At 41.6% G+C, this 57,671-nt stretch carries 54 protein-coding genes (2 of these 54 running past the window's edge); 23 read left to right on the forward strand and 31 right to left on the reverse strand.

The features are described from left to right. From rnr to QZ407_RS15115, 3 genes are all read right to left on the reverse strand, one after another. A protein-coding gene (gene rnr, locus QZ407_RS15105) for a ribonuclease R (RefSeq protein ID WP_295772542.1) crosses the window boundary here: on the reverse strand, nt 1–355 show its beginning. 1,787 nt of this gene lie to the left of the window's left edge; 355 of the gene's 2,142 nt are visible here — the first part of the coding sequence; its start codon is at nt 353–355; the stop codon falls past the left edge of the window. A gap of 102 nt (nt 356–457) precedes the next feature. Then, the gene (locus QZ407_RS15110; protein WP_295772544.1) at nt 458–2,182 is read right to left on the reverse strand and encodes an ABC transporter ATP-binding protein; all 1,725 of its coding nucleotides are present in this window, start codon (nt 2,180–2,182) and stop codon (nt 458–460) included. A 47-nt stretch (nt 2,183–2,229) separates the two neighbouring features. Further along, complete coding sequence (locus tag QZ407_RS15115) at nt 2,230–2,931, reverse strand: 3'-5' exonuclease (RefSeq protein WP_295772546.1); 702 nt, start codon at nt 2,929–2,931, stop codon at nt 2,230–2,232. A 137-nt stretch (nt 2,932–3,068) separates the two neighbouring features. Between QZ407_RS15115 and QZ407_RS15120 the strand changes: the two genes are divergently transcribed. Further along, a complete protein-coding gene (locus QZ407_RS15120; protein WP_295772548.1) occupies nt 3,069–3,815 on the forward strand; it encodes a glycosyltransferase family 2 protein in 747 nt (248 codons plus the stop codon). Here the strand turns inward: QZ407_RS15120 and QZ407_RS15125 are convergent, their stop codons facing one another. The 11 genes from QZ407_RS15125 to QZ407_RS15175 all read right to left on the reverse strand — a co-directional run bounded on the left by QZ407_RS15125 (nt 3,816) and on the right by QZ407_RS15175 (nt 15,352). After that, nucleotides 3,816–4,838: an exopolyphosphatase gene (locus tag QZ407_RS15125; protein ID WP_295772550.1), complete on the reverse strand. Its 1,023-nt coding sequence runs from the start codon at nt 4,836–4,838 to the stop codon at nt 3,816–3,818. A gap of 46 nt (nt 4,839–4,884) precedes the next feature. Then, the gene (locus QZ407_RS15130; RefSeq protein WP_295772552.1) at nt 4,885–6,135 is read right to left on the reverse strand and encodes an ABC transporter permease; all 1,251 of its coding nucleotides are present in this window, start codon (nt 6,133–6,135) and stop codon (nt 4,885–4,887) included. 10 nt (nt 6,136–6,145) lie between these two features. Then, nucleotides 6,146–7,042: an ATP-binding cassette domain-containing protein gene (locus QZ407_RS15135; protein ID WP_295772554.1), complete on the reverse strand. Its 897-nt coding sequence runs from the start codon at nt 7,040–7,042 to the stop codon at nt 6,146–6,148. 150 nt (nt 7,043–7,192) lie between these two features. Next, nucleotides 7,193–9,076, reverse strand: a complete 1,884-nt coding sequence (gene htpG / locus QZ407_RS15140) for a molecular chaperone HtpG (RefSeq protein WP_295772556.1) — start codon at nt 9,074–9,076, stop codon at nt 7,193–7,195. Nucleotides 9,077–9,260: 184 nt separating this feature from the next. Next, nucleotides 9,261–9,875 (reverse strand): FMN-binding negative transcriptional regulator, encoded by a 615-nt coding sequence (locus QZ407_RS15145; protein WP_295772559.1) that lies wholly within the window; start codon nt 9,873–9,875, stop codon nt 9,261–9,263. A gap of 1 nt (nt 9,876) precedes the next feature. Then, nucleotides 9,877–10,824 (reverse strand): acetylornithine carbamoyltransferase, encoded by a 948-nt coding sequence (locus tag QZ407_RS15150; RefSeq protein WP_295772560.1) that lies wholly within the window; start codon nt 10,822–10,824, stop codon nt 9,877–9,879. Between the two features lie 55 nt (nt 10,825–10,879). Further along, a complete protein-coding gene (locus QZ407_RS15155; RefSeq protein WP_295772562.1) occupies nt 10,880–12,022 on the reverse strand; it encodes an aminotransferase class III-fold pyridoxal phosphate-dependent enzyme in 1,143 nt (380 codons plus the stop codon). A gap of 24 nt (nt 12,023–12,046) precedes the next feature. Next, nucleotides 12,047–13,030, reverse strand: a complete 984-nt coding sequence (gene argC / locus QZ407_RS15160; RefSeq protein ID WP_295772564.1) for an N-acetyl-gamma-glutamyl-phosphate reductase — start codon at nt 13,028–13,030, stop codon at nt 12,047–12,049. Nucleotide 13,031: 1 nt separating this feature from the next. Beyond that, nucleotides 13,032–13,484, reverse strand: a complete 453-nt coding sequence (locus QZ407_RS15165) for a GNAT family N-acetyltransferase (protein ID WP_295772566.1) — start codon at nt 13,482–13,484, stop codon at nt 13,032–13,034. Next, the gene (argG, locus tag QZ407_RS15170) at nt 13,474–14,673 is read right to left on the reverse strand and encodes an argininosuccinate synthase (protein WP_295772568.1); all 1,200 of its coding nucleotides are present in this window, start codon (nt 14,671–14,673) and stop codon (nt 13,474–13,476) included. Before argG ends, QZ407_RS15165 begins: the two co-directional genes overlap by 11 nt. 31 nt (nt 14,674–14,704) lie before the next feature. Further along, the gene (locus tag QZ407_RS15175) at nt 14,705–15,352 is read right to left on the reverse strand and encodes a GNAT family N-acetyltransferase (RefSeq protein ID WP_295772570.1); all 648 of its coding nucleotides are present in this window, start codon (nt 15,350–15,352) and stop codon (nt 14,705–14,707) included. A 349-nt stretch (nt 15,353–15,701) separates the two neighbouring features. On the opposite strand from QZ407_RS15175, the gene QZ407_RS15180 reads away from it, so the two are divergent. Genes QZ407_RS15180 through QZ407_RS15190 form a run of 3 tightly spaced genes read left to right on the forward strand, consistent with a single transcriptional unit; the run spans nt 15,702 to nt 17,503 of the window. Then, on the forward strand, nt 15,702–16,334 hold the full coding sequence (locus QZ407_RS15180; protein ID WP_295772572.1) for a Crp/Fnr family transcriptional regulator: 633 nt from the start codon (nt 15,702–15,704) through the stop codon (nt 16,332–16,334). 40 nt (nt 16,335–16,374) lie between these two features. Then, entirely contained in the window at nt 16,375–16,962 is a 588-nt protein-coding gene (locus QZ407_RS15185) for a DinB family protein (protein ID WP_295772574.1), read from the forward strand. Nucleotides 16,963–16,996: 34 nt separating this feature from the next. Beyond that, nucleotides 16,997–17,503, forward strand: a complete 507-nt coding sequence (locus QZ407_RS15190) for a 2'-5' RNA ligase family protein (RefSeq protein ID WP_295772576.1) — start codon at nt 16,997–16,999, stop codon at nt 17,501–17,503. Here the strand turns inward: QZ407_RS15190 and QZ407_RS15195 are convergent. Both QZ407_RS15195 and QZ407_RS15200 read right to left on the reverse strand, forming a co-directional pair. Continuing rightward, nucleotides 17,500–17,745 carry a hypothetical protein gene (locus tag QZ407_RS15195; protein ID WP_295772578.1) on the reverse strand — a complete coding sequence of 82 codons (246 nt, stop codon included), beginning with the start codon at nt 17,743–17,745 and terminating at the stop codon, nt 17,500–17,502. The two genes, QZ407_RS15190 and QZ407_RS15195, sit on opposite strands and share 4 nt — an antisense overlap. Before the next feature lie 3 nt (nt 17,746–17,748). After that, complete coding sequence (locus QZ407_RS15200; protein ID WP_295772580.1) at nt 17,749–18,453, reverse strand: DUF3291 domain-containing protein; 705 nt, start codon at nt 18,451–18,453, stop codon at nt 17,749–17,751. Between the two features lie 74 nt (nt 18,454–18,527). Here QZ407_RS15200 and QZ407_RS15205 point away from each other — a divergent pair, with 74 nt between their 5' ends. The 7 genes from QZ407_RS15205 to QZ407_RS15235 are packed head-to-tail and all read left to right on the forward strand — an operon-like array spanning nt 18,528 to nt 23,901. Continuing rightward, on the forward strand, nt 18,528–19,004 hold the full coding sequence (locus QZ407_RS15205) for a GAF domain-containing protein (protein WP_295772582.1): 477 nt from the start codon (nt 18,528–18,530) through the stop codon (nt 19,002–19,004). After that, nucleotides 19,005–19,664 carry an alpha/beta hydrolase gene (locus tag QZ407_RS15210; protein ID WP_295772584.1) on the forward strand — a complete coding sequence of 220 codons (660 nt, stop codon included), beginning with the start codon at nt 19,005–19,007 and terminating at the stop codon, nt 19,662–19,664. Next, a complete protein-coding gene (locus QZ407_RS15215; RefSeq protein ID WP_295772586.1) occupies nt 19,648–20,253 on the forward strand; it encodes a DNA-3-methyladenine glycosylase in 606 nt (201 codons plus the stop codon). The genes QZ407_RS15210 and QZ407_RS15215 overlap by 17 nt, the downstream gene beginning before the upstream one ends. A 58-nt stretch (nt 20,254–20,311) precedes the next feature. Further along, nucleotides 20,312–20,818, forward strand: coding sequence for a pyridoxamine 5'-phosphate oxidase family protein (locus tag QZ407_RS15220; RefSeq protein WP_295772588.1), 507 nt, complete (start codon nt 20,312–20,314; stop codon nt 20,816–20,818). Between the two features lie 42 nt (nt 20,819–20,860). Next, nucleotides 20,861–22,150, forward strand: coding sequence for a kynureninase (gene kynU, locus QZ407_RS15225; RefSeq protein ID WP_295772590.1), 1,290 nt, complete (start codon nt 20,861–20,863; stop codon nt 22,148–22,150). Next, complete coding sequence (locus QZ407_RS15230; protein ID WP_295772592.1) at nt 22,147–22,995, forward strand: bestrophin family ion channel; 849 nt, start codon at nt 22,147–22,149, stop codon at nt 22,993–22,995. Before kynU ends, QZ407_RS15230 begins: the two co-directional genes overlap by 4 nt. Nucleotides 22,996–22,998: 3 nt before the next feature. Next, on the forward strand, nt 22,999–23,901 hold the full coding sequence (locus tag QZ407_RS15235; protein ID WP_295772594.1) for a histone deacetylase: 903 nt from the start codon (nt 22,999–23,001) through the stop codon (nt 23,899–23,901). Here the strand turns inward: QZ407_RS15235 and QZ407_RS15240 are convergent. From QZ407_RS15240 to QZ407_RS15250, 3 genes are read right to left on the reverse strand one after another with little or no spacing between them, the layout of a single operon-like run. Continuing rightward, nucleotides 23,890–25,272 carry an MATE family efflux transporter gene (locus tag QZ407_RS15240; protein WP_295772596.1) on the reverse strand — a complete coding sequence of 461 codons (1,383 nt, stop codon included), beginning with the start codon at nt 25,270–25,272 and terminating at the stop codon, nt 23,890–23,892. The two genes, QZ407_RS15235 and QZ407_RS15240, sit on opposite strands and share 12 nt — an antisense overlap. A gap of 47 nt (nt 25,273–25,319) precedes the next feature. After that, on the reverse strand, nt 25,320–25,943 hold the full coding sequence (locus QZ407_RS15245; protein ID WP_295772598.1) for an RNA-binding domain-containing protein: 624 nt from the start codon (nt 25,941–25,943) through the stop codon (nt 25,320–25,322). Nucleotides 25,944–25,957: 14 nt separating this feature from the next. Continuing rightward, a complete protein-coding gene (locus QZ407_RS15250) occupies nt 25,958–26,419 on the reverse strand; it encodes a GNAT family N-acetyltransferase (protein WP_295772600.1) in 462 nt (153 codons plus the stop codon). 182 nt (nt 26,420–26,601) lie between these two features. Here QZ407_RS15250 and QZ407_RS15255 point away from each other — a divergent pair, with 182 nt between their 5' ends. Then, nucleotides 26,602–26,799, forward strand: a complete 198-nt coding sequence (locus tag QZ407_RS15255; protein WP_295772602.1) for a hypothetical protein — start codon at nt 26,602–26,604, stop codon at nt 26,797–26,799. A 63-nt stretch (nt 26,800–26,862) separates the two neighbouring features. Here the strand turns inward: QZ407_RS15255 and QZ407_RS15260 are convergent, their stop codons facing one another. Together QZ407_RS15260 and QZ407_RS15265 are read right to left on the reverse strand one after the other, a co-directional pair. Further along, entirely contained in the window at nt 26,863–27,834 is a 972-nt protein-coding gene (locus QZ407_RS15260; protein WP_295772604.1) for a glycosyltransferase family 2 protein, read from the reverse strand. A 62-nt stretch (nt 27,835–27,896) separates the two neighbouring features. After that, a complete protein-coding gene (locus tag QZ407_RS15265; protein ID WP_295772606.1) occupies nt 27,897–28,358 on the reverse strand; it encodes a DUF4268 domain-containing protein in 462 nt (153 codons plus the stop codon). 75 nt (nt 28,359–28,433) lie between these two features. On the opposite strand from QZ407_RS15265, the gene QZ407_RS15270 reads away from it, so the two are divergent. Both QZ407_RS15270 and QZ407_RS15275 read left to right on the forward strand, forming a co-directional pair. Beyond that, complete coding sequence (locus QZ407_RS15270; RefSeq protein WP_295772608.1) at nt 28,434–28,847, forward strand: hypothetical protein; 414 nt, start codon at nt 28,434–28,436, stop codon at nt 28,845–28,847. Continuing rightward, nucleotides 28,802–29,413 carry an SMP-30/gluconolactonase/LRE family protein gene (locus QZ407_RS15275; RefSeq protein ID WP_295772668.1) on the forward strand — a complete coding sequence of 204 codons (612 nt, stop codon included), beginning with the start codon at nt 28,802–28,804 and terminating at the stop codon, nt 29,411–29,413. Before QZ407_RS15270 ends, QZ407_RS15275 begins: the two co-directional genes overlap by 46 nt. Nucleotides 29,414–29,447: 34 nt before the next feature. Here QZ407_RS15275 and QZ407_RS15280 read toward each other — a convergent pair whose 3' ends face one another. Further along, nucleotides 29,448–31,889 carry a prolyl oligopeptidase family serine peptidase gene (locus QZ407_RS15280; protein ID WP_295772611.1) on the reverse strand — a complete coding sequence of 814 codons (2,442 nt, stop codon included), beginning with the start codon at nt 31,887–31,889 and terminating at the stop codon, nt 29,448–29,450. A 121-nt stretch (nt 31,890–32,010) separates the two neighbouring features. Then, nucleotides 32,011–32,706, reverse strand: a complete 696-nt coding sequence (locus QZ407_RS15285) for a methyltransferase domain-containing protein (RefSeq protein ID WP_295772612.1) — start codon at nt 32,704–32,706, stop codon at nt 32,011–32,013. On the opposite strand from QZ407_RS15285, the gene QZ407_RS15290 reads away from it, so the two are divergent. The 3 genes from QZ407_RS15290 to cysM all read left to right on the forward strand — a co-directional run bounded on the left by QZ407_RS15290 (nt 32,707) and on the right by cysM (nt 35,605). Next, on the forward strand, nt 32,707–33,495 hold the full coding sequence (locus tag QZ407_RS15290) for a DUF92 domain-containing protein (protein WP_295772614.1): 789 nt from the start codon (nt 32,707–32,709) through the stop codon (nt 33,493–33,495). 424 nt (nt 33,496–33,919) lie between these two features. Beyond that, on the forward strand, nt 33,920–34,726 hold the full coding sequence (locus QZ407_RS15295; protein ID WP_295772616.1) for a serine acetyltransferase: 807 nt from the start codon (nt 33,920–33,922) through the stop codon (nt 34,724–34,726). 6 nt (nt 34,727–34,732) lie between these two features. Continuing rightward, nucleotides 34,733–35,605: a cysteine synthase CysM gene (cysM, locus tag QZ407_RS15300; RefSeq protein ID WP_295772619.1), complete on the forward strand. Its 873-nt coding sequence runs from the start codon at nt 34,733–34,735 to the stop codon at nt 35,603–35,605. A gap of 98 nt (nt 35,606–35,703) precedes the next feature. Here the strand turns inward: cysM and QZ407_RS15305 are convergent, their stop codons facing one another. Further along, the gene (locus tag QZ407_RS15305) at nt 35,704–35,895 is read right to left on the reverse strand and encodes a penicillin acylase family protein (RefSeq protein ID WP_295772621.1); all 192 of its coding nucleotides are present in this window, start codon (nt 35,893–35,895) and stop codon (nt 35,704–35,706) included. 76 nt (nt 35,896–35,971) lie between these two features. Then, entirely contained in the window at nt 35,972–36,199 is a 228-nt protein-coding gene (locus QZ407_RS15310; RefSeq protein ID WP_295772623.1) for a penicillin acylase family protein, read from the reverse strand. 139 nt (nt 36,200–36,338) lie between these two features. On the opposite strand from QZ407_RS15310, the gene QZ407_RS15315 reads away from it, so the two are divergent. Then, nucleotides 36,339–37,484, forward strand: a complete 1,146-nt coding sequence (locus QZ407_RS15315) for an alpha/beta hydrolase (protein ID WP_295772625.1) — start codon at nt 36,339–36,341, stop codon at nt 37,482–37,484. Between the two features lie 66 nt (nt 37,485–37,550). Here QZ407_RS15315 and pbpC read toward each other — a convergent pair whose 3' ends face one another. The 6 genes from pbpC to QZ407_RS15345 form a co-directional block, all read right to left on the reverse strand. Further along, a complete protein-coding gene (pbpC, locus tag QZ407_RS15320; protein WP_295772627.1) occupies nt 37,551–39,941 on the reverse strand; it encodes a penicillin-binding protein 1C in 2,391 nt (796 codons plus the stop codon). Nucleotides 39,942–40,077: 136 nt separating this feature from the next. Further along, complete coding sequence (locus QZ407_RS15325) at nt 40,078–45,687, reverse strand: MG2 domain-containing protein (RefSeq protein ID WP_295772630.1); 5,610 nt, start codon at nt 45,685–45,687, stop codon at nt 40,078–40,080. A gap of 293 nt (nt 45,688–45,980) precedes the next feature. Next, the gene (locus QZ407_RS15330) at nt 45,981–46,802 is read right to left on the reverse strand and encodes a murein L,D-transpeptidase catalytic domain family protein (protein WP_295772631.1); all 822 of its coding nucleotides are present in this window, start codon (nt 46,800–46,802) and stop codon (nt 45,981–45,983) included. Nucleotides 46,803–46,950: 148 nt separating this feature from the next. Then, nucleotides 46,951–47,529, reverse strand: a complete 579-nt coding sequence (locus QZ407_RS15335; RefSeq protein ID WP_295772633.1) for a nitroreductase — start codon at nt 47,527–47,529, stop codon at nt 46,951–46,953. 68 nt (nt 47,530–47,597) lie between these two features. Continuing rightward, nucleotides 47,598–48,941 carry a HAMP domain-containing sensor histidine kinase gene (locus tag QZ407_RS15340; RefSeq protein ID WP_295772635.1) on the reverse strand — a complete coding sequence of 448 codons (1,344 nt, stop codon included), beginning with the start codon at nt 48,939–48,941 and terminating at the stop codon, nt 47,598–47,600. Next, nucleotides 48,931–50,289 (reverse strand): sigma-54 dependent transcriptional regulator, encoded by a 1,359-nt coding sequence (locus QZ407_RS15345; protein WP_295772637.1) that lies wholly within the window; start codon nt 50,287–50,289, stop codon nt 48,931–48,933. The genes QZ407_RS15340 and QZ407_RS15345 overlap by 11 nt, the downstream gene beginning before the upstream one ends. Nucleotides 50,290–50,580: 291 nt before the next feature. On the opposite strand from QZ407_RS15345, the gene QZ407_RS15350 reads away from it, so the two are divergent. The 5 genes from QZ407_RS15350 to QZ407_RS15370 form a co-directional block, all read left to right on the forward strand. Next, nucleotides 50,581–51,831 carry an efflux RND transporter periplasmic adaptor subunit gene (locus tag QZ407_RS15350; protein WP_295772639.1) on the forward strand — a complete coding sequence of 417 codons (1,251 nt, stop codon included), beginning with the start codon at nt 50,581–50,583 and terminating at the stop codon, nt 51,829–51,831. 76 nt (nt 51,832–51,907) lie between these two features. Beyond that, a complete protein-coding gene (locus tag QZ407_RS15355; protein WP_157542187.1) occupies nt 51,908–52,585 on the forward strand; it encodes an ABC transporter ATP-binding protein in 678 nt (225 codons plus the stop codon). A gap of 61 nt (nt 52,586–52,646) precedes the next feature. Continuing rightward, complete coding sequence (locus tag QZ407_RS15360) at nt 52,647–53,198, forward strand: hypothetical protein (RefSeq protein ID WP_295772642.1); 552 nt, start codon at nt 52,647–52,649, stop codon at nt 53,196–53,198. Nucleotides 53,199–53,213: 15 nt separating this feature from the next. Next, entirely contained in the window at nt 53,214–55,637 is a 2,424-nt protein-coding gene (locus QZ407_RS15365) for an ABC transporter permease (protein ID WP_295772644.1), read from the forward strand. A 97-nt stretch (nt 55,638–55,734) separates the two neighbouring features. Continuing rightward, a protein-coding gene (locus tag QZ407_RS15370) for an ABC transporter permease (RefSeq protein ID WP_295772646.1) crosses the window boundary here: on the forward strand, nt 55,735–57,671 show its 5' portion. It continues 433 nt past the right edge of the window; only the first 1,937 of its 2,370 coding nucleotides appear in the window; its start codon is at nt 55,735–55,737; the stop codon falls past the right edge of the window.

A 57,671-nucleotide genomic window follows, 5' to 3' on the forward strand; every position in this document is an offset into this window, starting at 1 on the left:
CGCCGTTGAGCGCAGTGCGCACTTTACGGGGGGCTATAAAAATGTCGTTCTCAAATTCATCATCAGTGACGATGAAAGCCGAACCATCGGCGGTCATATCTACCCGCCCTTCAACAAAGGTTTTAAGCTCGAGTAACTTAAATTTACCGGGCGACACTTCCTGCAAAGTTTTCTTTTTGGCTTCTTCCTTAAGTATTTCCAGGATCGTCTCGCGCGATTCAGGCTCGCGGATGTTTAGCTTGGATGAGATTTGTTTATAGTTTAAAGCTTCCTTTCCGTTTTGCTCAAATACATCCAGCACAAGCTGTGTAAGAACCTGTTTTACAGAAGGAGCTATGTTTTTCTTTTTCGACATTAGGCTAACAGTATGTTGCTAATATATGCAATGTAATGCATAAGCAGTTTTATGTATTCAATAACAAGCGTAAGTTGTTAAAGTTGCGCAACAATTAATTTGTTAAATACTTATTTGCGGAATGGAGGCAATAAGCTTTTGAGTGTAAGGTGTTTTTGGATTTTGATAAAGCTGTTGAGCATCTGCAATTTCTTCAATTTGCCCTTTATTTATCACCATAATGCGGTCAGATATGTGCTTGATTACCGATAAATCATGCGAAATGAAAATGTAGGTTAACCCTAAATCGCGCTGTAACTGTTTAAGTAAGTTGAGTACTTGCGCTTGTACGGAAACGTCAAGCGCCGAAACTGATTCGTCGCATATTATAAATTCGGGTTGAAGTGCCAGGGCCCGTGCAATGACTACCCGCTGCCGTTGCCCGCCCGAAAATTCATGAGGATAGCGGTTAAAATGTTCGGCAGCTAGATTCACACGTTCAAGTAATTCAAGCGCTTTTTGCTTACGCAAAGCGTTATCTTGATGTAAATCATGAACCTGCATTGGTTCTGTAAGAATTTGACCTATGGTTTGCCGTGGATTTAAAGAAGAATATGGGTCTTGAAAAATAATTTGGATTTGCCGGCGCATTTTCCTTAACGCATCGGCAGACAACATTCTGATATCTGTTCCCTTATAATTTACCTGTCCGGAGGTAGGTTCAATAAGTCTGAGTATACTGCGGCCAAGTGTGGTTTTTCCGCTGCCTGATTCGCCTACCAATCCTAATGTTTCGCCAGGATAAACATCGAATGTTACATTATTTACTGCCTTAATATATTCTTTTTTTGAGGAGAACCACCCTGATTTTACAGGAAACCATGTGCAAAGATCAGTCACCTTTAAAATGGGTTCCTGATTAAATAAGGATTTCTTATGATGTTCAGCCACTGTAGTATCAACAGCCAATCGGCGTTCCAGGCTTGCTATGTTCAATCCTGTGCTGGTTAGTGAGCCGTCACGTTCAACTTTCAAGAAGTCGCTAATTACGGGCAACGTTTTTAGCTGACGGTTTACCGTTGGCCTGCAGGCCAGAAGCCCTTGGGTGTAAGGATGCTGTGGATGTTGAAATACTTGCCTGGCAATGCCTTGTTCAACTACCTGCCCTTTGTACATCACTAAAACCTTATCGGCTACCTGGCTTACAACGCCTAGATCATGCGATATAAACAGGAGCGCCATGTTGCGCTTAGCTTGAATCTTAAGCAGCAAATCAATAATTGTTTTCTGTACGGTTACATCAAGTGCGGTGGTGGGCTCATCGGCAATTAATAATTCAGGGTTGCATGACAGGGCCATGGCTATCATTACACGCTGCCGCTGACCACCTGAAAGCTGGTGAGGATAGCTATCAAATATGCTTTCGGCCCGGGGAAGCTGTACTTCGTTAAAGAGCTTTACGGCTTCGTTATGTGCATCACTTCTGCTTAGTTTACGATAAAGCTTTATAGCCTCAGTCACTTGAGTGCCGCATTTTAAAACCGGGTTTAAAGAGGTCATGGGTTCCTGAAAAACCATGGCAATGCGATTACCTCTTATCTTACGCATATCCTGCTCGCTTAGCTTACTTAGCTCAACGCCATCAAACAGTATGTTGCCGGTAATATTGCTTTGCTCTTCATTAAGCAAACGCATTATGGCTAATGATGTAACAGATTTGCCTGATCCCGATTCACCCACTATGCCTAACGTTTCGCCTTTTTTTATGCTAAATGAAATACCCTTTACAGCCTCAAACATGCCGTTTGTCGTATTAAAGCTAATATGTAAATCATTTATGTGAAGCACGCTATATGCAATAAGGATGTTTACTTAATATAGTTTTGCAGGCAATATTATTCAACAATGGTAACCATGTCTTCTTCAATGAGCTCTTCGCCCTTAAAGCGCTTTAACAGTTGAGCTGTTGCCACAACGTCTTTCTGGCAGTAGGCGCATATGCGTTCAAGTGCATTATCTACCCAGTACACATGCCCAACCATGCTACCATCAATATCATCTTTGGGGGTAGGTATGTTAAATATGGCTGCCATTAAGTTAAGTGAGGTGAAGTTTTTGTAGTCGCCAAATTTCCATAGCTCCATAGTATCCAAGTGGCAAATTTCCCATGGCTTTTTACCGGCAATTTGTAGTTGCAATGGTAGCCTTATGCCATTAACCAACATGCGCCTGCATATGTATGGAAAATCGAATTCTTTTGCGTTATGCCCGCACAAAACCAAGTTATGAGATCTTTTGCTCAACATGCCCGCAAAATTGGCTAATAATTCTTCTTCGTGATGTGAAGCAAAGGATTTTACCCTCAGACCGCCCTCCCGTGTAAACATTCCTACCGATATGCAAATGATTTTACCAAATTCGGCTTGAATACCGGCATTGCGATAAAAGTCTTCGGCTGTTTCGTCTTTGCGCTGATAAGTTGTTTTTTTCTCCCACAAATGCTTTAAGTTTTCCGGAACCTGGTCATAACTACCGTATTGAGGTACGGTTTCAATGTCAATTACCATGATATTATACCAATCCAGATTATCGAGCATATTTAACAGTTTACTTTACGCTACAAATTAAAGCATTTTTACTGATGATGTACTTTTGCCCTTACTTTTGTACGTTTGTGATTTAATAAGCTTCCGTGTAATACATGAATATGACCATGCACAAGGAGCTTCAGTGCATGATACACGAAAAATTGCCTATGATTATAAGTAAGTTATCAATTGTGATACCCGCCTACAACGAAGGCCGTACCATTCATCTTATTTTAAATAAGGTTAAAGCAGTTGAATTAATTAATGATATACAGAAAGAGGTAATTATAGTAAATGACTGTTCTACAGATGATACGGAATTAGCTGTGCAGCGCTACATAAGCCAAAACCCTGAAATCGAAATCAAATATTATAAACACGATGTAAATCAGGGTAAAGGTGCTGCTTTACATACCGGTATATCGAAGGCAACGGGTGAATATTTGATTATACAAGATGCCGATTTAGAGTATGACCCGGCCGAGTACAACGACCTTCTTAAACCTGTTGTAAATGGCTTTGCAGATGTAGTCTACGGCTCAAGATTTATGGGCAGCAACCCGCACAGGATATTGTTTTTTTGGCATACCATTGGCAACCGTTGGCTAACACTGGCTTCAAACATGTTTTCAAATTTGAATTTAACCGATATGGAGACATGTTATAAGCTATTTAAAACCAGCATGGTACAAGGCCTTAAGTTAACCGAAAAGAGATTTGGATTTGAACCTGAGGTAACCATCAAAATGTCGCGTATACCTCATATACGTATATACGAGGTAGGCATATCTTATTATGGTCGAACCTATTACGAAGGCAAGAAAATCGGGTGGAAAGATGGCGTGAGAGCAATATATTGTATCCTTAAATTTGGCTTATTCAAAGCTAAATAATCAAATGTTATCAGTGCTTACTAATCCGGCCAGCACACCTTCTTTAAGGGAATAAGCCGTCATTAAAACGTTGCTTACGTTTAATTTGTGTAACAAGTGGCGGGATAATAGTGCCGCTACTACAATCATATCAACCCGAATAGTAGCTATACCTTTGTTAGATTCACGTTCGCTATGCGTAGAATCAATGATTTTGTTTAAGATGTTGTTCAATTTTCCATCCGTAAAGCGGTAAGTAATGTAATTGCTTATGTCAAATTCGTGATCTTCGCTACGCTCAATTAGCTCAGCAAACGTTTCAAATGCGCCCGAAGATCCAATAATATTATTAATTTGATATCCGGATGCTGCTTCATACAACGGACTTAATTTATCGTCGAGGTATCCAGTCAAGTTGCTTATTTCAACAGCTGATATAGGATCAGAATGGTGGAACAAAGCCATCAAGCGTGCAGCGCCTACTTCAAAGCTCTGTTTGTAGTGTATGCAGTTGGCATTACATATAATAAACTCAACACTACCGCCGCCTATATCAATAATCAGGCTGTCAGCATCCGTTAAACATCCTGAAGCTTTCACACCTTCATAAATGTAAGTTGCTTCCTTGTCGCCTGTAATCGTTTCTATTTGAATCCCTGTTGCATCATAAACCTCACTTATAAAATGTTGGCCATTTGATGCGCTGCGCATAGCTGATGTAGCAATTGCTTTTATCGCTTTGGCTTCATGCCTGTCAATAAGTAGTTTGAAGTTCTTTAGTGCGGCTAACCCTCGTTCAAATGCCTCGGGTTGGATAGTTCCTTCATTAATTCCACCTTCGCCCAGTTTTACGCCAAGATGCTCGTGATGTATTACTTTGAAGAAGCCTTCATCAGGCTCGGCAATGGTTAGGTGAAAGGTGTTGGTGCCCAAATCCATTACAGCCACACGGTTTTTATAATTATTCAAAGCAGGTACATTGTTAGTAGATGGAAGCATACGGCTTAAATGTACAAACCCCATAAAATGTTTTAAGCTTTCCACATGGTGAAAAGCTTAAAATAACATTAATAGTAAATGGTTATCAGCATTATTCTTTGTAGAAAAACCACTTTACTAACTCGCTGTAACTTGCTTTTTTTCCGTACATTAAAATACCAACGCGATATATACGTGCTGCTACCCAAACGGTAAAAATAAAGCCAATTACCATCAAGCCCATTGATAGGCCTACCTGCCATGGATCAGGGTCAAATGGCAAACGAACCATCATAGCTACCGGAGCAGTGAACGGTATGATAGACAACCAAAAGGCCAGTGTACTATCGGGGTTTTGAGCCAGGAACGTTACAGATATAAGGTAAGTAAACAATAGCGGCATGGTAATAGGGAACATAAACTGCTGCGTTTCAGATTCACTGTCAACTGCAGAACCTACGGCTGCAAACAGGGCGCTATACAGTAAAAATCCGGTAAGAAAATAAAACAAGAAGCAACTTACGATGTACCCAAACGGCACACCCTTTAATGATGCGAATACACCCAGCATAGGGCTTTGCGGAGCATTGAAATATTTGTTGGCAATGTAACTTACTACTACAGAAAGCACAATCCAGGCTAAAAATTGAGTCAGGCTTACAAGTGCTACGCCTATAATTTTGCCAAGCATTAATTGGAATGGCTTAACCGATGATACAATTACTTCAATAATTCGATTGGTTTTTTCTTCAATAACACCACGCATAACCTGTGCGCCGTAAATGAATAACGACAGGTAAATGATAATGGCACCTGCTACACCAACACCATACAAAGCACCTACGTTTGATTCTTTGTCGCCACTGTCTGTAACCTCTTTGGCACTAATGCTTATGTTGCTTTTGACATCCTTAATTTTTGCCGTGTCTATACCGCGAGCAATCATGTTGTTATTAGTGGCTATATCATTCAGCTGCCGCTCAATGGCCATTGATACGGTTATGTTCGGTTTCTTCTCAGAAAGTAGCTGTATAGATTTGAGGCTCTCGTAGTCTTTGGGTATGTACAGCAAAATATCATCTTTATGCGTTTTTAAATCTTTACGGGCTTCAGCCAAAGGTTTATTTACATCCTCAAATTTAATGGTTGGCTTATTTTGCATTTTGCCGGCAAACTGGCCGGTTTCATCTAAAACCTTAACCGTACGAATGGCATTAAGCTCGCTGCTGTTTTTATAAATAAGGTACATTACAGCATACATTGCCAACAAAAGAACGGGCACCAAAAACACCGTAACTAAAAATGCTTTTTTGCGCACACGCGATAAATATTCGCGTTGTATAATGAGTAAAACTTTGTTCATGTGACTAAGCTTATTTGGTTTGCTGAATAAATATTTCGTGAACGCTTGGTATAATTTCCTGCAGGCGATTAACGCTTACCTGCGGAATGAGGTATTGCAAAACGTCATTTGAGGTGGCACCCTCATTTAGTTTTAAACGCAATGTATGGGTCTCATCATTAAAGGCTTCATCAATAGTGGTGAATGGTTGGTTGCCGTTCATACTTAAGGCATTGCCGCTATACTCAATGAGGTAGGTTGCATTACGATATGAATTGCGTATGTCTTTTATACGTCCGTCAAGTATCTTGTGTGATTTATGTATTAATGCAATTGAGCTGCACAACTCTTCAACAGATTCCATGCGGTGCGTTGAAAAGAGTATGGTTGCACCTTTTTGATTGAGCTCAATTATTTCGTTTTTTATCACTTCTGCATTACCCGGATCAAATCCACTAAACGGTTCATCAAGAATAATCAAATCAGGTTCATGTAAAACGGTGGCAACAAACTGCGCCTTTTGCTGCATACCTTTTGAAAGTTCTTCAACCTTTTTATTCCACCAGTCTTGAATTTGTAGCTTTTCAAACCAGTTTTTTATACGGCGAGTAGCCTCGGCGTGGCTTAAACCTTTAAGGCGTGCTAGGTAAACAATCTGCTCGCCTATGGCCATTTTTTTATATAGCCCGCGCTCCTCTGGCATGTAGCCTATTCTTTCAATATGTGATTGATTGAGCTTTTCGCCGTTAAATAGAATTTCACCCGAGTCGGGTGCTGTAATTTGGTTAATGATGCGGATAAGAGAGGTTTTGCCGGCGCCATTAGGGCCTAAAAGACCAAATATTTGGCCAGCCGGCACCTCAAGGCTAACATCATCCAACGCGCGATGACCGGCGTATTGTTTTACAATGTTGCGAATGCTAAGCATAAATGTGGGGTCAGTGGTTAAGTACGTGAATTTAGCGTTTAATTTTTAGATAACATTGACAAAACCTTGTTACAAATACAGCCTAAGTATTTTTAACAAAAAAAGCCTGAAAGCATTACGCTTTCAGGCTTCATTACATATTTAAGCAGCTTATATCAAGCTTACGCTTCTGTTAACAAACTCGGTAAGCTCGGCACCGGTTAATAAACCTTGTGAAAGTAAAGCTAAATCAAAAGCTTGCTTTGCTAATTGGGCTTGCTCATTCTCATCACCGGTTTCCAAAATGCGGCTTATAAGTTTATGGTTTCCGTTTACTACAACCTTATAGTTGTCTGGCAGGTTTCCGTAAAAACTCATACCACCCCCCATTTGAGCCATATCTTTCATGCGGCGCATAAACTCGTCCATGGTTACGGTTACCGGTAATTCATCGGGGTTAAGGCTTTCCAGTTCAACCTTAAAGCCAGGCTTGGTAATTGCCTTTTCAAATACGCTTTTAACCTGGGTAACCTGGTCGTCAGTCAATACTGTTGCCGGTGCATCATCTTTTTTAATCAATTTATCAGCAACATCAGCATCAACCCGTTTCAATGAAGTTTTTTCGAGTTTTTGTTCCAACTGGCTAACAAAATGATTGTCAATAGGGGAGTTCATCACCAACACATCATATCCCTTTTTAGTAGCCGATTGTATAAATGAATCCTGCTTTTCCGGCTCATTAGTATATAGATAAACTAATTGCCCGTCCTTATCAGTTTGTGCTGCTGTAACTTTTTCCTTGTACTCGTTTAATGTGTAGTTTTCTTTGGCGGTGTTGGTCAATAAAACAAAGTCTTTAGCTTTCTCATTGAACTTATCATCGCTTACGTAACCATACTTCACAAATAAACCTATGTCGCTCCATTTTTCTTCATAAGCTTTACGGTCAGCTTTGAAAATTTCGCTTAACTTATCAGCAACTTTTTTGGTGATGTAAGTATTGATTTTCTTCACATTGCTATCAGCCTGTAAGAAACTGCGCGATACGTTCAGCGGAATATCCGGTGAATCGATAACACCGTGCAATAGCATCAAAAACTCAGGAACAATATCTTTAACCTCATCAGTTATAAATACCTGACGAGAGAACAATTTGATTTTGTTGCGTTGGAAATCAAAGTCATTCTTAACCTTAGGGAAGTATAGTACACCGGTAAGGTTGAACGGATAGTCAACATTCAGGTGAATCCAGAACAATGGCTCTTCAGAGAATGGATAAAGCTCTTTGTAAAACTGCAGGTAATCCTCATCCTTAAGTTCTGACGGTGCTTTGGTCCATATAGGCGTGGTTTCGTTTATGATGTTATCACTAACTACCGACATGTATTTCGGCTTGCCTTCTTCGTCCTCACCATCAGGAACCTGATCTGTACGCTCACCAAACTTAATTGGCACAGGTAAAAACTTAGCATACTTGTCTAAAATTTCCTGTAGCTTTTGCTTGCTTACAAACTCTTCCGAATCTTTGTTAATATGCAAAATAATGTCGGTACCGCGTGTGGTGCGTGTGCCTTCAGTAATCTCAAACTCAGTACTGCCGTCACAAGTCCAGCGTGCAGGTTCTGCACCTTCCTGGTAAGATAACGTGTTAATCTCAACCTGATCGGCAACCATAAAGGCAGAATAAAAGCCCAAACCGAAGCGTCCGATGATTTCGTTAGCGTCTTTAGCCTCTTTGAACTTTTCCATAAATTCAGTTGCACCCGAAAATGCAATTTGATTTATGTATTTTTTTATCTCATCAGCGGTCATACCAATACCGTTATCAGATATGGTAATGGTTTTGGCTGTTTCATCTAACGCAACTTCAACTTGTAATTCACCTAATTCGCCGTTATACTGACCTAAAGACGATAAACGCTTCATTTTTTGGGTAGCATCAACTGCGTTTGATACAAGCTCACGCAAAAAAATCTCGTTATCAGAGTATAAAAACTTTTTAATGATGGGGAAGATATTTTCGGTGTGAATCGAAATTGTTCCTTTTTCCTGCATATGATTATTTTTTGATATTATTATTTGACTATAATGGTTTTAACAAGGCTTGTTCCAATTGTATTTTAATTGTCAAAATGGCAGAGAAGTTAACCGCAAGCATAGTTTTCTTCAAATTGATGCTGCAAAAAGTGTCGATGTTTCAGAAGGGAATAGACGTATTTTACTCCAAAAATACTAAAGGCTATTTATGAACTTCGGCTTGCATGTAGCCGCCTATCACTTGCTCATTGAAATCGGGACTTTGAGAAAAGGCTTTGATGATAGCATCACGATCAGTAGATGTACGGTTTTGGCTGAGTTTCTTTTTGCCCTGTAAATCGCTTATTTTGATATCAAACACTACGATTCCCTTGCACATCTTTAATTTATAGTCCAAAGGCAAACCGGCCCATTGCTTAAGATAGGCCATGTCATATGAACCTATCATTTCTTCGAGTGCTTGTAATTGTTCTGCTTCGTCTGTAATCACTGTGGCTTCACCGTAGGCATGTATTGCTATGTAATTCCAGGTTGGTACGTTCAGCTCTTTTTCATAATGGGCAGGAGATATGTATGCATGCGGCTCGGTAAAAATTACCAGCGATGTTCCGTTAGCTATATATTCAGCTTGTGGATTGGCCTTGGCCAAATGGGAAGATAAGGTCACCTGCTCACCTTGTTGTTTAATCAAAAAGGGGAGGTGAGTGGCCTCGGGTATATTGCCGCTTATATTAATCAATGTAGCAAAGCTGTATTGCTTCATAAAAGCAACAGCCTCGCTAACATCATTTAACTCAAAGCTTTTTGGGGTATACATTTTACAAGCTTTGCAACAATTGCTTAAGTACTACCTGAGCAGCCCAAACTCGGTTACCTGCCTCGTGTATAATCACAGAGTTTGGGCCGTCCAGTATTTCGTCAGATAGCTCCAGGTTACGGCGAACAGGCAAGCAGTGCATCACTTTAGCATCATTAGTTGCTTTCAGTTTCTCGTTGTTGAGCATCCACCCAGGGTGAGTGCCGGTAACTGCGCCATAAGGCTCATAAGCCGACCAGTTTTTTACATAAATAAAATCGGCATCGGCAAGTGCTTCATCCTGGTTATGGGTAATTGTTGCGCCTCGCGTGAAGTCTTCGCTTAATTCGTAACCCTCCGGATGAGTAATTACAAAATCAACGTCGGCTTTACACATCCACTCGGCAAAGGAGTTAGGTACGGCCTGTGGCAATGCTTTAATGTGAGGCGCCCAGGTTAACACTACTTTAGGACGATCAACCGTTTTAAGCTCGGTGATAGTTATTAAATCGGCCAAACTCTGCAATGGATGGCGGGTAGCCGATTCAAGGCTTACAACTGGTACGCCACAATATTCAACAAATTTGTTAAACACCTGCTCGGTATAATCCTCCTCACGATTTTTAAGTCCAGGGAATGAGCGCACACCAATTATATCAACATACTGACCTAAAACGGCAGCGGCTTCGCGTACGTGCTCAACGGTAGTGCCATTCATCACGGCACCATCCTGTAGTTCCAGCGCCCAGCCTTCTTTATCAATATTAAGCACCATTACGTTCATGCCTAAATTAAGCGCGGCTTTTTGCGTACTCATGCGGGTACGCAAGCTTGGGTTTAAAAATACTAAACCTATGGTTTTGTTCTTTCCTAAGTCTTGAAAAGCATATGGACTGCTTTTCAATTCCAAAGCTTCGGCCACTAAGGCGTTAATGTTGTTAACGTCGTGTACTGATGTAAACTGTTTCATGAAACCCTCCCGTCCTCCCCAAAGGGGAGGGGTACTATTAATGGTGAAAATTATTTTATGCCGTTACTGATGCAGATTTTAAAACTGCTGCAAATGCTGTTAAAAATTGGTCGGCATGTGCTTTAGTTAAATTCAGTGCAGGCAACAGCCTTACCACGTTTGGCTTTGCCTCACCGGTAAATATGTGATGCTTGTTCAGTAGCTCTTTTCGTACATGGGCCAGTTCTTCAGGCAACTCAATACCAATCATTAAACCACGACCACGAACTTCTTTTACCTGTTCAAACTTTTTAAGTTCTTCTATCAGGTATCCGCCAACTTCGGCAGTATTTTGCATTAAGTTGTTTTGCTCAATTTCTTCTAATACTGCTAAGGCAGCAGCACAAGCCAAATGGTTGCCGCCAAACGTAGTGCCCAGCATACCATACGCCGGTTTTATTTTAGGTGAAATACTGATAGCGCCAATTGGGAAACCGTTGCCCATGCCTTTCGCCATGCTGTAGATATCGGCATCGACACCGGCAAAATCATGTGAGTAAAACTTACCGGTACGGCCATAACCGCACTGTACAGAGTCGGCAATGAATACCGCATTATGCTCATCGCACAATGATCTTATTTTTTGCAGGAAGCTTTCGGTAGCTACCTGTATACCGCCTACGCCTTGAATACCTTCAATGATAACCGATGATATTTCATTTTCTGCAAATGCCTGCTCTAAAGCGGCTTCATTGCACCAAGGCAAAAATATTACGTTGTCGGTCTCATTCACCGGGGCAACAATTTTTGGATTATCAGTGGCGGCAACTGCTAATGAAGTACGACCATGGAATGCTTTACGGAAAGCGATGATCTTCTTTTTACCATTGTAAAATGATGCCAGTTTCAAGGCATTCTCATTGGCTTCGGCACCTGAGTTACACAAAAACAGCTGGTAATCTTCCTTGCCCGATACCTTGCCCAACTTTTCGGCCAGTTGCTTTTGCAAGGGTATCTCTATTGAGTTTGAGTAAAAACCAATTTGATGTAACTGGTCTTCCAAACGCTTTACATAATGCGGGTTGGTGTGCCCAATTGATATTACGGCGTGACCACCATATAAGTCCAAATATTCAGTTCCTTTATCATCATAAACCAAGCTGCCAACACCTTTAACAATGTTGATGGGATTGATTGGATATACGTCGAATAAATTCATTTTTTTGAGGTTAAGGGTAAAAGGTTAAAACGCAGCAGCTTTCAAACGCAAGCCAGCCGTCTCTTCTAAACCAAAGATCAAGTTCATATTCTGTACCGCCTGGCCCGATGCTCCTTTTAACAGGTTATCCATAATGCTGATGATGAATAATTTGTTGCCCTTTTTTTGTACCTGGATGAAGCATTTATTAGTATTCACAATTTGCTTCAGGTCAATGTTGCGGTTGGTTACGTGAGTGAAGGGGTGAGCGGCGTAATAATCGCTGTATAACTCAACCGCATCCTCGGCGGTTAGGTCGCTATCTAAATATATCGAGGCTATAATGCCTCGGGTAAAGTCGCCACGGTACGGAATGAAGTTAACATCCTTATCGAAACCTGGCTGCAGTTGCGTAAGCGATTCGCCAATTTCATTCAAATGTTGATGATCGAATGCTTTATAAACTGAAGCATTGTTATTACGCCAGGTGAAGTGCGACGTTGCGGCTAAGCTTTGTCCTGCACCGGTAGAACCGGTTGTAGCTGTTATGTGTACTTCGGCATTCAAATTATTGCTGGCAGCCAATGGTAATAAACCTAATTGTAAACAGGTTGCAAAACAACCTGGGTTAGCAATGTTGTTGGCCTGTTTAATACTGTCACGGTTCAATTCAGGCAAACCGTAAACAAACTGGCGCGAATCGATCTTAGATTTATTTTTCAGCCTAAAATCCTGACTCAAGTCAATTACCTTAACAGTCTCAGGAAAAGGATTTGCCTCTAAAAACTTACGCGCATCGCCATGACCAACGCATAAAAACAATACATCAATATCGTGTAATAACTCACCGGTAAATTTTAGTTCGGTATCACCAAATAAATCGGTGTGTACTTCATAAATATAATTGCCGGCATTGCTGTTGCTATGCACAAAGGCAATATCAACCTGTGGGTGATTCACCAAAATGCGCAATAACTCGCCTCCGGTGTAACCTGCTCCGCCAATAACACCTGCTCTTATGTTAGCCATTTTATAGGATTATTTTGAATAATAAAAAATCGTCGGTTGCCACTTGCTGTTCAAAGCCAATGGCTTTGTAAAGGCTTTGCGCAGTGTAGTTTTCTTTTTGTGTTTCCAACTGAATAAACGTTGCGCCGGTTTGTATCCCAAACGCCATTGCTGTTTTAATCAACTGTTTGCCAATCCCTCTTTTTCGGTAAGCTTCGTCAACGTACAAATCATTCAATATCCAGTTTTTTGAAAGCCTGGCCGATGAGTACTTTGGATAGAGCTGGGTAAAGCCAACCGGTTGATTCACTTCATTTAACGCCACAAATATTACCGACTCCTTATTGCTTAAACGCTGTGAAAGAAATGATGTTGATGCAGCTTTATCTGACGGCTGCTTATAAAACACCCTGTACTGGTCAAAGAGATCAGACACCAGATTTACCTCATCAATATCTATTCTTTTAATTTTCATTCTGGCCGTTTACCTTGTGGTAAATCATCACCTGGTTACCAAATATTTTGGAAAAGCCTTTTACATCTTCACCGCTCCAGGCGTTGTTCATTTCGCCGTAGCTGCCAAATTTGTTCGACATTAAATCGTGGTCAGATTCAATACCGGTAACCTGGAAACGATATGGATTTAGTTCAATAAATACCTTACCGGTAACGTTTGCCTGTGTATCATTTAGGAAAGCCTCAATGTTACGCATAATAGGATCGTGGAACTGGCCTTCGTGCAACCAGTTGCCATAGAACGACGATAGTTGGTCTTTCCATGATAGTTGCCATTTGGTCAACACATGTTTTTCCAACGTGTGGTGTGCCTTGATGATCACAATAGGCGCAGCAGCTTCAAAGCCCACGCGTCCTTTTATACCAATAATAGTATCGCCCACGTGAATATCTCTGCCAATGCCGTAAGGTTGTGCAATGGCTTGTAATGCCTGTATCGCTTTTGCAGGATGATCGTAAGAAGTGCCATCAATACCTACCAGTTCACCTTGCTTAAATTCAAGCTCGATGTGCTTGGTATCTGTTGAGGTAACCGGGGTAGGCCACGCATCCTCAGGTAAACCTAAGTTTGAAGTTAAGGTTTCTTTACCACCAACTGATGTTCCCCAAATACCTTTGTTGATAGAGTATTTGGCTTTTTCGAAATTCATCTCAACACCATGCTTTTTCAGGTAGTCAATCTCTTCCTCGCGGCTCAATTTCAAATCACGTATAGGAGTCAATATCTGTACATTAGGTACCAAGATATTAAAGATCATGTCAAAACGGACCTGATCATTACCGGCACCGGTACTACCGTGTGCCACATATTCGGCACCAATTTCTTTGGCGTAATTGGCAATAGCTGTTGCCTGGCTAACACGCTCGGCACTAACTGATAGAGGATAAGTGTTATTTTTTAATACATTTCCGTAAATTAAGTAGCGTACACAAGTGTTGTAAAAGTTTTCAGTTTCATCAACTACGTGGTGCGAGGTAACGCCCATTTTAAACGCGCGCTCTTCAACCTGCTTTAGTTCTTCGTCGCTAAAACCACCGGTGTTTACAATTACCGAGTGTACTTCATGACCCAAATCGCGGGTTAAGTAGATGCAGCAAAATGAGGTATCCAATCCGCCGCTATAGGCTAAAACTACTTTTTTCTTCATTATACGGTTGTAATATGTAATGTACTTTGTATTAAAAATGTATGTTCTTGAGGCTTTTTTTAAGCGCGTTTTCAATACGCTCTAATAAGGTAGCCTTATGAGTTATTTTTTTAAGGTTTTCTTCAAGCTGTTTTTGCTTGTCTTCCGGGTCCCACAGCATGGCGGTACACATGCAGTTTTTGCGTTCTTTAGATGTTAGAATATCGTAATTAACGCAACTGCGGCAGCCTTTCCAAAAATCTTCATCCTGAGTAAGTTCTGAATAGGTAACCGGCTCGTAACCTAGTTCAGAGTTAATTTTCATTACGGCCAAACCGGTTGTTAAACCAAATATTTTAGCGTGCGGATATTTATTGCGCGATAACTGGAATACAGCCATTTTTACCGCCTTTGCTAAACCTACTTTCCTAAACTCGGGGTTAACAATGAGACCCGAGTTGGCCACAAAGTCGCCATGGCTCCAGGTTTCAATATAGCAAAAGCCGGCCCAGGTACCATCTTTATGTAAGGCAATTACGGCTTTGCCTTCAAGCATTTTATTAGCAACATACTCTGGCGAACGTTGTGCAATGCCGGTGCCGCGTGCTTTAGCTGATGCCGCCATCTCATCACAAATTTGAGGGGCGTAATCAACATGTTTCTCAGACGCAACTATTATATCAAAATCTTGTAAAGTCATGAGTAATTAAACGTATTACCGTCAAACTATCGGCTTAAAGCCTGAAATAAAACAAAGGTTGTTTAATAGTGGAACGCGTGTGTTCCGTTTGGGTTGTGGTGAAAGTAGAAACTTTCTCAAACCCTTGGAATGAATAATCGTCGTCGAGACGGAAAATTAACTAAAACAGTAACGTTCAAAGCAATGGCAAACCGGGCAGTTACTGCTGCGGTAAATGGCCTTATTATGCTTTGGATATTCATTTTATAAATAATGTAATTTGTTTTAGAATTTTGTGCAAAGTATTCAAATATATTTTATTTATGCAAGTAAAAAATGCATGTAATCGTTATTATTTTGTAAATAAATTTTGCACACATCTTCGAACATAACACAACCGGATATTGAATGCCTCTTAGAGGTATTTAATGGCGTTCAAGCATTTGACAGGCAGGCCTTTGAAGCAATGTTACCCCACTGGCAAGTTGTTAATTGCAAGCGGAAGCTTAACTTAACTATTGAAGGTGATACTGAGCGTTATCTGTACGTTGTAAGTGAAGGTGTACAAAGATGTTATTGCAACTACCAAGGTAAGGAAACTACGATAGTATTCTTTTATCCCGGTTCATTTGGTGGGGTGGTTGATAGCTATTTATTGCAGCGTGCTTCAACCATGAATTTCGAAACGCTTACCTCAAGCCGTTTGCTGAGAATAAGTAATACTCACTTTATGCAAGTTACGGAGCAGTACCCTCAGGTTGAACGCTGGTTGCGTATACTGCTAAGTCATACGCTTGCAGGTGTATTGGAACGACAAAAGGAGCTAAGCGTTTATTCGGCCACCGATAAGCTGAACGCATTGTTCAAGAGAAGCGCGTTTATATTCAATCTCGTTCCGCACAAGTATCTGGCTTCATATATAGGCGTTGATCCTGCTACCTTCAGTAAATTGTTAGGCAAAATGGATGAAGTTAAAAACAATGGCATAGGTCAAGATTTTTAGGCATTTAAAGCAGTTAATTTGCCCAAACTCAATTAAGCTCATGTCACAATTTAATTCATTGCAATTTTTGAATGCGTTGAAAGCTGATTTGCAAATGGTAACTAATGCAATCAGCAATTTAACACCAGATGAAAAAATCTTAAATACTGCTCCTGCACCCGGCAAATGGAGCATAGCGCAAGTGTTGGAGCATCTCAATTTTTACCACAATTTTTATTTGCCCGAAATTGAAAAGGCCTTTAGCAAGCACAAACGAGTGCATAATAATGACAATTTAAAATTTACCTCCGGACGCATTGGCGGCTATTTAACAGAAATAATGCAGCCCGATGCTGCAGGTAAAGTGAGCAATAAAACTAAGGCATTCAAAGATTATATTCCTGCCCCGCACCTTGATGCTGAAAACGTGCTGAGCAGCTTTTTGCAGAACCAGATAAAACTAGCCGCTATAATTGAGCAGGCACAGCATTATGATTTGAACACTTTGCGCGTACCAATGAGTATTACCAGGCTAATCCGTTTAAAATTAGGAGATTTATTGCGCGTGTTGGTAGTGCACCAGCAACGTCATCTTGTTCAAATTAATGATGCCATAGAGATGCTTGCACCGCAGCATTTCCATATGTAGTGAACACATATACCAAAAATGCGTTTACGGAGGTATGAATGATGTGCCTTTAATACTTACATTAACGCTTGATGAGCCCAGTCAACAATATTTTAACCGATTAAGAAAGGCACACTTTCCACCTGAGCGGAACTATTTAGACGCTCATTTAACCCTTTTTCACAACTTGCCTGCTCATGAAGCTCAAATCATAGAGGATATTGAATTTGCTGCATCAAATCAAACAACAATGCAACTCCATATAAAAGCTGTTAAAAGTATTGGCAACGGTGTGGCTTTTGATATTGAGTGTATGCAGTTAAAGCAACTACACAATTATTTGCAGCAACTTTGGCAACCCTGGTTAATTCCGCAAGACAAGCAGAAGCTTTGGCCTCACATCACTATACAAAACAAGGTTACCCATGATGCCGCAATGTTGCTTAAAGCTCAATTGGAAAATGATTTTGAACCATTTGAAGCAATAGGAACCGGCCTGGCTCTGTTTGAGTACAGGGGTGGGCCATGGGAATTTGTAAGAGAATTTAAATTCCGGATCTAATTATATCTGTTGAATGTTTCGCGCCAATCCTTACGCATGTCAGTAAAGCGTGCAGTAACGGTGGCGTAAAAGGTTTCATCCAGTAATTCAAATACACTGTTTACGCCATCCATCAGGTCAGCTTCAGCAACCTTATAAGTTTGCTCAAAGGCGCCTTGCTCAATTTTAATGATGAACTTTCGGTTCATGTTAAATATGGAAACCTTAAAATCTGTATGGGGTATTTCGGCAATTACTCTCATGTGTTATTTAAATTTAACTTTTCCCTGCAACGGATCCTGGCCGTTTAAAGTACCCCAGGCAGCTACAGGTTTAAAACGTGCAAACAGCTCTTCACTATACCAGTTCTCAGCGCGTGTTTTTTTTATAACCTCGGCATGCTCGCGGCTTTTGTAGGCAAACGCCTTAACATCATCAAGGCTCTCCCATACCGAAAATGTAGCCTGCCTGTATACGGGTGCTTCGCCAATTCCAACAGATGTGATATAGCCTTGCGCTTTTGTCATAAAGGCTGCTGCCTGGTCAACGTGGCTCCAAAAGTTTTTTAAACGGTTTAATCTTATAGTGGCACGTGTTAAAACAGCAACCGGGCCATCATATTCATGCTTTAGCGCGCCATTAAACGGATCCTGTCCATCCCATTTTCCGTGGCTTTGTAGCGGCTCGGCTAGCATAGTCCAGCTTTCTATGGTAAGCTTTCTCCACCATGATGCTATAAATGAGCGTTTCTCAAACGCTTCATAGTCGGCCCTGCTTTGCCAAACTGCAAGTAAGCCCCATTGCTGCCAATCGGGCGAGAGGTCGAAAGTTCCGTTGCGCCCACAGCCCATTAGTTTCCAAAAAGTACAGCCTTTTTGCAGCATAAGCGGAAACCGGTGAATGGCCATGGCAAAAAGTGCAAAAGGTACAAATGCTTTCCGGTAACGTACTATAGTGAGGCTAACAATCATTACTAAGCGAAATAAACAATTAAATATGATATTCACCTTATTTACTTTTATGGGCACCTGCTTACATTTGTGCCATGGCCGAAGACTTGAACATCATTCAATCAACTGATAAAGCAGCGCAATATCAATCGCTCATACCTCAAATAGAAGCGCTTTTGCATGGCGAAACCGACCAAACAGCTAACCTGGCTAATATGGCGGCAGCACTTAAAGAGCAATTCAAATGGTTTTGGGTTGGTTTTTATTTGGTTAAAGAAGGGCAATTGGTATTAGGGCCTTTTCAAGGCCCGGTGGCTTGCACGCGTATAGGCTTGGGCAAAGGAGTGTGCGGTGCTGCGTGGGAACGAAAGAAAACCCTTGTAGTACCTGATGTTGAAGCTTTTCCCGGCCATATTGCCTGCAGTTCGTTGTCGCAATCAGAAATTGTTGTACCACTATTACACAATGGAGAGGTAATGGGCGTTTTAGACGTTGACAGTGAAATGCTTGATCAGTTTGATGAAACAGATGCTTTATACCTTGAAGAACTGGTGAAGCTCATTAAGTTTTAAATGAACAAACTCTTTCTTATTTCAGGACTTGGTGCCGACAGGCGTTTGTTTAACAAGCTTGACCTGCCTGGCTACGAACTTGTTCATGTAGACTGGATTGAGCCTGAATCTTCAGACACTATATCTTCTTACGCTCATAAACTGATACAGACTTATTATATCACAAATGGGGCAAATGTTTTAGGAGTTTCGTTAGGAGGGGTGATGACGGTTGAAATAAGTACGCTGCTCAACCTTCGTAAGGCCATCATCATATCGAGTATCAAATCAGCAGATGAAATACCGGCCTACTTTAAATTTTTTCGTAAAGTTCCAATTTACAAAATAATTCCTCATGGATTTTACACAACTATGGGCGGCATTATAAAACCCTTGTTTGGCGATACCAAAGGTAAAGCCGGGTCTCTGTTTGCAGATATGATAAAAAACACTTCCCCAGCATTTATGCGCTGGGCTATGCACGCTATTCTTCACTGGCTGCCAAAGCCTCTTAATGCCAAAATTTATCACATCATTGGTAATAAGGATTTGATATTTCCACATCGAAGAATAACAACAGCCACCCATATAGTGAATGAAGGCAGTCATGATATGGTTTATACTCGTGGAGCCGAGATCAGCAAACTAATACAATCCATACTTAATGAAGAAGTTGCCTGAAAGTTTTTACCTAAGTAATGAGGTAACCAGTGTTGCCCGTAATTTACTTGGTAAGTATCTACTTACCTGCATTGACGGTGTAGTTAGCGGCGGTTACATTGTTGAAACAGAAGCTTATAATGGAGTTGTTGATAAGGCCTCGCACGCTTACGGTAATCGCTTAACGCCCCGTACTCAAACCATGTTTGAGCGTGGTGGAATTGCCTATGTGTACCTTTGCTATGGAATACACGAGATGCTTAACGTTGTAACATCTGTGGAGGGGCAGCCGCATGCTGTACTTATTAGGGCAATAAATCCTACAGAAGGGATTGACGCTTTACTATACAGGCGTAATATGGCCGTTGTAAAGCATAATATCACCGCCGGACCAGGTTCGGTAGGTAAGGCTTTGGGTATAACACGTAAGCTTAATAGTGTAAGCTTTCAAAGTGATACTATTTGGATTGAGGATCGTGGGTTAAGCTTTGCGGAACATGAAGTTGCTGCAGTTCCGCGCATTGGCGTAGCTTATGCTAAGGAAGATGCACTGCTGCCATATCGCTTTTATGTTAAGGGCAATGCTTATGTAAGCAAACCAAATAAATAAAATTCAATCAAAACTCATGCTGGCGGGTTATTAAGTTATCAAACTAAAATATCTCGCCATGGAGTATCAGAATGAATTAAAAAAACTTGAAAATATCGATCATCTGCGTACGCTTATTGATAAATCAAAAACAGCAATGCTAACTACTTTCGGCACTGCCGATGGTTTTCACAGCAGGCCAATGGCTACTGCACAACTTGATGTGGAAGGTTATTTGTGGTTCTTTACCAATGAGTTCTCACCTAAGGTTGCCGAAATCTCTATTGACAATAAGGTGAACGTTACTTATTCCAATTCAAGTGCAAATACATACATCAGCATAAATGGTACAGCTCAGCTTGTTGATGACAGAGCAAAGATGCATGAACTTTGGGATCCGTTTATCGAAGCCTTTTTTAAGCACGGAGTTGAAGACCCTAAACTCATTTTGCTTAAGGTTGACATTAGCGATGCTGAATATTGGGATAACAGCGCAGGAGCATTAGGCCTGGCGTTTAAGTGGATGAAAGCAGTAATAACCGGAACAAAATTTGAACCGGGCGAACATGAGAAAGTTGATCTATAAAATACAGGCAGGTTAAACCTGCCTTTTTTGTATAATTGACTAATGGAATTTCAAAACACTGCCCAATTTGCTGCCCGGCTTGATGCACAGGATTCTTTAAATGGCTTTCGAGAGCAATTTTTAATCCCAAAGCACAATGGTAATGATGCTATTTACTTATGCGGTAACTCATTAGGATTGCAACCTAAAACGACTCAACAGTACATAGGCGATAAGTTAAACGAGTGGCATAATTTAGCCGTTGAAGGTTGGTTTCAAGGTGATAACCCATGGCTTGGTTATCACAAACAATTATTACCTGCACTGGCAAATATTGTAGGTGCAAAACCGGCAGAAGTAACTGTGATGAATTCACTTACCATTAATTTGCACTTACTGATGGTGAGCTTTTACCAGCCCAGAAATGGCAGGTATAAAATTGTGATGGAAGGTGGTGCCTTTCCATCTGATCAGTATGCAGTAGAAAGTCAGGTGAGATTTCACGGTTTTGACCCCGCCAACGCTATTATTGAAATATTTCCACGTAGTGGCGAAAGCACACTTCATACACAGGATATATTGGACGTTATTGAAAATAACGGAAATGAGATTGCATTGGTGCTGTTTAGCGGTATAAATTATTATACAGGGCAGCTTTTTGATTTAAAAGCAATTGCCCAAGCAGCGCACGAAGCTGGTGCAATTGCAGGGTTTGATTTGGCACATGCTGCGGGTAATGTTCCGTTGCAACTTCATGATTGGGAGGCCGACTTTGCTTGTTGGTGTTCGTACAAGTACATGAACTCAGGGCCTGGCGGTATAAGTGGCGTATTTGTGCATGAGCGTAATCACCAAAACAAGGAATTAAATCGTTTTGCTGGCTGGTGGGGGTACCGTAACGATACCCGCTTTAAAATGGCCCCAGGCTTTGAGCCTGAAGCTGGTGCCGAAGGCTGGCAGGTTAGCACAAGTCCCATTTTATTGATGGCTGCACATAAGGCGTCACTTGACATATTTGAAGAAGCAGGAGGTATAAATGCATTGTATAATAAGGCAACGAATCTAACCGATTACCTGGAGTATTTAATTAAGCAAGTAAATCAAGGTATTGATTATGAATTATTTAAAATTATTACTCCAACTGATGTATGTCAACGTGGCAGTCAGTTATCGGTAATATGTAAGCATAGCGGTAAAGCCATATTTGACTATATGGTTAAGCAGGGTGTAATAGGCGATTGGCGCGAACCTGATGTAATTAGGTTGAGTCCGGTACCGCTTTATAACACATTTACTGATGTATACACCGCTGCAATTCACCTGGCCGATGCTGCCAAATCTATAACCGCATGATCACGTATAACCCTAAAGATTGGTTCACCTTTCTGTTTCGCTTCCATAAGTCTGATACACTGCGTAAGCTTTTTCCGCTGATGATTGGAGTGGGTTTATATTCTGCTTTAACTACGTGGTTATTGCTTGATTACATTCATTTGCCCGATAGCAGTGTAATTCACAAAACCAGTGTTGTGCATTCAACGTTGGGTTTTGTTTTATCATTACTGCTAGCCTTTCGTATAAACTCGGCTTATGACCGTTGGTGGGAAGGGCGTAAACTTTGGGGAGCACTAGTAAATAACAGTCGTAACCTGGCCATTAAGGTAAAGCATTTAGGTAATGATGCCGACAGGCAGTTTTTCAACCAACATATACCTCTGTATGCAGAAACGTTAAGAGATCACCTTCGCGATCGCAATAACGAAAACGCCATAGGCGCCGGTTTTTATTCTACTCAGCATTTGCCCAATCAGGTGGCATCGGCTATGATAGGGCGTGCTTATCAATTAAATGGTGGATCTATTGATACCGGGCAATTGATAAGCATTAATGCCGAATTAATGTCTTTCACTGATATTTGCGGAGCCTGCGAACGTATCAAAAACACGCCTATACCTTACAACTATGGTACGTTCATTAAAAAGTTTATTTTCTTTTTTGTGATGAGCTTGCCGCTTACCTGGGCTTTTGAACTTCATTACTACATCATCCCAATTATTGCATTTGTGCTTTATGTGCTGGCAAGTATTGAATTGATTGCTGAGGAGATTGAAGACCCGTTTGGATTTGATGAAAATGATTTGCCGCTGGATAAAATTTCGGTCAATATAAAAAAGCATGTTGGGGAAATACTTGGATAGCCTATGTTGAAAATTGCCTTTGACCCAATATACGCTCATCCGTTGCCCGAAGGCCATCGGTTTCCAATGCTTAAATATGAGCTTATACCTCAGCAACTGCTTTACGAAGGGCTTATTAATGAAGATAATCTGTTTTCGCCTGAACCGTTAGACGAAGAAACAATTTTGCTTACCCATGATAAAGCTTATTGGGAGCAATTACGCAATCTAACGCTTCCGCCAAAGGAACAGCGGCGTATAGGTTTTCCGCTTACCGACCGACTTGTGGAACGTGAAATACGGATTGCCAAAGGTACTATTGATGGATGCCATTATGCTTATAAATACGGTGTAGCCTTTAATGTGGCCGGCGGTACCCACCATGCCGGAAGCAATTGGGGTGAAGGTTTTTGCATGTTAAATGATCAGGCCGTTGCAGCAAACTATTTACTTAACAGTAAATTAGCCAAGTCTATATTAATAATCGATTTAGATGTGCACCAAGGAAATGGCACTGCTAAAATATTTGAAGACGAGCCAAGGGTATTTACTTTTTCAATGCATGGTGATAAGAATTTCCCTTTCCGAAAAGAAAAATCAGATTTGGATATTCCACTTGCAGACGGTGTTACCGATGATGAATTTTTAGATAATGTATACCAAACTGTGCCGCAGCTAATAAACAATCAAAAACCTGATTTTATATTTTACTTATCAGGAGTTGATGTATTGGCATCTGATAAACTGGGTAAGTTGTCACTTAGTAAAGAAGCTTGTAAGGAGCGAGACCACTTTGTATTGGAGCAATGCAAAAACGCAGGCATACCCGTACAGGTAAGCATGGGCGGGGGGTATTCTCCGCAAATTAAAGACATTGTTGATGCCCATTGCAATACTTACAGGGCAGCGCTTGATTTATATTTTTAAGGTATCGTTAAAAATGTAATCTTCAATATGCTTTTTGGTGGTGGCAGTAAAGCGCATGTAAAGTAGGATAGATGCTATACCAAGTCCGGCTACAAGACCATACCAAACGCCTTCGGCGCCCATATCAAGTGTTATTCCTAACAAGTATCCAAGCGGCAGCCCAATTACCCAGTAAGCCAAAAGCGTTATTAGGGTGGGTACATTTACGTCGCCCATACCACGCAAAATTCCTAAGCCTACAACTTGAGCACCGTCAAACAACTGAAAGAACGCGGCAATAATAAGCAGCTTTGATGCAATGTTTATTACACCTACATCTGACGTTACGATCCATGGCAGCCATTGATTTGCAAGCACGAATATCAATGCGGTTACCGTCATGAATGCAAGTACGATATGGTAACTGGCCAGCGCTGATGCACGCAATTCGCCAAAGCTTTTACCACCAAAGAAATTACCAGATTTAATTGCAGCTGCCGATGATATGCCGCTTGCCATCATATAAGTGAGCGATGCCAGGTTGATTCCTACTTGGTGAGCAGCCTGCTCAACAGCACCTATTTGCCCTACAATAATTGCAGCTGCGCTAAAGGCGCTTACTTCAAATGTATACTGTAACGATACCGGCGCTCCAATGTTTATAATTTGGCGGCATCGTTTAAAGCTTATATAGCTTAATGAAAACTCTTTAAGGTAGGCCTTAAAGTTTTTGGATCGGAATACATACACACCCATTACTATGGCCATAATTGTACGATCAATCAATGTACTGTAGCCTACACCGCTTATACCCATCGGCTTTATACCAAACAGCCCCTTGACGAAGATTATCCCTAAACAAATGTTAATTACGTTTCCCCAAATAGAAATCATCATGGCTTGACGGGTGAAGCCCAAGCCTTCGGCGAATTGCTTAAAGGTGGTAAATAACATGAGCGGAATGATTGAAACAGACAAAAGCAACAAGAATGGCTTTGCTTGTTTCAGCACCTCGGGCGATTGTTTAAGCAATGAAAGCACATTGCCTGCACCAAAGTATATCAACAGGAAAAGGATAATGCTGAATAGTAAGTTGATGAAGATACTGTTGGAGAGTAACCGCCCGCAATCGGCATGCTCGCCTTTACCGTTGTTTTGAGCGATGAGAGGTGTAATACCGTAGGCAATGCCAAGGCCCATAACCATAGCCACAACGAAAACACTATTAATAAGGGAAACCGCTGCCAGTGAAATTGTACCCGCAAAATGCCCTACAATAATACTATCACTTAAATGCACCAGAGTATGCCCGAGTTGCGATATAACCACCGGAATGGCAAGCTTCAAATTATCGCGGTAATGTTGTTTATAAGGCTGAAAAGAAAAGGACATGATTGAAGAATTAAAGTAGCAATAGTGTTTAGCAAAAAGTAAAGACTTTATGCTGCTGTGTAAAATTCTTCTTTTTCGGTAGTATGTACTCTTATAACGCCTGATAATACAAGGTTTACCATAATGCGTTGTGCGCGGCGACGACTCATATTGAGTAATTCGCAATATTGTTTAACGGTTATCCTTTCGTTTTGATCAAGGTATTCAAGTAAGGCTTTTTCTTTTGATGAGTATTCTATCAGCACGCCCTCATCCTTGTCTGACCGTTTAAGTACATCAACAACAATTTTGCTTGCAAGTACACTTTTATCTTTAACACGTATGTAAACCCACCATTTTCCGTCGTCGGCCAGGGCATAATGGGGTTTGGTATCACTGGGTTCTATTTCAACCACCAATACTACCTTATCGTCAACGTATACTTCTTCAAATATGGGTTCGAGGGCCGGTTTGGCGTAAAAATGAGCAGCCTTAGTAATCATATACCGTTCCTCATCTTCAGATTTTACCCCCTTTATACCGCCATCATCAAGTACACCAATTAGTAAACGGCCACCTTTATTGTTAGCAAACGATACCATAGTCTTGGCAATCTTCTCACAGCTGGTAATCGTCTTTTTAAAGTCCAGCGATACACCTTCACCATCCATGATGAGCCTCTTGATGTTCATTTTAGTTAAATGTTTCACTGGTTTAATGAATAAGGGTTATAAATTTCCATCCAAAGCTCAGGTTTGCTTACGGGTGTAAAACCATACTGCCTATACAATCCGTGCGCGTCTGCCGTAGCTAATGACCACCGCCTCAAGCCTTGCAGTTCCTTATGATTAGTAATGGTTTTAATAAGCCATTTAGAAAGACCCTGACCACGGTGCTCTGATATTACAAAAACATCACATATATAAGCAAACGTTGCATTGTCCGTTATAACTCTTGCAAAACCGCACTGCTGTTGATGATGGTACACGCCAAAACACAATGAATTGCCGATAGCTTTTTGCAACCTTTCAAAAGGTATGCCTTTAGACCAATACGACTCATTATTTAAAAAACTATAGATGACTTTTAAGTCTAAAAGTTGTTTATCGGTTGATATGGTATACCCTTTAACTGAAAGTTCCGCGTCAGCGATTAAACTATTTTCCATCGTTTATTTTCTCCCTAACGATGCTAATATAACGTAATATGGCATGTTTTGTGGTGGATAATTTGTCATTATTTTTTAACAGGCACACGGTAGTTATCAGGTAAGTATGGCTTTTTTAAACATAAGTTAAACAATATCAAGGGTATAATGTTACTCATATTAGAACAAAACAATAAAATCCTATGAAAAAGCAAATTTTGAGTTTTGCCTGCGCATTAGCTTTAGTAGCAGCGACGGCAATGGGCTGCAGCTCAGAGCGTGCAGCAAGTGGCAGCGACAGTACTGCAGTTGATTCAACTAATGGTACTATGTCAACCACTGATACCACCGCAAGAGATACCACCACGCCGGATACCACCAGAACCAATCCGCCGCAATAATAGTGGTAAACATAAAAATGGGGAACAACTGGCGTTGCTCCCCATTTTTTTTTCTGTTATGTTTTAAACAAGGCCGCCTTTAGTTTCCGGCTTTATGAATTCTCTTCCGTTAAAAATCCTGCGCACCTGGTAGGTTTTTTTGTTCTGAGATTCAAAATAGGTACGAACGTTTACTTCGGCTAATATGCCTAAGGTGATCAATTGTACCCCGCCCAAAAGCAAGATAAGGCCAAGTATTAAAAGTGGCTTTCCCCATATGTCGTGCCCTAATACTTTTAAAATAAGCAGGTATAAGTTTATTAGCGCTCCTAAAAAGAAAGCCATAAAACCTATGCTGCCAAATAAGTGCATTGGCTTTTGAATGTACTTACGAAAAAACACCATTAGTATTAAATCGGCAATGACTTTAAAGGTGCGGTTAATGCCATATTTTGATTGACCGTGTATACGGGCATGGTGCCTTACATCAACCTGAGTGATGCGCGCACCCTGCAATTTGGCCAAAACGGGTATAAAGCGGTGTAGCTCGCCATACAAACCAAGGTCTTCGGCAATTTCGCGCCTGAATATTTTAAGGGTACAGCCGTAATCTTTTATGTAAACGCCCGTCATGCGCCTGATCATGGCATTGGCAATTTTGCTTGGTATTTTACGTAATACCATGCCATCTTTTCGATTGGCACGATTGCCTGCCACTACATCCCAATCCTCATCTTTCAGTTTTTGCAACATTAACGGAATATCGTTCGGGTCGTTCTGTAAGTCGCCATCAAGCAACGCTACATACTCTCCGGTGGTATGGTCAATACCCGCAGTCATGGCAGTACTTTGACCGTAATTTTTACGCAAATCAACCAACTTTATGCGTTCATCGGCGTTTGCTATAATTTCTTCACGGGTGCGATCTTCTGATCCGTCATCAACAAATATTACTTCGTAATCAATTGCCGGTAAAGCTTTCCGTATTTCAGCAATGAGAGGTTTAATATTTTCCTCTTCGTTCATTACGGTTATTACAACTGATAATTCCGGCATATGGTACTGTTTTGTTTAAAGCGCACAAAGATAGGTATTTTAATGATTTTGGAAATGCATTGTTATTTAAGGGCATCGAAGCTGTACCTGGCATCGGCCCAAAACTCGTCAAGGGCAATTATGCGCGGCTTAAAAAAAGATATAAGAGCAGGCCAGTCATTACGATTAAATATGCTCACCCCGTCAAGCTGCTTGTAAATAATACTTGTTGCTTTTCCATAATCATCATGTGTGTGCAGTAGCCATTCCCATTCTTCGTTTAAGGCACCGGCTAATATCAACTTTAGCTCTTTAAACTGCTCAAAAAACAATTCCTGAATACCGGCATCAGGGTGAGAAATTTCTATACTTATTCTTGCCCAGCGATTTTCAGCCTGCATGCGAAAATGCAGATGCTTGATACCTGTTTTATAATTTATCCAATTAATTTTTAGTCCTTCTGCCGATGGTTGAGGAGCGATGTATTGGCCAAAGGTGGTCCAGAAAGTTTGACGGAGCTGTGAAGCCTGCTCTTTTGAATACATATTGAGTTAAGTGCGTGAGCGCTGCTGTTGTTTTGTAAGTAAGTTATTGCGATGTTTAAAACTCCACATCAGTATATGAAAATAGTAAAAATCGTAGTGCCTGCATTGTTTCCTTTTGTTATGGCAGGCACCAGTTCAATAGTAAGCGAACCAGCTAAATTAGCTTTAAGTAAGTCGCCGGTAACTGACAGTTCTTATAGCATCGCCAATTTGTTTAAAAGTGGCACTCGGCCTGTGTTAGTCAGCAAGCAATTTAGTTTTACTGAAGGGCCGGCTGCTGACAACAAAGGTAATGTTTACTTTACCGATCAGCCTAACAATGCTATATGGAAATATGACACCAATGGTGAATTGATGCTATTCAGTAATGCCGCTGGGCGGTCAAACGGCATGACTTCACTAAAGATAACAGGCTGGTTACCTGTGCCGATGAAGACAACCAAATTTGGCAATTTAAAGCCGATGGAGCTAAAGATACGGTACTTTTAAACAGTGCAGATGGTCACAAGTTTAATGGGCCTAATAATTTATGGATAGATGCTAAAGGTGGTATTTATTTTACCGACCCTTATTACCAGCGCGATTACTGGACACGGACCAAACCCGACATACAAGGCGAAAAGGTGTACTACCTTGCCAAAGGACAATCACAACCTATTGTAGTAGCCGAAACTTTGCAGAAGCCAAACGGCTTGGCAGGTACAGCTGATGGCAAATACTTATTTGTTGCCGATATTAAAGCTGACAAAACCTACAGGTTTGATATTAACAAAAATGGCTCTTTAAGCAATCAGCAGTTATTTGTAGATAAAGGGTCAGATGGTTTGACGCTTGATGAAAGAGGGAATGTTTACATCACCGGAAGTAAGGGTGTAACAATATTTAATAAACAGGGAAAAAAGACAGGTTTAATTGCCATACCGGAGCCGTGGACGGCTAATGTTTGTTTTGGAGGTAAAAAGAAGAATATTCTTTTCATCACGGCATCCAAAGCGGTATATACCATGCAAATGGATGTACAAGGCTCAACAAAAAACGCCTCAAAACAGCGTTGACTGTTTGAGGCGTTTTAATTATTGTAATAACAGATTACTTAACTTGAGCCGATTGGTTAGGCTTAGCATCTTTTACATATTTATTCATCCACTCTAGCTGCTCCCAAAGTTTATGCATCAGGTTTTCGCGTCCGCGGTAACCATGTGCTTCATACGGCAGGAATACAAAACGAACGGTGCCACCAAAGCCTTTAACAGCGGCAAATAAGCGTTCGCTATTAATAGGGTAGGTGCCGGTATTGTCATCGGCATCTCCGTGTATAAGCAGTAACGGCGTTTTAATTTGGTTAGCAAAGCTAAACGGGCTCATATCATAATACAGCTTTGGATCGTCCCAATAGGTACGTTCCTCGTTTTGGAAACCAAACGGAGTAAGTGTACGGTTGTACGCGCCGCTTTCAGCTAAACCTGCTTTAAATAGTTTAGTGTGCGCCAGTAAGTTAGCTGTCATAAATGCACCGTAGCTGTGTCCGCCAACGGCAACACGGTTGCGGTCGCCTACACCTAAGTCTGACAGTTTATTGATGGCAGCTTCAGCGTTAAGTTTTAACTGATCAACAAAGTTATCGTTAGGACGCTTGCCGTCTTTAGCAACAATTGGCATTGATGCATTATCTAACACTGCGTAACCCTGCGTAACAAAGAAAACAGGACCACCCGGGCTTATAGTAATAAAACGATCTTTTGAACCTTTAATTTGAGCGGCATCATCGGCCGAGTTAAATTCGGCAGGGTAAGCCCATATTAATACAGGTAGCGGGCCGTCTTTATCTTTGTTGTAACCTTTAGGTAAATACAGGTCGCCGGTCATATCAATGCCATCAGCACGCTTGTACTGTAACTTGGTTTTGGTTACACCCTGCATTTGCGGGTATGGATTGGTGAAATTAGTTATCTGCTGATCGGCAATGCGAAGCTTCAAGTTTTTGATATAGTAGTTTGGAACCTCGGTTTGAGCCTCGCGACGGGTAACCAACACAAGTTTAGCCGGATCTAATACATCGTACACATACTCAAAGTGGCCCGGCTCACAACGCCAAATAATATCGCTTTTTTTGCTGTTCAAATCAAACGTAGCCAAAAAAGGAAGGTCGCCTTTTGGTGAAGAGCCTGTTACATTGTTCATTAGTAATTTGGTGCCGTTTTCGATAGGCATAATTACCTGGCGGCCAAATTTATTTTTATCGGTTACAGGATCACCTAAATTACCATAAACATCAGTTTGGTTGCGGTCCCAAAGCTTTTCAAGCTTGCCGGTAGAAGGGTTATACCTGCTTACACGACTGCTTTGCTTTGAACGTAAACCTTCGCTTACCAAAGCTAAATCGGCAGTACCCCATTGAACGTTACGGAAACGTTGTTCTGTTTTAAATAGCTCTTTTGCTTCACCGGTGAAAGGTGCACTAAGCGCGTAAACAGCATCATGAAAATCAACTTTTTTACGGATAAGGCCGCTATCTAAAGGCATAGCCCATGTGATTGTTGCAGCTTCATCGTCGCGCCAGTCAAAGCTGCGTGGTACATTTTGAAGGTTATCATAACCCGATGGCCTTACCTCACCTGATGGCAGGTTAGCTAAAGTTTTTAAAGCCTTGCCGGTTAAATCTGTAATAACTACAGTTGATGGAAAGCTTTGTGCAGGCACCAGGTAAGAGAATGGTTTATGCAAAGTACGCACAAGCATATACTTTTTATCGGGCGATAGAGTGGTTGAAGCATATATAGCTGGCTTGCCAACAGGAGTTTCAATGCCATTTTTATTCATTACCAACTGCGAAGTTGAATAAAACTCAAACAACTTCTCGTCGTACGGCGATTTAATCATATCCTGGTAAGTTACAGCAGGTGCTGATTTGCCCAGGTTTTGCTGTACAACCGGACCTGTTGGGCTAAGCGGTTTAGCAGGGGCCATGGTTGCAGGTTTTACAATAACCTTGTACATCATGGTGTTATTATCAACCCAGGTAACGCCGCTGCCAAAGCCCATTACCGCGTTAAGTGGAAGTTTGTTAACCTTAGTTGCTTTTTGGGTAGCAATGTTTATAACATACAAATCAACGCTTTTTGCATTGGTTTGTGTAAAGGCGGCTTTGCTTTGATCGGGGCTCCAGCTTAGGCCGCTGGCGTTCAGTCCGGCAGGTAACCCGGTAACAGGGTATACCTTACCGGTTTTAATATTTTTAAGGCTAAAACCACTGTATGATATCACCTGCCTGCTTGGTGCAAAGTTGTTAGGATTGATACGCATACCGGCAATCCGCATTTCTGGACGTGCCAGCTCTTCAACCGAAGGAAGTGCATTGCGTTCGCTCAAAATCATCCATTCAGCCTTTGAATTGATGCTTACACTTGGGGTGGGTTTGGCCAGCAGTAAATCTGTCATGGCCTGTGGTGGTTTTTGATAACCAACAGCATCCTGGGCCTTAACCCAAACGCTTGTTGATATCAACAAAGCACATAAAAATACCTTTTTCATAAAGTTAAAATTTAATCAAGAAGTTTAACAGCGATGAAAGTTAGATAAAAGATTGGTAAATAACTTAAGCCTTAAATTTGCATCAGCTTTTTTACAATCAACCTTATATGCTTCCACAATATTAATTGTTTGTAAGAGTTGTTAAACGCGATAGGTACTGCCCGTATTCGTCTTCATACAATACCTCCATTTTAAAACCGCATTCATTTGCAATTTTAATAAGGCTTTGTTCATCAATGTACAGCCAGGTAAACCAATCGCCCTTTTGATTTTTGTACTCGTACTGGTATTTAATTTCACCATGGTAACCACTGTCCGGAATTTTGCCTTCATAAAGGTAAGCCACATCTGATGAGTCGAACAATAACTGACCGCCCTCGTTAAGCAAACTTTTGAGATGCAATAGCAAGTTCTTAAGTGTTTCCATTGTTCCGGCCAGCCCAATACCATTCATCAGCAAAAGTAGGGTGTCATACTTTTTTTCATTATAAATAAATATATCTGCCGTTAAAGTGTCATTGATTCCCCGCGCCTTCATTACAGCCACAGCCAGCGGAGATATATCCATAGCCGTAACTTCAAAGCCACGTTTTTGCAGCTCAAGCGCATGGCTGCCAGCGCCGGCACCTATGTCTAGTATCGTTCCTTTGCACTCATTCAATGCAACCCATTCCAGGTCTGGCATATCGTCTTCATCTCTGAAATAAGCCTCAATTGGCATAAGCTCTTTTGGGCCATAAAGGTTATGTATCCATAATTCTGATGCTGAGTTATTATGATAATAATCATGTAGGGCACGGCCAAGTACATCATTCATATGGCAAAGCTAAAAGTTATTGGCATTAAAAGTGGTTGTGCTAATTGGCTATCTTTGTACTTCGTCAAAAAAACAATGTTATTGCAGTATTCAGCTTTACTAATATTTTTAATTAGCGGAACGGTGCTGAGCATATATTTCAAAAAGCTTACACCTATTGCTGCAATAACCGGTCTGGTTTGTGCCTTGGCAGTGTTTGCCGGCGCAAGTTATACAGGTGTGGCTATAATGACGGCTTTTTTTGTTACTGCAACAATTGTCACTTCCTGGAAACGTAATTTAAAACAACAACTGTATACAGAAGCAGCTGATGACGGGCGTCGTAAAAGCAGCCAGGTAATTGCCAATGCAGGTGTAGCAGCCATAGCCGGCTTGTTAAATATCTTTTTTTATCCTGAAGGGATAATATGGCCTCTAATAATTGCTGCGGCATTTTCTGCAGCTTGCGGCGATACCGTATCGTCCGAATTAGGGACAGTTTACGGTAAAAAGTTTTTCAATATTTTAACATTTAAACCTGATAAAAGAGGCCTGGACGGCGTTGTGAGTTTGGAAGGAACACTGTTGGGTGCCATTGGAAGCTTACTTATTGCTGGTGTTTACTTTATTGGTTACCAATCATTGCAGGGAGCTGTTGTAGTTGCAATATGCGGGGTGTTTGGTAATTTATTTGATTCATTTTTAGGAGCTTTGCTGGAGCGAAAGGGCTTACTTAAAAATGATGCTGTCAATTTTTTGAATACACTTGCCGCAGCGTTGCTGGCTGCTTTTATAAGCTTACAAAAATGAATACGTAGTTCTACGTAGTAAAAAAAACACGTGTTTTCACGTGTTTTTTCACTTTCAGGTATGTTGTACCTTAGGGCCATGTTTCAGGGCTGTGCCTGCATGGCTTTGAAAGCAATTAGTTTAACACTATTGCTAAAAGCATTTACACCTAAACCTTATTCACATTGAACTCCCGGATACGCTGTTTCACCCAGTAATGGCTTCCCGGGGCTTGTTCACTCACAGGACACAGACCATTACTTTTGCTGTTAGGGTCAAAGTGCAGCAGATATGGTGTCTGTACCTGTGAGTTTTATTTCTATTTTCACACAACAACATAATCAAAGTTTGTGCGGCATTTGCTCTATAATGTATATCAGCTTAGTAGTTTTATTGAATAAATATGGCACAAACAGCCAAAACAAACTGTTACTTTGCATTATATATGAACCAAGAGTTTTACCGGCATTTGTTTGAAAAGTCGTTACATGCTAAAGCTATACCATCTAATTTACATATAGCGGCTTGGGCGCTTAAAGTGGTGCGTTTATTATATCCTGAGCAAAAAAACCATTTCGGCTCCGTTGAAGAACTTAAAGCTCATACTTTGCATTTGCAGCATGAGCTTTGCCGTATGATAGATGGGTGTAATTATGCAGGTAATGATAGCATGGATCTTTCAGTTAAGTTTTTTTACGAGTTACCTGCGCTTTACAATGTTTTAAATACAGATATTCAGGCTATATACAACGGCGACCCGGCTGCTAAAAGCGAGTTTGAAGTAATAAGGACCTATCCCGGTTTTTATGCTATATGTTTTTACCGGTTAGCGCACATGTTATATGAGCTTAACATACCGCTTATACCGCGCATATTAACTGAGCATGCACATTCAGAAACCGGTATTGATATACATCCCGCCGCAGTTATTGGCAATTACTTTCACATCGATCATGGTACCGGAATAGTGATAGGAGAGTCGTGCCATATAGGTAACAACGTTAAAATTTATCAGGGCGTTACGTTGGGAGCTTTAAGTGTACACAAAGACATGGCAGGCACTAAACGGCATCCAACCGTAGAAGACAGAGTAATTATTTATTCAGGTGCTACTATACTTGGCGGGCAAACAATAATAGGGCATGATAGTGTTATTGGTGGTAACGTGTGGTTAACAAAAAGTGTGGCGCCATTTTCAACAGTTTATCACACGCCTATAATTAACGTACAAAACATTACAGAAAGCATTTGATAATTTATGGCCGGCATAATAGATATAATAGGCAACACGCCAATGGTTGAAATTTCAAAACTCAATCCTAATCCTAACGTAAAAATTTTTGCAAAGCTTGAAGGCAACAATCCTGGTGGCAGCGTAAAAGACAGGGCGTCGTTAAATATGATTCGCAGTGCTATTGAACGTGGCGATATAAAACCCGGTACCCGACTGGTTGAAGCTACCAGTGGAAACACCGGTATAGCCCTTGCAATGATTGCCGGTTTATTTGGTGTAGAAATAGAGCTTGTTATGCCGGCAAACTCCACACGTGAACGTACGCTTACCATGGAAGCATTTGGTGCAAAAGTAACCCTGCTGGAAAGTATAGAAGTATGCCGCGATTATGCTGAAGAAAAAGGCGCCTCTGAAGGATATTACCTCCTCAATCAGTTCGCTAACGAAGATAACTACATGGCCCACTACAAAACCACAGGACCGGAATTGTGGCGAGACACCAACGGTGCAATAACGCATTTTGTTAGTTCGATGGGTACAACGGGTACTATTATGGGTTGCTCAAAATATTTGAAAGAGCAAAATCCGGAAATTCAGATTGTTGGTTGCCAGCCTACCGAAGGCTCTTCAATACCCGGCATTCGCAGGTGGCCGCAAGAGTATTTGCCCAAAATATTTGATTCATCAAGGGTTGATCGTACAATGGATATTGCTGAGGATGATGCCACTCAGATGGCCCGCAAACTTGCCCGTGTTGAAGGCGTTTTTGCAGGAATGAGTAGTGGGGGAGCCTGTTCGGCAGCAATTCAACTTGCTCAGGAGCTTGATGAGGGCCTTATTGTATTTATTGCTTGCGACAGGGGAGACCGCTACCTTAGTAGTGCGTTATTTGGGTAGTATTCAAAAAATAACAAGTGCTTTTGGATGTGTTTTACGCTTGCGCTTAATTACTTTGGTTACCCGGATGATAGGTTGAAACTGCGTGCTTTAAAACATCAGCTTTGTAAAATAGCACATCTTAACTTTCCGTCTAAATACATTTGAGCCTGATTTGTAAAGTTTTTAGTAGCAGCTTCAAATGACTGTCCGCCGGTAATTATAGTTTTTGCGCGCACTTTAGGCCCAAACTCTACAGCAGCTATAAAGCTGTTGCCTGAATAACCATAACGCTTTTTTGTGCCATTCATGATTTTGCTCACAAAGCAAAGTAACTGCCCAAATACGGACGCTACAGAGGCGGAAGGTAAGCTTGGTTGAGCATCGTCAAAAATTACACCATCTGCCGGGCGCTAAGTAATTGCGTTCTATGCCTTCAAAATTTTCCTCGCATTGCGCGTACATTAAACCAAAAACCACATTAGCATCAGTTTTGCCGTAAATATGAGGTACGCCCCAGTTATCTCTTATAATGGTTACTTGTTTGGCTTGTGCCAGATAGCGTGCAATTTCTGCTTTGGAAATTTTTGCGCAGAGTATAGAAGCGGTAAACAAAAGATGAGTGCAAGCAAAAGCTTTTTCATGCGTTAAGGAAATTTTAACAGACCGAAAAACACTGAATTTTGCTAACAAGCCATTTAGTTGTAACAGCATTGTTTAGTACTCTCAAACTATTTAGCCATTTTAGCAGCTTATGTTGCGTTTAGTTTTATTGTCTGTTCTGCTTTTAATTTCGTTATTAACGCTTTTTACAGCGCCCGCATATTATTTATGGCTTCTTGCGGTTATGGTGGGCGAGTACGGTTTGCTTTTCATTGGTAGTACACTTATAATTTTAGCAAGTGGTTGGCTTACCAAGTCAAAATATAACGCTTTGGGTACCTTTATAGGCATACTAGCATTGGCTTTGTTAATGCTGCCTATAATAGAAGCATTTACAATTGCTCAAAAGCTGCCTAATCAAATGCAGCGGGAATTAAAATTGAAAACGTTGAACGATGAAAAGCCATTTTCCTTTTTACGGTTATTTGTCAAAGATCCAAAATCAACGCCTAAAACCTTAAATTATGTTACCTATCCTGACACCAGCCTTACGCTCGACTATTATGCAGCTGAAACATCGGCTAAGCGCCCATGTGTTATTGTGGTCCATGGAGGTTCGTGGAGTAGTGGCGACAGTAAGCAGTTACCTGAATTAAATACTATTTTAGCTGCAAAAGGTTACCAGGTGGCAAGTATTAATTACAGGCTTGCTCCAAAATGGCACAATCCTGCACCGGTTGAAGATGTGCGTTTGGCACTGAGTTATCTTACCAGTCATGCAAATGAATTACACATAGATACATCTCAATTCGTTTTGTTGGGCCGGTCGGCAGGGGCACAAATTGCTTTGCTTGCTGCTTATACTTTAAAGAATCCGGGTATCAAAGGCGTCGTAAACTTTTACGGTCCTGCAGATATGGTATGGGGCTACTCTTTACCCGCGCCAAAGCTGGTAATGGATTCGCGTGGGGTAATGGAAAACTATTTGGGTGGAACGTACAACCAAGTACCACAAAACTATAAAACAAGCTCGCCGGTTGAATATGTTGATTTAGAAAGTGTTCCTACGCTTACTATTCATGGCGCTAACGATGCCTTGGTTGCTTATGAGCATAGCTGCAGATTAAATAATAAATTACAAGAGAATGGTATCAGTCATTTTTGGCTAAAGTTGCCATGGGCAACACATGGTTTTGATCACCATTTAAATGGTCCTGGCGGACAGTTGTCAACTTATGCAGTGTTAAATTTTTTGAACAACGTGGTGCCGGTTGAACACATGCATCAACACTATTAAGTTGTGCGACAACTTAACGTTTATTCAATGAATAAAATCAATTTGAGGCTTAATATTTGTTGCCAGCTATTCTTTTTTCTCTTTATCTAAAACTGTAAATCTCACCTTTACCGTATTACCATCACTATCTACCAAGGTTAGTAAGTGCTTGCCTGCCGATGCTTGAACAGCCATCTGGTGCATGTCCTGAGTTTGGCCAAGATAGTGCTCGTCTAAATGCCAAAAAATCTTTGCTTTGGGCTGGCTATGGGCCGCGTTGCAAACCATTCGGCCACGGGTACCATCCGCTTCAATAGGAATATAAATCTTAGCATCGTCCTTTGGATAAATTACCTCCATCGGATTAATTTTTTCCGAAACAGCACAACCTTCCCTAAATGGTGGGAGGGGCTTATACTGATAATTGCGCGCCTTATAGTAGTATTCCATTGAAGGAGGAAGCACAAACCATTTGGCATGTACCATACGCTCCGGCGATTCGCAATCTGCCGTTACCTGCCACTTGCCGGTTGCATCTAAATGCACCAATCGGTGATAAGGGCACGCCGGTGATTTTAGACCGGCAGCAGGTACCCAAGTATCCTGAGGGTGACTGCAGTTTTCACCAGCACGAAAGCCGCTCTCGCTGCATAACGAAATTTTTACCATGCCATGGTCGGGCTCCTTAAACCAGCTGCGCGTAACCGGCAAAAGCCTGAATATATCAAATAGTACCGGTGCTGCGGTATTTATACCGGTTAGGTTTGGCCTGCCCTCGCCGGTAGTATTTCCTACCCAAACGCCAACTACGTATTTGGGCGTTACACCAATTGCCCACCCATCTCTGAAGCCAAAACTGGTGCCGGTTTTCCAGGCTACGCGTTGTGTTGAGGTAAATTGCTGCCATAGCATTTCCTCGCCAGGGCGCATTACTTCTTCCATAGCCTGAAAGGTGTAGAAAATAGAGGCTGCATCAAGCAATCCGTTCTTTTCATCAAGCTTAGGTGCTGCATTTGTTTTTTGATAAGTTGGTGCGTGGTAGTCGGCTTGTGTATAATGATTGGTTTGGTTGTAGTGGTTAAGCGCCCTTGCCATGCTGGCATAGGCCCCCGTGAGTTCCCAAAGCGTGTTTTCTGAACCACCTAATATCAGCGACAATCCGTAATGATCTGGCGGTTGGTTGAGGGTGGTAATCCCCGTTTTTTTTAGCACTTCATAAAAGCGTTCGTACTTATACTTTTGCAGCATTTTTACCGCCGGCACGTTAAGCGACCGTGCCAGTGCGCGTGATGCCGGTACGGCTCCATCATAACCCAGGTCGAAATTTTCGGGGTGATAACCGGCAATCTGCGTGGGAATATCAGGAATCAGTGTATTAGGCAATATAAACCCATCATGCAGCATTGATGCATATAACAGCGGCTTTAGTGTGCTGCCCGGGCTGCGTGGTGCATTCACAACATCTACACTGCTCTCCAAACCCGCATCCTCCGGGTGAAAAATATTACCTGCGTAAGCCAAAGCAGCGCCGGTTTCTACTTCTAATACCACTGCTGCAATATTGTTAATTTGATTGGCTTTTAATACGCGATGATGCCGTTCAAGTATTTCGGCTACCTGTTGTTGTAATTCGGCTTTTACAGTGGTTTTAATACGCGTGCCGGTTTCACCCTTATGCCGGTGTTCGGCCTTAAAACGTTCCAACAAGTGAGGAGCTTGTTGCGGGAGCGGTAAGGGTTTGTCGGGCATAGGCTCGAGTTTAGATAGCTCGGCCGTGCTTTTATCTATTACTTGTTGTGCGCGAAGCTTATCTAACAATAGGTTTCGCTTTTTAAGTAAAGTTTGCCGGTTTTTGCCGGGGTGTACTAAAGATGGCGAGTTAGGTAATACTGCCATTGCAGCCATTTCGCCCCAGGAAAGTTTATCAGGGCTCCGACCAAAGTACCGCCACGAAGCTGCATTTAATCCTATCACGTTGCCACCAAAGGGAGCATTGCTGGCATAAAGCGCCAATACTTCGTTTTTGCTATAGGTTAGGGTTAAGCGCAAAGCCATAAGCATCTCTAATAGCTTATTCCATGTATTGCGTTTATGTTGCGTTGCCAGTCTGATAACCTGCATGGTAATGGTACTGCCGCCGCTATTAACCCGCCCTGCGCTTATGTTTTGCCTTATTGCCCGCCCGAATGCCAGTGCATCTACGCCCGGATGGTTCATGAAGCGTTTGTCTTCAAAAGCAATGATACATTGTTTAAACTTTTCGGGCACCGTATTGTCGTACGGGAAACGCCATTGCCCGTCGGCCGCTATAGCCGCGCCAAGGAGTGTTCCATTTTCATCATCTATAACGTACGACGTAGGGCTTTTGAACAGCGGCTTGGGCAAGCAAAACCAAAAGGCAATCAATGCAATTACAATGACGGCCGTTGGTATGTACACTTTAGGGCGTTTGAACTTTTGAATGAGCTTTTGTATCATTATTGAAACGTCATTTTTAGAGATCGAGCAATCAATTCAAATGACGAGTTGTAAAAGTTAATTTTAAAAAGCATGCAAGCAGTGTTCCCACTTGCATGCCCTGTTATACTACTTTATAACTTTAGTATTTCTCAAGTTACTTCACCACTTCAACCCACATGCCTTTTTCCAAAGCATTAATTGATGTCTCGTACATAGCCTCGCAATAAGTGGCCGGCAGGTAGTACCTGCCAGTATACGATGCATTGAGCATTACGTAATACGTCACCTCCTGATGCGGGGCAATGCTAAAGTATGTGTTCACTCTATCGTCACGAATGTCGCGGTAATCAGAAGGCGATGATTTAAACGCTTCATCATTATTCATCATGCGGGTATTCAATATTTCCCAGCCCGAGGGGAATATTTGCGTTAACGCCATGTTAGCGTAATTGCCGCGCTGCCCAGGGTTTTTGAGTATTACCTGTGCCACAAAGTCGGTTCCTTGTTTAAGCGAAGCCGGATCAACAGGTGAGCCGGAAAGCGTATAGTATTTCACCTGCATCTGCAAAATGTCTGGGTTGATATTCGACGGCAACTCTTGTCCCAATGCGGGCTGACCCTGCTGTATAAGGCGAATGTACAATCGGCCCTTGCCACGATTTTTGATAAGAGCCCTGCCTCCGTTTGCCGCAATATTGGTTTGCCACATATAATTATCAGCATTTACATTGCTTTTCACACTTCCGGCCTGAATATCAAATTGGAGTTTGTTTCCACTTTTGTTTTGCCCGCAGTATTGAGCAATTGCCAATAGTGAGTAAGCGGTAGTTTGGGTGCTGTACCACGTATCTTGCGATAGTTTTGCCGCCACGTTATAAACCACTTGTGATGCCTGTTTACGCTGGCCTAAAAGCGTGAGGGTTTCTAGGATCATGGCTTCATCGCGCACGTCAGAACCATAAGTGTATGCCATTTGGCGATACGGTTTAACCTGGGTAGGCAAGCCTGCAATCATGCGCAAGCCAACTTCGGGCTGCCCGGCAAGTTTGTAAGCTGCAGCTAAACGCCATTTTGCTTCAGGACTTAAGTACTTAATTTCTTTTAGCCTGTTCATCGCACCCAGTTCAGGAGCGCCAGCCAAAGCCAACAGGTATAAACGGTAAGCCTGTATGAGGCCCGAATAGTAATACGCCTCCCTGGTATCAGGCACCCAATTTTGGGCACGTCGTTTCTGGAATTTTTTCCACTGCTCTAAGAAACCAACCGGAAGGGCGTAGCCTTTTGCCTGTGCAGCCAACATAAAGTGGCCGGCGTAGTTAGTTCCCCAATCATCAGGTTCGCCACCATCAGGCCAGTAGCTCAAACCGCCGCTTTGTACCTGGAAGCCATTTAGCCGTGCAATACTGGCTTTAATATTACGTTCGGCCTGTGCCTTTTGCTGAGCGGTCATATCCATCAGCATGCCCAAATACAATTGCGGAAATACTGATGAAGTAGTTTGCTCCACACATCCATGCGGATATTGAATAAGGTACGTTAAACGTTTTGATAAATTAAGTGCTGGTATTGCCGATACCTCCAGCGTTGCCTTGTTGGTACCACCCATGCCAATAGCGGCGTATGAGGTGTTCCAAACTTCGCCCGGTGCCAATTCTTTTTCAATTACGTTAGTGATAGGAGGGTTAGGGTTACGCACGTTCAATTGTACATCAAATGCGGTGCTTTCACTTCCGCTTTGCGCAGTAATGTGCACCTTGCCTACTCCCACAAAGTCCTTCACGTTCAAATCAAACGATACCAACTGATCTCCGGTTTTGGTAAACGTAACTGTTTTGCTGTAACTGCTTGCCGGATTGCTAAAAGCGTTCGATTGTACTTTAACATTAACCGTCTTGATGTTATTTTCCATCGCAAAAACGGTAACAGGCAGTTGTACCTGCTCTGATGGACCTAGTACCCGCGGTAAGGTAGCCAAAATCATCAACGGCTTTTTAACAGCTACCGGTTTTTCAGCAAAACCGTAGCTGCCGTCATGACCGGCAATTACCATGGCCCTTACCGAGCCAATGTACTGCGGCAGCGTAAACTGCTTTGTCTGTTTTTCGCCTTTACCCAAATGGAATGGCCCCATAAATTTAACCACCGGCTTAAAGCGGTTAACTGACACATTCTTGCCGTTGCCCACGCCGCTACCATCACCACCAATACTTAGTATACGCTCTAATCCGCCGCCAAAGGCGCCTATTACGTAGTCAAACAAATCCCAGGTTTTAACACCCAGGCCTTCGCGGGCGTAAAATGCGCTGTGAGGGTTAGGGGTTTTAAAATTTGTTAAATCAAGCAAACCTTCATCAACCAAGGCAATGGTGTAAGTCATTTCCTTACCTGATGTTTCTGACACGGTAATTGATGATTTGGTTTCGGGCCTTATTTTATCTGGCATTGATATCACCGGTCTCAATATGGTTTCCGGATCTTCAATATCCAAACCAATAGAGCCGTACATGCGTATAGGCAAATCGTTAAGTGTTTGCGCATGCTTTTGCAACAGTGTAACAGTAGCGAAAATGTTTGGCGCCATGCCCGGCTCAATTTTGAATTTATAACGGGTTTGGCCTTTTTCTGTAGTAATCCAAGTGGTTTTTAAAACTTTGCTTCCGTTTTCGATACTAATCAGTCCGCGACCGCCTGCACCGGTTGGTATAGTAAGTGTAGCTTCGTCACCAACTTTGTAGCTTTGCTTATCTGATGTAAACGACAGCATAGCCGCCTCGGTTGAGTTTTCCTGCTGCAGACGTTCTGACCAGTTCGGCCAATCTACATACACCACTTTACCGGTAGAGTGGCCGGTTCGGTTATCTTTCACCCGTATTAGGTAGCGGCCCCAATTTTCCTTATCGATTTTGAACTTGAATTCACCCCTTCCGTTACTTATCGTGACAGGCTCGCTAAGTACCAATTTATTATATTGATCTTGGGTAAAGTTGCTTAGCTCGTCGCCTGTTTCATCCCACCACCAGCGCCATTGTATTTTGTAAAGTTCAACATCGACGTTACGGGTGCCCGGCAACAATAGACCGTTTGCATTCACGTCAACAATATCAATGGTTTGATCTTTATCAGTTTCAAGCATTCCGGTCATAGCACTGCCCCCGGGTGTTTTGATACCTACGTAGCCGCTGTAAACATTGTAAGGCATAGTAACCTGTTGTATGCTAAAGTTTCCGCCGGGTTCAAACACTTTTACCAAAAAATTTGCCCTTAATTGACCAGGTGCCTGGTTCTCAACATTGATGTCAGCATTTATAGGCGCATTACCTTCAGCATCTAAACGGCCGTCAAATACGGTTTGCGTTTGGGTATTAAACGCTAAAGTAGGGTCGTCAAACTCATAATCTTCCAGTTTTTTGAAGATTGTTTTTTGTGCCGATACGAAGGCATCCACTTTAGCTTTCAGGTTTTGGGCAATTCCGCCAAATAACCAACGGGCATTTAAATTACCACCAGTAGCGCTTCCTTTGGTTAAGGCTTGCTGATTACCAAACGACAGGTTAAGCTTTAACCTGTTAGGCATGATGGTTTCAACCTTAATGTTCTTTTCAAACACCGCGCCGCCAACCTTAACCTTTGCCGTCCAATTGCCGGTAGGGGCACTGGTTGTGGTTGCCGTATGAAAACTATAGAAACCATCCATAGCTTTGGTGCGTGTAATGCGGCTGTAAAGCTGACCTTTAGGGTTGTAAAATTCAAACTCAACAGGGTGGTCTTTAGGTAAGGTCTTTTGTTTGTCTTCTAATATGAATGATACGAAAATGGAATCCCCCGGACGCCAAACGCCGCGTTCGCCGTAAATAAAACCTTTCAGGCCTTTTTGTACCTGCTCGCCGCCAACCTTAAAGCGCGTAAGTGGGAGTGAGCTTGCATCATCCAATTTAAGGTAGCCACGTTCGTCGCCGTTTTTTGCTACCAAAAGGTAAGCTTTGCGCTTCATGGCAATAGTTGCCATGCCATCACCGTCAGATTTTCCTGTTGCAATTACCTGCTTTTGGTAATCGAGCAGTTCAAGGGTTACGCCACTCATGGGCTGTGCGTCCATAATGTTTGTAACGGCCACTACCATGCTGTTATCAGCACCACGTTTAGCAATTAAGCCAATGTTAGAGGCAATTATGTTACGAGTTGCCCAGCGGTCTTTGGTGTAGTACGACATGCTGCAGGCATCCTCCCGCTCATCCCAACGGTAGCCACTTGGGTAATAGCTATCGTAACGTGTCCAAAATTCATCATCCTCGTCAATACCCGATCCATTGTCGCTATACTCTTCTTCACCCTCGTACCCGCCTTCTTCATCGCTTCCTTTGGCGGCGGCCTTACCGGCTTTACAGTTAAATAGCGAATACTCCTGCCTGAAACCAATGATTACCCGATATATTGCGCCCGGTTCGGTACGCATCAGGTGATCAACATCCAGCATGAAGCGGTTCTTTTTATTAAGGTTGAGGCCTTTATCATTATCCAACCTTATGGTTTTTTGCAACACCGGTTTGCCCACCTGGCGTAACTGGTTCTGGCCGTTAAAATCATTATTTTGAAAGTATTGCGGTACGTTATTTTCATAAATTTTAATGATGCTTACATCAACCGCGCTCAGGTTGATAGCCTCAAAGGGCATCATTAGTTTACCCGAATCGGGCAGGATAACTCCTTTGCCTGGTATGGTTACCGATGGTAAACGATTTTCAAAAAATACGTTAGCAGTAAATGCGCGGGTTATTTTTTTATGAGTAATGTCTTCAATACCCTCGTTAGCAAAAGCGGTATAATTACCGTCAAGGCGGTTATTTGCATAAATTTTTATGGTGCTGCCATCAATAGTATAAGCCGGATCGGGTACGTTGCTTAAGCCTGCAAGCCCATTCAGTTCCTGCCCAATCATAATAGGGTTTGAAGTTTGAATAAGCACATATTCCTCCTGGTCCTGAATGGCTTTTATGTCCAGTACCTTAAATACGCCTATAGCCGGAATCTCTACGTTAACTGCTTTTGTATTGTCAATGTTAATAGGGCTGCCATCGTATTTAATCTCAAGTTGAGCCGGACTTTTACCTGTTACCGGGCGTTGTATGTTGTTAATGGTAAATGTATGCGTACGCGTTGCCTCATTATGGTTCCAGGCTATTTGTGTGGCTGTTGGATATTGAGTTGAGATAATCTTTTCCACCTTAGCCGGTTCTTCCACATCGGCAGTTTGCACATTGCCCGTCAACTTCATTTTACTGAGCGATGTGTTGGTGGCAGTTTGCAGACCATCAAAGTTCACTGTAAAGTCGGGCTTGATAGTTTCAAAGCCGAACTTGAACTCGTCTAAATCATCGTCAACTTCTGCAACCTTATCTAAGGCAAATTCAACCTCATAATCCTGATCGGGTTTCATTTCCTCATCGGGTTTAAACTCTATGGTTTGAGCATCAACCCAGTAAGCCTTTCCCTTTACTGATGGCGAGAACTCAAAAATTCCATCTTTAAGCGGTTCATTTTTGGCGTGACTGGTTTGCACCTGCCCGGCTAATTTAATGCGAATTGCACTTTGCCGTGATATAACACCGGCCGTGTACGATTCGATATACTTACTAAAAGCCGGATCGACCTTGTTTTTATGCTTGCGCGTAAAGAAAACAACCAGCGATACGATAACGGCTAATAGTAGTGCACCGATTATCAACAGCTTTTTGTTAAACGGCGATGATTGAGAAGGAAGGTTCATGTGTGAGGTAGATGTAGATTATGGTTGAATGTAGAAAGTATTTATAAAGATTGCAATAGCGTAAACAACAAAATGGACTTTTGGATTTTGGTAATGTTATTAAGCTATAGATTACAAAACTGTAAGTAGCAAACATCAGATGGAGATTAGCGAACTTTAGCAGCTGTCATCACAGAGTTTTAACAGAGAGCATTCATTTCTACAAAGCCTAGCGTGCAAATTTATGTAATACTGTTAAATGCAAACAGCCCTTCTTAAATAGAAGGGCTGTTTATCTTATATAGAAATTAAACCTAGTTCTGCGTTATGCTGATTGCACTATCAGCAGGAGCGGCAAAACTGGCAATAAAACCTTCATTGAGGTACTTTGAAGTGTAGCCATCTACATTGGCATTCACATAAAGCATATTTTTGCCTTTGATCAAATCAATTATTTTATTTGATACTTCAGGAGATACTGCAGGACAGCCGAAACTACGTCCTAGTCTTCCTAATGATTTGATGGTGTTTTCGCAAACATAATCAGCGGCGTGTAATACAACGGCTCGAGCTCTGGCGTTGCTGTTAAAACCTGCATCCATTCCATCAAGTTTAAGCGAGCGGCCATGTTTGCCGTAATAAACGTTATCGGTAACGTAAAAGCCTAAGCTGCTTTGATGGGAGTCAGACTTGTTTGAAAACTCAGTAGCCATTAATTCACCGCTGCCCTGGCCATGAGCTACCCACGTGTTCAGCAGTAACTGTTTTTTTGCAAGGTCTACAATCCACATCCGCTTTTCGGTACTTGCTTTATTAAAATCAATAACCGTAATGATGCTGCTTGATTGCGGCAAGGCTTTGTTTTGCTTTAAGTTATAGTAGCCGGTTATTGCTTTTTGAAAAACGCTATAGTCTAAACCGCTTGTTTTTAAACCAGCATTTTGAAAAATATTTTCTACATAACTGGCAAATGCAGATGTTGCTTTTGGTTCTTCACGTGCTTCTTTCTTAGTTGCAACCGCGGCTTTTTTAACCGTAGCCGAGCGGGAACTTATTATAGCAAATGTTAATATGAACAAAATCGCTGCAGCCAGCCAAAATCGTCTTTTTATATGTCCGTTGATGGTTTTAATCATTATTTTATGTTTAAAGGTCAACAGGCCCGGGTTAATTCACCTTTAGGTGTTATTCAAATTTATTAATAACGTATTCATTTATACGTCATTGCACTATCATTTGTTTTAACATAAAGCTAACATCAAAAACAGCAACAAAAAAGGGTGCTTATTGCACCCATTTAATTTTGTCGGCCAGCGGCGTTTTGCGTACGCCATCCGGGTTGGCATCGCTGTAACCTAAGTACAGTAAGCCTAACACCTGGTCATCAGCACCAAGACCTAAAAATTCTTTCATTGCAGGCTTTAATGTTGCCCCGCCGGTACTCCAGAACGAACCTATATTTAACGCGTTTGCACCAAGCAAAATGTTTTGTACAGCGCATGATGCGGCTGCAACCTCTTCAAAAACCGGAATTTTTGAAAGCTCGCTACGGTGCATATAAGCAATTACTACGTGCGACACATTAGTACCCATATTAGCAAGGTTGTTATAAGTAGCAGGATTGAAGTTTTCGCCAGCACCTTGCTTGTATAACTCAGCGTGTTGCTCGCAAAATACTTTCGGATCTTCATATACTACAAAGCGCCAAGGCTCAGTGTAAGCATGTGTAGGTGCCCAATCAGCAAGCTCAAGCAATGCAGCAACCTGGGCATTTGGTATTTTTTGACCGTTCATCATACCCGGTTTAATGGTACGGCGGGTTTTGATGTTTTCGGCTATAGTAGAAAATGTTTGTTCGCTCATTTGTTGTGTAATTTGCGCCAAAAGTATGCGATAAATTGCAAAAAATGCTATCTAATTTTCAAATAGCTTTAATTGAATTGTAGTAAAAACACCGTCCCTTTACCTTCAGCGCTTTGTACCTGAATGTTGCCTTTATGCATAAGCATTATTTGCTTACATAAGCTCAGGCCAATGCCGCTGCCCGTTTTACGCGTGCTAAAAAACGGAATAAAAATTTTCTCCATCAACTCGGGCGACATACCTGTGCCGTTATCACTAACCTTAAGCACTGTTTTGTTGTTCACCACCTCGGCCGATAATGATATTGCAGGTTCTGCTTGTTCTTTCACAGCTTCAATGGCGTTCACCAGTAAGTTAATAAGCACCTGTTCAAGCAGGTTGATATCGGCATCTATACTCAGGCTTAAATCACGTAGGATTATGTCAAGCTCAATGTTTTTCTTTTCGAGGGTAGGAAGCATTAGTGTGTTGAGGTTCTCAAACAGATCATACACAGGTAGGGTTTGCAACTCAAGTTTGGTAATTTTATTAAGGCTGCGGTAACTCTCTGTAAATTTAAGCAATCCCTCGCTGCGGCGTTTAATAGTATCTATACCAAGCTCAAGGTCTTCAAGATTGTTTCCTGAAGATGCGGCGTTTAAATCCGTGCGTTTTAGCCTGTTTTTTAACGTATCAGCCAGTGATGATATTGGCGCAACAGAATTCATTATTTCATGCGTCATTACGTTCAACAACTTTGACCATGCGTTTGATTCCGACTCGTCCATGGCGTCACTTACATTTTGAAACGCAACCAGTTTGTAAATCTTGTTTTCGCTTCGTAGTACACTTGCCATAAGCTGGAGTTTTACCTGCTGCTGATCTTTGATGATTGATACTACCTTGCTACCGCCCGATTTTAGCTTGATGATTTCATCATACAAGTCAGCATTCCGTTTTTGCAGGGAGCTGATGTTTTTTAAATAAGGTACATCTATAATGCCTTTGAATGATTCATTTATCCAGCCTATTTCGCCTGTTTCCTGTTCATACGATAGTATTCCGGTGCCAACCAGCTCCAATATTTTTTGCAGATAGTGATATTGGGTTTCGCGCTCGCGGTTTATGGTTTTAAATGTGGTGTTAATCTCGTTAAATCCTTTGCGCAAAACCTGTACGTTGGCCGGGGCGCTTTGTATGGCATAGTGTCTCGAAAAATCGCGGTACTGCGCTGCTTCGGCAAATTCCTGCACCTCTTGCTGCACTTTGGTGTGTTGTTGCATAATACCTGCAATTACATAAACAATGAGCGGTACTGTTGCCAAAGCAAACGGGTAAAGCTTAGCCGCAAGTAGAAAGGCAGCCGCACATAACAGCAAAAACAAAATAAGTATGCGCAGCAGCAACTGCCACTCGTAACGTTTAAATATCATATTTGTTAAGTCGGCGGTATAGTGCGGTACGGGTTAAACCAAGCTCTTTGGCTGCACGGGTTATGTTGCCGTTATGCTTTTCAATAACGCGCAGTATTGCATTCTTTTCCATTTCACTTAGCGGCACATTGTCTGCAGGCTCGGCAACAGGTGGTAAACTGGTTTCGAGCGACGAAAAAATGAGATCATCGGGTTGCAGGGTAGTGTCATCGGCCATAATAACGGCACGTTCAATAGTGTATTGCAACTCGCGTACGTTACCCGGAAAGCCATAAGCCTGAAGCTTGTTTATGGCTTGCGCACTAAAACCAACTGCCGGTTTAAGGTATTTGGCAGCATACATTTTGCCAAAGTGCCTAGCAAGTACGGGTACATCACTTATTCTGCGCCGTAAAGGTGGCATGGTAATTTCAACGGTGTTAATACGGTAAATTAAGTCTTTGCGAAACTTTTGTTCGTTAGCAAGTTCCTGCAAAGGCACGTTGGTTGCGCAAATAAGCCTTATGTTTATATCAACAGGTTTGTTGTTACCTAAGCGTGTTACCTGCCTGTTTTGCAAAACCGTAAGTAATTTAGCCTGCTGTTGCAGGGTAATGTTCCCAATTTCATCCAAAAACAAAGTTCCGCCTTCGGCTTCTTCAAAACGGCCCATGCGGTCTTCGCGGGCATCAGTAAAGGCACCTTTTTTATGGCCAAACAGTTCGCTCTCAAAAAGGGTGTCGGTAAGTGCGCCAACATCAACTTTAATAAATGGCTTATTAGCTCTTAACGATCGTTCGTGAATTGCCTTGGCCATTAAATCCTTTCCTGTTCCGTTCTCACCAAGTATAAGTATGTTAGCATCAGTAGGAGCTATTTTATTCACTTTGTGAAAAATATCCTGCATAGCTTCTGATTCGCCTAAAATTTCGGTGCCGTTAGCGTTGCTTTTAACGGCAGTCTTAGGCTTCTTCGGACCTTCCTGCTTATCTAATAAATCGGTAATGGTTTCAATAAGCCGTTCGTTATGCCAGGGTTTTACCACAAAATCATTAGCACCTTCTTTTAAAGAACGCACTGCCAAATCAATGTGGCCATATGCTGTAATCATTATTACGCACACATTGGGTTTCCATTCCTTAATTTTCCGAAGCCAGTAAATACCTTCGTTGCCGGTATTCATGGTGCTATTATAATTCATGTCAAGCAGCACCAAATCAATTTGGTTGCGTGTAAGTATAGAATTAATATTTTCCGGATTTTTTTCGGTGATGATTTCGTGTACTTCGGTTTTAAGCAAAAGCTTTACTGCCGTAAGTACATCTGTATCATCATCAACAACTAAAACCGTTGCTTTTTTTAATATCATTTGCCGTAGTACGTTAAGGATCGGGTTAAAAAATAGCTTGTTATATCACGTCAATTATGCGCTTTTACATTGCTTTAACGTGTTAATTTTGTCAATTAAGTATCCAAAAATATAACTATTTGTTAATCAAAGCCATTCATTTTATTCACAAAATGCATATTGTATCATATCCGCACACTTTGTGTAACACAAGCGTACGCGATTGAAATTACTCATGCTTTAACACGTTGTAAATGAGGGCTTTTTACAATGGCACAAGGTTTATATATTAGTTGTAAACAGCATTTATACGTGGACAGAGTAATTGAAAGAAAAAAATGGAATAGTAAACGCCTGCTTACTATAGGTGGCATTACCGCACTGGTTGGTTTAGTAGCCGGCAGTGTAATGCTAACCTCAGGTAAAAGTAAGCTCAATGTTGATACTGAGCGTATTACTGTGAGCAATGTAACCAAAGGCTCATTCCAGGAAATTATACCATTAAACGGCATTGTTATGCCCGTTACAACTATATATTTAGATGCGGTTGAGGGTGGCCGGGTTGAAAAGCTTTTTGTAGAAGATGGCGCAACCATGAAAAAAGGTCAGCCTATATTAAAGCTAGCTAATACCGATTTGGAGTTAAGCCTGGCAAACGAAGAGACTGCCGTATTTAACGTGCTTACGCAAATGCAGATATCACATGATAATGCAAGACAAAACACCATCAGTAAACTTAACCAGATGGCCGAGGTGGAGAGTAGCCTTAAAGAAGCCGAGCGTGTTTTTAAGTTGAATAAAAAACTTTACGATCAAAAAGCAATTGGTTTGCAGGAGTATCAAAAATCGGAGAATGATTATAATTACGCGGTGCGTCGTAAACGTTTAACTACTCAAATACTTAACCAGGATTCAACCGCAATGAACCAGCAAACACAGCAGTCAAAAGAGTCATATGCACACATGAAATCAACGCTCGAACTTATGCGTAAAAAAGTGGGCGACTTAATTGTACGTGCACCGGTTGATGGGCAGTTAACCTCACTTGATGCTGAAATAGGGCAGAGTAAACAAAAAGGCGGCCGTCTTGGACAGATAGATGTGCTCTCGGGCTTCAAAGTGAGGGTTGATGTAGATGAGCATTACATTACCCGCGTTTTCAACGGTCAAACCGGTGATTTTACCCTTGGGAATAAAACATACAACCTAAAAATAAAAAAGGTTTATACGCAGGTTGCTAACGGGCGTTTTCAGGTTGATATGCAATTTACCGGGGCAATGCCTAAAGATATACGCCGTGGACAAAGCCTGCAAATTCGTTTAGCGTTAAGCGATGAAACTCAGGCCGTGATGGTTCCGAAAGGTGGCTTTTACACCCAAACCGGCGGCAACTGGATATTCAAATTAAGCGAGGACGGTAAAACTGCATACAAGGTTGATGTACAGCTTGGTCGTCAAAACCCCGATTATTACGAGGTTATGCAAGGGCTTAAAGCAGGAGATAAGGTAGTCACCTCTAGCTATGAAAACTACGGAGATATGCAGGAATTGGTGCTGAAATAGCAAGTAAGTATCTGCACTTGAATTTGAACAAAAACATTTAAAATATAAAAGATCACAATTAAAACAGGCAAGGTCTATGATTAAAATTACCAATCTGGAAAAATTCTACCGTACCGAAGAGGTAGAGACCGTAGCATTAAACAAGCTTAATCTGGAAATTAATACCGGCGAATTTGTAGCTATAATGGGGCCATCAGGCTGCGGCAAATCAACGCTGCTTAACATATTGGGCTTGCTGGATGATCCGGACGGAGGAAGTTACCTGTTTAACGGTACAGAGGTTGCCCATTTTAACGAGCGTAAACGTGCAGATTTACGCAAGCACAATATTGGCTTCGTGTTTCAAAGCTTTAACCTTATTGATGAGCTTACAGTTTTTGAAAACGTTGAGCTGCCTTTGATATACACAGGTGTAAGCACCGCTGAACGTAAAACACGTGTAGAGGAAGTGCTAACCAAAATGCAGATTATGCACCGTCGTAATCATTATCCGCAACAACTTTCGGGCGGCCAGCAGCAACGTGTTGCTATTGCACGCGCCGTTGTAAACAAACCCAAACTTATCCTTGCCGATGAGCCTACCGGTAATCTTGATAGCAGCAATGGCAACGAAGTTATGGAGTTACTTACCGATTTAAACGAACAGGGCACTACAATAATCATGGTTACCCACTCAGAGCATGATGCAAGATACAGCCACCGCATTGTAAGACTGCTTGACGGCCACACGGTGATGGAAAACATCATGATGTAAACCGCACCAATAACTGCTAAATCTTATCACATATCTAATTTACCTGCAACCTATAAACTATATGAAAGCACTTTTTACCTTATTATCTCTAAGCGTTTGCTTAACCGCCGCGGCCCAAAAAAACAATAAGCACGACTTAATGGAAAGCATACATGACGACGGTAAAATTATGCACGTTGAAATTAGCGGCAACGTTAAAGGTAAAGCGGTTAATTACAATAAAAAGTTTGACATCAGAGGTTTGAGTACGGCCGAAAAGGATGCACTTACACAACGCATAGCCGATTCATTAGGCATTAAGAGCAGTCATAAGCCTGTTAAGCCAATAGCCCCAAATGGCGACGGGTATTATACGCAACCACCAGTACCTCCGGCTCCTCCAACACCGCCGAACGCGCTTCACATAAGAACGCGAGACATAAAGTCGAGCATTAATGATGATGGTGACACCATGTACCTAAAATTTAATGGTACTTACAACGATAAGCCGGTTAAATATGAGCGAATTTTTGATGTGAAGGGAAAAACTGCTCAGGAAAAGAATGACCTTATCAAAAGTATTACCGATTCATTGGGAATAAGTAACCAGGTTAAAATTTATCTTTCTAAATAAAAACCCAGCAATATTATGATAAAAAATTACATAAAAACTGCCTGGCGTAATTTATGGAAGGGCAGGGTATTTAACTTGATGAATGTTATAGGGCTATCGGTTGCAATTGCTTGTTGCGCGTTAATATTCATGACTGTTTACTATGAGTTTTCATATGATAGCTTTCATCAAAACATAAAAGGTATTCATCAGCTGTACACCGTTACAAACCGAACTAGCGGCACTGAACGCAGTACTGCCATGCCTGTGCCTTTAGGCCCGGCCCTTAAGGCTGAGTATAGCCATGTTAAATATATAACACGCAGTGCTAACTCCGGCGCTTTGGTTAAGGCGGGAGCAAAACAGCTTGATCAGAACGTACACTTTGTTGATGCCGACTTTTTAAAAATATTTACGTTTCCGCTTGTTGAGGGCAATGTAAATACGGTTTTCAACCAATTGAACAATGTGGTACTAACCGAGCAGGCTGCAAAGGCAATGTTTGGCAATCAATCGCCATTAAACAAAACTATACTAATAACCATTGGACAACGCGAGGAGCCTTTCCAGGTATCGGGCGTTGTAAAAGATGTTCCGGGCAATTCGAGTATTACTTTTGATTTGTTGCTGCGCTTTGAGCACTTCCCAAATTACAAAACCGATTTAAATAAATGGGACAACTGGTCGCATATGGCTTTTGTTGAGTTTAAAGAAGGGTATAACACACAAAACTTTGCCAAACAACTTAAGCCATTTGTTGAAGCACATTACAAGGCCGATATTGACCTGCTTAAGCGCGACGGCGCCCGACCGGATGAAACAGGTAGCTTACTGAGTTTGCATCTTGCACCATTTTCTTCCAATCACTTTAATACTGATTTGAGCGGCGTTGAAGGGTACCCGGTAAGCAAAACCTACGTTTTAAGTCTTTTAGCAATAGCTTGCTTTATTTTAATTATAGCTTGTATCAACTTTATAAACTTATCAGTAGCGCGTGGTTTTACACGTGCCCGTGAAGTTGGCGTACGTAAAACACTTGGCGCCGGCAAATGGCAATTACTTACACAGTTCTGGACCGAAACTATTATGGTGTGCCTTGCATCAACCATACTGGGTTTGGTATTATGTTCTGTTATCATATCGCCATTTAAAGCCATGTTCAAAAGCCGCATAAATTTAGCAATGCTATTTCAGCCACAGCATTTACTCGCAATTTTGGGCATTTTCATATTCATCACAGCCCTTGCAGGCTTTTACCCGGCATTAATAATGATGCGTTACAAAACCGTTGCTGTATTAAAAGGTAACATGGGCGATACTGCAAAACCCGGTAAAATACGTAATACATTGCTGGTGGTGCAATTTGCTTTGTCTACCCTTTTAATTATTTGTACAATTATTACCTGGCAGCAAATTAATTATTTAAGTAACAAGCCTCTGGGTTTCAATAAAACTGAAGTTTTAAGCATACCTGTTAACAGGGGTATTGACGGCAGCAAAGCGTTGCAGCTTATGCGTAATGATTTACGTAGCAATAACCAGGTGGAAGCAGTAAGCGGATCGTATATGAACCTTGGGCGCGGCAACGATGGTTCTACAAGATCGTCAATTATTGGTTTTGGAATGAATGGCCGCGAAATACGCACAAACTTGCAGCGGGTAGATTTTGATTATGTTAAAACACTTGATATCAAACTAGTTGATGGCCGCGACTTTGACCTTAACTTTCCCGGCGATAGCAATGCTGTTGTGATAAATGAAAGTATGGCACGCAGTATTGGCGGGAAGAATATTATTGGTCGATACCTGTTTATGTTTCCTGAGTATCAATCGCAAATAATCGGCATTGTAAAAGATTATAACTTTAAGTCGTTACATGATAAAATTGAGCCCGTTTCAATGGTTATGCGTAAGGACTTTGCAATAAACTATGTGTTTGTAAGGGTAAAGCCCGGTAATCTACTTCATGCCTTTGATGAAATAAAACAAAGCTGGAACCGCCAGTATCCGAATGTTGAATTTACCGGATCATGGCTTAATGAGAATACCGAAAGGCAGTATCAAAGTGAAAGACGTTTGTCAAATATCTTTGTAAGCGGGGCTATCTTGGCCATTGTAATATCATGCATAGGCTTACTGGCAATATCGGTAATGATTGTAATTCAGCGTACAAAAGAAATTGGTGTACGTAAGGTTTTAGGTGCCAACGTTGCCGGTATTGTATTTCTGCTATCGAGAGATTTTTTAAAGCTGGTAATGATCGCCTCCATAATTGCCGTGCCGGCAGCCTGGTGGGTAATGGATAACTGGTTGCAAAGTTTTGCGTATCGCATTTCAATTCAATGGTGGGTGTTTGTTTTGGCCACATTGATGGCAATGCTGCTTGCATTTATAACAATCAGCTTCCAGTCGGTAAAGGCGGCACTAACCAACCCTGTAAAGAGTTTACGCAGCGAGTGATGCCGGTACAGCTGTATCAGATTCACCTACACACATTACAATCCTAGCACTGCTTTTTTACAGCGTTCTACATATACACATTTATCAATTACTGAAGATGTTTAAAAATTATTTAAAAATTGCCTGGAGAAGTTTACTTAACAGTAAAGGCTTTTCATTTATAAACATATCTGGTTTAGCTATAGGTATGACAGCAGCCATGCTTATAGGTATATGGATACAGCACGAGCTGAGTTTTGACAGGTTTCACAAACAAATAAAGGATTTGTACATAGTTTACAACAAATCGGTATTTGATGGTGAATTGCACTGCTGGCCCAGTACGCCGCCGGCATTAGGGCCGGTGCTTAAACAGGAGTATCCTGACATTAAGTACAGCGCCAGGATAACCTATGTAGATAAACACCTTTTTGATTACAACGGTAAAAAGCTTGAAGCAGAAGGTTTTGATGCTGAAGAGAACTTTCTAAAAATGTTTACATTCCCGCTTATTGCGGGGAATATGGCTACTGCCCTGAGCAGCCCTTATAAAATTGTAATTACCGAAGATTTTGCAAAAAAAATGTTTGGTACTACAGAAAACGTTGTTGGTAAAATAATAAAGTTTGATAACCAGTATAACCTCACTGTAAGCGGCGTGCTGCAAAAGTTACCATCAAACACCCGTTTTCAAACCGATTACATAACGCCTTGGTTATTTTACCGGGTTCAGTACAACGGCGATGACCAAAACTGGGGCAATAATAGCTACCGCACATACGTGCAATTAAACCCCGGCGCTAATTTGGAAAAGGTAAATGCAAAAATTATAAACACGACCATAAAGCATAGTAACGGTAACGAAGACAACCAAGTTTTCCTGCATCCATTTGGTGATTATTACCTTTACAATACCTTTAAAAACGGTGTGCCAAGCGGTGGCAGGGCCGATGTGGTTAAGCTATTTACATTTATTGCCGGCTTTATTTTATTAATTGCCTGTATAAACTTCATGAACCTAAGCACTGCCCGCAGCGAAAAACGCGCAAAGGAGGTAGGTATACGCAAATCAATTGGCGCACTCAAATTGTCACTTGTTGGGCAGTTTTTAATCGAGTCGGTCATTGTATCGTTCATAGCGGGCGTAATTGCTTTGATACTTGTGCGTTTAAGTTTGCCTTACTTTAATGAGCTAGTAAGCTTAAATTTAAGTTTATCGTTACTTCAACCGTCATTTATCATTGCCTGGCTTGTTTTTGTAGTTGCAACCGGTTTGTTAGCCGGATGTTACCCCGCATTGTATTTGTCGTCCTTTAAGCCGGTACAAGTATTAAAAGGCACATTTGTAAGTGTAAACGCTGTTGTTACACCGCGTAAACTATTGGTTATAACACAATTTACTTTTGCCGTAGTGATGATTGTAAGCACTATTGTTATACGCAAACAAATACAATATGCACAAGACCGCGACAGCGGATATGATAAAAACAATCTTATTTACACCTATTTTACAGGCGACATTAAAAAAAATCAAAGCCTTATTAAGCAAGACCTGGTTAACAGTGGCGTTGCCGAGGCGGTTAGTATTACCAGCGGCAGCTTTGTTTCATCAAGCGCTAACTCGTGGGGGTTAAACTGGGTTGGTAAGCCCGAGGGAGCCAAAATTGTATTTGACCAAATGGCTACCCAGGGTGATTTTGCTAAAGTGTTGAATGTCAAAATAGTTAAAGGCCGCGATATAAACCCGCAACTTTATCCTACCGATTCAACTGCCTGTTTGCTTAATGAGTCGGCGGCGAAAATTATTAATGCAAAAAATCCTATAGGGCAAATTATTGATAAAGACTTTATCAAATGGCACGTGGTAGGTGTAATTAAAGATTTTATATGGGGTTCGCCTTATGACCCAATTCAACCCATGCTGGTAATGGGACCCGCACAAAAATGGAGCAATGTGGTTAACATCAGGCTCAAAGCTAATCAGGCGTTAAGTGCAGCCATGCCAAAAATTGAGGCCATGTTTAAAAAGTATAATCCTGCGTTTCCATTTACACC

It is taken from the genome of uncultured Mucilaginibacter sp. (assembly GCF_913773635.1).
In the GTDB taxonomy this organism is placed as follows: Bacteria; Bacteroidota; Bacteroidia; order Sphingobacteriales; family Sphingobacteriaceae; genus Mucilaginibacter.

Bases quoted from the DNA above. Each gene is read 5' to 3' on its own strand.
- QZ407_RS15260 (WP_295772604.1), bottom strand. From the start codon at position 27,834: ATGCCGGAATTATCAGTTGTAATAACCGTAATGAACGAAGAGGAAAAT.
- QZ407_RS15230 (WP_295772592.1), top strand. From the start codon at position 22,147: ATGATCACGTATAACCCTAAAGATTGGTTCACCTTTCTGTTTCGCTTC.
- pbpC (WP_295772627.1), bottom strand. From the start codon at position 39,941: ATGATACAAAAGCTCATTCAAAAGTTCAAACGCCCTAAAGTGTACATA.
- QZ407_RS15360 (WP_295772642.1), top strand. From the start codon at position 52,647: ATGAAAGCACTTTTTACCTTATTATCTCTAAGCGTTTGCTTAACCGCC.
- QZ407_RS15175 (WP_295772570.1), bottom strand. From the start codon at position 15,352: ATGACTTTACAAGATTTTGATATAATAGTTGCGTCTGAGAAACATGTT.
- QZ407_RS15150 (WP_295772560.1), bottom strand. From the start codon at position 10,824: ATGAAACAGTTTACATCAGTACACGACGTTAACAACATTAACGCCTTA.
- cysM (WP_295772619.1), top strand. From the start codon at position 34,733: ATGGCCGGCATAATAGATATAATAGGCAACACGCCAATGGTTGAAATT.
- QZ407_RS15270 (WP_295772608.1), top strand. From the start codon at position 28,434: ATGAAAATAGTAAAAATCGTAGTGCCTGCATTGTTTCCTTTTGTTATG.
- htpG (WP_295772556.1), bottom strand. From the start codon at position 9,076: ATGCAGGAAAAAGGAACAATTTCGATTCACACCGAAAATATCTTCCCC.
- QZ407_RS15280 (WP_295772611.1), bottom strand. From the start codon at position 31,889: ATGAAAAAGGTATTTTTATGTGCTTTGTTGATATCAACAAGCGTTTGG.
- QZ407_RS15315 (WP_295772625.1), top strand. From the start codon at position 36,339: ATGTTGCGTTTAGTTTTATTGTCTGTTCTGCTTTTAATTTCGTTATTA.
- QZ407_RS15220 (WP_295772588.1), top strand. From the start codon at position 20,312: ATGGAGTATCAGAATGAATTAAAAAAACTTGAAAATATCGATCATCTG.
- QZ407_RS15345 (WP_295772637.1), bottom strand. From the start codon at position 50,289: ATGATATTAAAAAAAGCAACGGTTTTAGTTGTTGATGATGATACAGAT.
- QZ407_RS15210 (WP_295772584.1), top strand. From the start codon at position 19,005: ATGAACAAACTCTTTCTTATTTCAGGACTTGGTGCCGACAGGCGTTTG.
- argG (WP_295772568.1), bottom strand. From the start codon at position 14,673: ATGAAGAAAAAAGTAGTTTTAGCCTATAGCGGCGGATTGGATACCTCA.
- QZ407_RS15130 (WP_295772552.1), bottom strand. From the start codon at position 6,135: ATGAACAAAGTTTTACTCATTATACAACGCGAATATTTATCGCGTGTG.
- QZ407_RS15295 (WP_295772616.1), top strand. From the start codon at position 33,920: ATGAACCAAGAGTTTTACCGGCATTTGTTTGAAAAGTCGTTACATGCT.
- QZ407_RS15115 (WP_295772546.1), bottom strand. From the start codon at position 2,931: ATGCTCGATAATCTGGATTGGTATAATATCATGGTAATTGACATTGAA.
- QZ407_RS15195 (WP_295772578.1), bottom strand. From the start codon at position 17,745: ATGAGAGTAATTGCCGAAATACCCCATACAGATTTTAAGGTTTCCATA.
- QZ407_RS15145 (WP_295772559.1), bottom strand. From the start codon at position 9,875: ATGTATACCCCAAAAAGCTTTGAGTTAAATGATGTTAGCGAGGCTGTT.
- argC (WP_295772564.1), bottom strand. From the start codon at position 13,030: ATGGCTAACATAAGAGCAGGTGTTATTGGCGGAGCAGGTTACACCGGA.
- QZ407_RS15305 (WP_295772621.1), bottom strand. From the start codon at position 35,895: ATGAATGGCACAAAAAAGCGTTATGGTTATTCAGGCAACAGCTTTATA.
- QZ407_RS15165 (WP_295772566.1), bottom strand. From the start codon at position 13,484: ATGAAAATTAAAAGAATAGATATTGATGAGGTAAATCTGGTGTCTGAT.
- QZ407_RS15240 (WP_295772596.1), bottom strand. From the start codon at position 25,272: ATGTCCTTTTCTTTTCAGCCTTATAAACAACATTACCGCGATAATTTG.
- QZ407_RS15285 (WP_295772612.1), bottom strand. From the start codon at position 32,706: ATGAATGATGTACTTGGCCGTGCCCTACATGATTATTATCATAATAAC.
- QZ407_RS15255 (WP_295772602.1), top strand. From the start codon at position 26,602: ATGAAAAAGCAAATTTTGAGTTTTGCCTGCGCATTAGCTTTAGTAGCA.
- QZ407_RS15190 (WP_295772576.1), top strand. From the start codon at position 16,997: ATGAATGATGTGCCTTTAATACTTACATTAACGCTTGATGAGCCCAGT.
- QZ407_RS15250 (WP_295772600.1), bottom strand. From the start codon at position 26,419: ATGGAAAATAGTTTAATCGCTGACGCGGAACTTTCAGTTAAAGGGTAT.
- QZ407_RS15120 (WP_295772548.1), top strand. From the start codon at position 3,069: ATGATACACGAAAAATTGCCTATGATTATAAGTAAGTTATCAATTGTG.
- QZ407_RS15290 (WP_295772614.1), top strand. From the start codon at position 32,707: ATGGCAAAGCTAAAAGTTATTGGCATTAAAAGTGGTTGTGCTAATTGG.
- QZ407_RS15245 (WP_295772598.1), bottom strand. From the start codon at position 25,943: ATGAACATCAAGAGGCTCATCATGGATGGTGAAGGTGTATCGCTGGAC.
- QZ407_RS15365 (WP_295772644.1), top strand. From the start codon at position 53,214: ATGATAAAAAATTACATAAAAACTGCCTGGCGTAATTTATGGAAGGGC.
- QZ407_RS15335 (WP_295772633.1), bottom strand. From the start codon at position 47,529: ATGAGCGAACAAACATTTTCTACTATAGCCGAAAACATCAAAACCCGC.
- QZ407_RS15200 (WP_295772580.1), bottom strand. From the start codon at position 18,453: ATGATTGTTAGCCTCACTATAGTACGTTACCGGAAAGCATTTGTACCT.
- QZ407_RS15205 (WP_295772582.1), top strand. From the start codon at position 18,528: ATGGCCGAAGACTTGAACATCATTCAATCAACTGATAAAGCAGCGCAA.
- QZ407_RS15155 (WP_295772562.1), bottom strand. From the start codon at position 12,022: ATGAATTTATTCGACGTATATCCAATCAATCCCATCAACATTGTTAAA.
- QZ407_RS15235 (WP_295772594.1), top strand. From the start codon at position 22,999: ATGTTGAAAATTGCCTTTGACCCAATATACGCTCATCCGTTGCCCGAA.
- QZ407_RS15215 (WP_295772586.1), top strand. From the start codon at position 19,648: ATGAAGAAGTTGCCTGAAAGTTTTTACCTAAGTAATGAGGTAACCAGT.
- QZ407_RS15185 (WP_295772574.1), top strand. From the start codon at position 16,375: ATGTCACAATTTAATTCATTGCAATTTTTGAATGCGTTGAAAGCTGAT.
- kynU (WP_295772590.1), top strand. From the start codon at position 20,861: ATGGAATTTCAAAACACTGCCCAATTTGCTGCCCGGCTTGATGCACAG.
- QZ407_RS15330 (WP_295772631.1), bottom strand. From the start codon at position 46,802: ATGATTAAAACCATCAACGGACATATAAAAAGACGATTTTGGCTGGCT.
- QZ407_RS15325 (WP_295772630.1), bottom strand. From the start codon at position 45,687: ATGAACCTTCCTTCTCAATCATCGCCGTTTAACAAAAAGCTGTTGATA.
- QZ407_RS15340 (WP_295772635.1), bottom strand. From the start codon at position 48,941: ATGATATTTAAACGTTACGAGTGGCAGTTGCTGCTGCGCATACTTATT.
- QZ407_RS15135 (WP_295772554.1), bottom strand. From the start codon at position 7,042: ATGCTTAGCATTCGCAACATTGTAAAACAATACGCCGGTCATCGCGCG.
- QZ407_RS15265 (WP_295772606.1), bottom strand. From the start codon at position 28,358: ATGTATTCAAAAGAGCAGGCTTCACAGCTCCGTCAAACTTTCTGGACC.
- QZ407_RS15355 (WP_157542187.1), top strand. From the start codon at position 51,908: ATGATTAAAATTACCAATCTGGAAAAATTCTACCGTACCGAAGAGGTA.